Annotated in this window: 43 protein-coding genes and 2 pseudogenes (1 of these 45 only partly in view); 22 read left to right on the top strand and 23 right to left on the bottom strand. The window is 70.6% G+C overall.

Annotated elements, in window-relative coordinates:
• Positions 1 to 291 carry the 5' portion of a DUF6233 domain-containing protein gene (locus ACZ6C1_RS03855; protein ID WP_469237356.1) on the bottom strand. The gene continues 57 nt to the left of window position 1, outside the view, so 291 of the gene's 348 nt are visible here — the first part of the coding sequence; it begins with the start codon at positions 289 to 291; the stop codon falls past the left edge of the window.
• Positions 292 to 331: 40 nt separating this feature from the next.
• Positions 332 to 700 carry a hypothetical protein gene (locus ACZ6C1_RS03850; protein WP_469237354.1) on the bottom strand — a complete coding sequence of 123 codons (369 nt, stop codon included), beginning with the start codon at positions 698 to 700 and terminating at the stop codon, positions 332 to 334.
• Positions 701 to 979: 279 nt separating this feature from the next.
• Here ACZ6C1_RS03850 and ACZ6C1_RS03845 point away from each other — a divergent pair, with 279 nt between their 5' ends.
• From ACZ6C1_RS03845 to ACZ6C1_RS03835, 3 genes are all read left to right on the top strand, one after another.
• Positions 980 to 3700 (top strand): xanthine dehydrogenase family protein molybdopterin-binding subunit, encoded by a 2721-nt coding sequence (locus ACZ6C1_RS03845; RefSeq protein WP_469237352.1) that lies wholly within the window; start codon positions 980 to 982, stop codon positions 3698 to 3700.
• Positions 3700 to 5562 (top strand): ferritin-like domain-containing protein, encoded by a 1863-nt coding sequence (locus tag ACZ6C1_RS03840; RefSeq protein ID WP_469237351.1) that lies wholly within the window; start codon positions 3700 to 3702, stop codon positions 5560 to 5562. Before ACZ6C1_RS03845 ends, ACZ6C1_RS03840 begins: the two co-directional genes overlap by 1 nt.
• 518 nt (positions 5563 to 6080) lie before the next feature.
• Positions 6081 to 6590, top strand: a complete 510-nt coding sequence (locus ACZ6C1_RS03835) for a hypothetical protein (RefSeq protein WP_469237349.1) — start codon at positions 6081 to 6083, stop codon at positions 6588 to 6590.
• A gap of 297 nt (positions 6591 to 6887) precedes the next feature.
• Here the strand turns inward: ACZ6C1_RS03835 and tpg are convergent, their stop codons facing one another.
• Positions 6888 to 7445, bottom strand: coding sequence for a telomere-protecting terminal protein Tpg (gene tpg / locus ACZ6C1_RS03830; RefSeq protein WP_469237347.1), 558 nt, complete (start codon positions 7443 to 7445; stop codon positions 6888 to 6890).
• A gap of 15 nt (positions 7446 to 7460) precedes the next feature.
• On the bottom strand, positions 7461 to 9686 hold the full coding sequence (tap, locus tag ACZ6C1_RS03825; protein ID WP_469237345.1) for a telomere-associated protein Tap: 2226 nt from the start codon (positions 9684 to 9686) through the stop codon (positions 7461 to 7463).
• A gap of 377 nt (positions 9687 to 10063) precedes the next feature.
• Here tap and ACZ6C1_RS03820 point away from each other — a divergent pair, with 377 nt between their 5' ends.
• The 5 genes from ACZ6C1_RS03820 to ACZ6C1_RS03800 all read left to right on the top strand — a co-directional run bounded on the left by ACZ6C1_RS03820 (position 10064) and on the right by ACZ6C1_RS03800 (position 19598).
• On the top strand, positions 10064 to 10594 hold the full coding sequence (locus ACZ6C1_RS03820; protein WP_469237343.1) for a DUF6584 family protein: 531 nt from the start codon (positions 10064 to 10066) through the stop codon (positions 10592 to 10594).
• A 624-nt stretch (positions 10595 to 11218) separates the two neighbouring features.
• Complete coding sequence (locus ACZ6C1_RS03815; protein ID WP_469238155.1) at positions 11219 to 16084, top strand: ricin-type beta-trefoil lectin domain protein; 4866 nt, start codon at positions 11219 to 11221, stop codon at positions 16082 to 16084.
• Positions 16085 to 16149: 65 nt separating this feature from the next.
• The gene (locus ACZ6C1_RS03810) at positions 16150 to 17439 is read left to right on the top strand and encodes a hypothetical protein (protein ID WP_469237341.1); all 1290 of its coding nucleotides are present in this window, start codon (positions 16150 to 16152) and stop codon (positions 17437 to 17439) included.
• Between the two features lie 644 nt (positions 17440 to 18083).
• Positions 18084 to 18257 (top strand): hypothetical protein, encoded by a 174-nt coding sequence (locus ACZ6C1_RS03805; protein WP_469237339.1) that lies wholly within the window; start codon positions 18084 to 18086, stop codon positions 18255 to 18257.
• A gap of 264 nt (positions 18258 to 18521) precedes the next feature.
• On the top strand, positions 18522 to 19598 hold the full coding sequence (locus ACZ6C1_RS03800) for a hypothetical protein (RefSeq protein WP_469238153.1): 1077 nt from the start codon (positions 18522 to 18524) through the stop codon (positions 19596 to 19598).
• 342 nt (positions 19599 to 19940) lie between these two features.
• Here ACZ6C1_RS03800 and ACZ6C1_RS03795 read toward each other — a convergent pair whose 3' ends face one another.
• Positions 19941 to 20708: a GNAT family N-acetyltransferase gene (locus ACZ6C1_RS03795; RefSeq protein ID WP_469237337.1), complete on the bottom strand. Its 768-nt coding sequence runs from the start codon at positions 20706 to 20708 to the stop codon at positions 19941 to 19943.
• 659 nt (positions 20709 to 21367) lie between these two features.
• Here ACZ6C1_RS03795 and ACZ6C1_RS03790 point away from each other — a divergent pair.
• The 6 genes from ACZ6C1_RS03790 to metC all read left to right on the top strand — a co-directional run bounded on the left by ACZ6C1_RS03790 (position 21368) and on the right by metC (position 28688).
• Entirely contained in the window at positions 21368 to 22534 is a 1167-nt protein-coding gene (locus ACZ6C1_RS03790; protein WP_469237336.1) for an ATP-grasp domain-containing protein, read from the top strand.
• 226 nt (positions 22535 to 22760) lie between these two features.
• A complete protein-coding gene (locus ACZ6C1_RS03785; RefSeq protein WP_469237334.1) occupies positions 22761 to 24029 on the top strand; it encodes a radical SAM protein in 1269 nt (422 codons plus the stop codon).
• Positions 24030 to 24041: 12 nt separating this feature from the next.
• A complete protein-coding gene (locus ACZ6C1_RS03780; protein WP_469237332.1) occupies positions 24042 to 25256 on the top strand; it encodes an ATP-grasp domain-containing protein in 1215 nt (404 codons plus the stop codon).
• The gene (locus ACZ6C1_RS03775; protein ID WP_469237331.1) at positions 25253 to 26170 is read left to right on the top strand and encodes a sulfurtransferase; all 918 of its coding nucleotides are present in this window, start codon (positions 25253 to 25255) and stop codon (positions 26168 to 26170) included. The genes ACZ6C1_RS03780 and ACZ6C1_RS03775 overlap by 4 nt, the downstream gene beginning before the upstream one ends.
• The gene (locus ACZ6C1_RS03770; RefSeq protein WP_469237329.1) at positions 26167 to 27501 is read left to right on the top strand and encodes an MFS transporter; all 1335 of its coding nucleotides are present in this window, start codon (positions 26167 to 26169) and stop codon (positions 27499 to 27501) included. Before ACZ6C1_RS03775 ends, ACZ6C1_RS03770 begins: the two co-directional genes overlap by 4 nt.
• Positions 27498 to 28688 (top strand): cystathionine beta-lyase, encoded by a 1191-nt coding sequence (gene metC / locus ACZ6C1_RS03765; RefSeq protein WP_469237327.1) that lies wholly within the window; start codon positions 27498 to 27500, stop codon positions 28686 to 28688. The genes ACZ6C1_RS03770 and metC overlap by 4 nt, the downstream gene beginning before the upstream one ends.
• A 336-nt stretch (positions 28689 to 29024) precedes the next feature.
• On the opposite strand, the gene ACZ6C1_RS03760 is transcribed toward metC, so the two are convergent.
• Entirely contained in the window at positions 29025 to 29300 is a 276-nt protein-coding gene (locus tag ACZ6C1_RS03760; protein ID WP_469237325.1) for a hypothetical protein, read from the bottom strand.
• A gap of 357 nt (positions 29301 to 29657) precedes the next feature.
• On the opposite strand from ACZ6C1_RS03760, the gene ACZ6C1_RS03755 reads away from it, so the two are divergent.
• Positions 29658 to 30203 carry a hypothetical protein gene (locus tag ACZ6C1_RS03755; RefSeq protein WP_469237323.1) on the top strand — a complete coding sequence of 182 codons (546 nt, stop codon included), beginning with the start codon at positions 29658 to 29660 and terminating at the stop codon, positions 30201 to 30203.
• Between the two features lie 1242 nt (positions 30204 to 31445).
• Here ACZ6C1_RS03755 and ACZ6C1_RS03750 read toward each other — a convergent pair.
• Positions 31446 to 32192, bottom strand: coding sequence for a serine hydrolase domain-containing protein (locus ACZ6C1_RS03750; RefSeq protein ID WP_469237321.1), 747 nt, complete (start codon positions 32190 to 32192; stop codon positions 31446 to 31448).
• Between the two features lie 700 nt (positions 32193 to 32892).
• On the opposite strand from ACZ6C1_RS03750, the gene ACZ6C1_RS03745 reads away from it, so the two are divergent.
• Positions 32893 to 33843: an alpha/beta hydrolase gene (locus ACZ6C1_RS03745; RefSeq protein ID WP_469237319.1), complete on the top strand. Its 951-nt coding sequence runs from the start codon at positions 32893 to 32895 to the stop codon at positions 33841 to 33843.
• A 194-nt stretch (positions 33844 to 34037) separates the two neighbouring features.
• Here the strand turns inward: ACZ6C1_RS03745 and ACZ6C1_RS03740 are convergent, their stop codons facing one another.
• Genes ACZ6C1_RS03740 through ACZ6C1_RS03730 form a run of 3 tightly spaced genes read right to left on the bottom strand, consistent with a single transcriptional unit; the run spans position 34038 to position 35430 of the window.
• The gene (locus tag ACZ6C1_RS03740) at positions 34038 to 34199 is read right to left on the bottom strand and encodes an HAD hydrolase-like protein (protein WP_469238152.1); all 162 of its coding nucleotides are present in this window, start codon (positions 34197 to 34199) and stop codon (positions 34038 to 34040) included.
• Between the two features lie 3 nt (positions 34200 to 34202).
• On the bottom strand, positions 34203 to 34664 hold the full coding sequence (locus ACZ6C1_RS03735; RefSeq protein ID WP_469237317.1) for an HAD family hydrolase: 462 nt from the start codon (positions 34662 to 34664) through the stop codon (positions 34203 to 34205).
• A 7-nt stretch (positions 34665 to 34671) separates the two neighbouring features.
• Positions 34672 to 35430, bottom strand: a complete 759-nt coding sequence (locus ACZ6C1_RS03730; RefSeq protein WP_469237315.1) for a DeoR/GlpR family DNA-binding transcription regulator — start codon at positions 35428 to 35430, stop codon at positions 34672 to 34674.
• Positions 35431 to 35503: 73 nt separating this feature from the next.
• Here ACZ6C1_RS03730 and ACZ6C1_RS03725 point away from each other — a divergent pair, with 73 nt between their 5' ends.
• Positions 35504 to 36781, top strand: a complete 1278-nt coding sequence (locus tag ACZ6C1_RS03725; RefSeq protein ID WP_469237313.1) for an MFS transporter — start codon at positions 35504 to 35506, stop codon at positions 36779 to 36781.
• A 334-nt stretch (positions 36782 to 37115) separates the two neighbouring features.
• Positions 37116 to 37583 carry a tectonin domain-containing protein gene (locus tag ACZ6C1_RS03720; RefSeq protein WP_469237311.1) on the top strand — a complete coding sequence of 156 codons (468 nt, stop codon included), beginning with the start codon at positions 37116 to 37118 and terminating at the stop codon, positions 37581 to 37583.
• A 210-nt stretch (positions 37584 to 37793) separates the two neighbouring features.
• Here the strand turns inward: ACZ6C1_RS03720 and ACZ6C1_RS03715 are convergent, their stop codons facing one another.
• On the bottom strand, positions 37794 to 37967 hold the full coding sequence (locus tag ACZ6C1_RS03715) for a hypothetical protein (RefSeq protein WP_469237309.1): 174 nt from the start codon (positions 37965 to 37967) through the stop codon (positions 37794 to 37796).
• A 432-nt stretch (positions 37968 to 38399) separates the two neighbouring features.
• Between ACZ6C1_RS03715 and ACZ6C1_RS03710 the strand changes: the two genes are divergently transcribed.
• A complete protein-coding gene (locus ACZ6C1_RS03710) occupies positions 38400 to 38876 on the top strand; it encodes an alpha/beta fold hydrolase (protein ID WP_469237308.1) in 477 nt (158 codons plus the stop codon).
• Positions 38877 to 39398: 522 nt separating this feature from the next.
• On the opposite strand, the pseudogene ACZ6C1_RS03705 reads toward ACZ6C1_RS03710, so the two are convergent.
• From ACZ6C1_RS03705 to ACZ6C1_RS03670, 8 genes and pseudogenes are all read right to left on the bottom strand, one after another.
• Positions 39399 to 39592: pseudogene (locus ACZ6C1_RS03705) on the bottom strand (IS5/IS1182 family transposase); the annotation flags it as partial.
• Positions 39593 to 39684: 92 nt separating this feature from the next.
• Positions 39685 to 40956 (bottom strand): DUF4241 domain-containing protein, encoded by a 1272-nt coding sequence (locus ACZ6C1_RS03700; protein ID WP_469237306.1) that lies wholly within the window; start codon positions 40954 to 40956, stop codon positions 39685 to 39687.
• A 738-nt stretch (positions 40957 to 41694) separates the two neighbouring features.
• Entirely contained in the window at positions 41695 to 42804 is a 1110-nt protein-coding gene (locus ACZ6C1_RS03695; protein ID WP_469237304.1) for a tryptophan 7-halogenase, read from the bottom strand.
• The gene (locus tag ACZ6C1_RS03690; RefSeq protein WP_469237302.1) at positions 42801 to 43757 is read right to left on the bottom strand and encodes a LodA/GoxA family CTQ-dependent oxidase; all 957 of its coding nucleotides are present in this window, start codon (positions 43755 to 43757) and stop codon (positions 42801 to 42803) included. Before ACZ6C1_RS03690 ends, ACZ6C1_RS03695 begins: the two co-directional genes overlap by 4 nt.
• 439 nt (positions 43758 to 44196) lie before the next feature.
• Positions 44197 to 44805 (bottom strand): annotated as a pseudogene (locus ACZ6C1_RS03685) (LodA/GoxA family CTQ-dependent oxidase); the annotation flags it as partial.
• Between the two features lie 1544 nt (positions 44806 to 46349).
• Positions 46350 to 46727 (bottom strand): nuclear transport factor 2 family protein, encoded by a 378-nt coding sequence (locus ACZ6C1_RS03680; protein WP_469238150.1) that lies wholly within the window; start codon positions 46725 to 46727, stop codon positions 46350 to 46352.
• Between the two features lie 1422 nt (positions 46728 to 48149).
• The gene (locus ACZ6C1_RS03675) at positions 48150 to 48779 is read right to left on the bottom strand and encodes a DJ-1/PfpI family protein (RefSeq protein ID WP_469237301.1); all 630 of its coding nucleotides are present in this window, start codon (positions 48777 to 48779) and stop codon (positions 48150 to 48152) included.
• A 99-nt stretch (positions 48780 to 48878) separates the two neighbouring features.
• Positions 48879 to 49118, bottom strand: a complete 240-nt coding sequence (locus ACZ6C1_RS03670) for a hypothetical protein (RefSeq protein ID WP_469237299.1) — start codon at positions 49116 to 49118, stop codon at positions 48879 to 48881.
• A 651-nt stretch (positions 49119 to 49769) separates the two neighbouring features.
• Between ACZ6C1_RS03670 and ACZ6C1_RS03665 the strand changes: the two genes are divergently transcribed.
• Positions 49770 to 50882 carry a catalase family protein gene (locus tag ACZ6C1_RS03665; protein WP_469237297.1) on the top strand — a complete coding sequence of 371 codons (1113 nt, stop codon included), beginning with the start codon at positions 49770 to 49772 and terminating at the stop codon, positions 50880 to 50882.
• A 471-nt stretch (positions 50883 to 51353) separates the two neighbouring features.
• Here ACZ6C1_RS03665 and ACZ6C1_RS03660 read toward each other — a convergent pair whose 3' ends face one another.
• On the bottom strand, positions 51354 to 52406 hold the full coding sequence (locus tag ACZ6C1_RS03660; RefSeq protein WP_469237295.1) for an alcohol dehydrogenase catalytic domain-containing protein: 1053 nt from the start codon (positions 52404 to 52406) through the stop codon (positions 51354 to 51356).
• A 25-nt stretch (positions 52407 to 52431) separates the two neighbouring features.
• On the bottom strand, positions 52432 to 53439 hold the full coding sequence (locus tag ACZ6C1_RS03655; RefSeq protein WP_469237293.1) for an NADP-dependent oxidoreductase: 1008 nt from the start codon (positions 53437 to 53439) through the stop codon (positions 52432 to 52434).
• Positions 53440 to 53934: 495 nt separating this feature from the next.
• Here ACZ6C1_RS03655 and ACZ6C1_RS03650 point away from each other — a divergent pair, with 495 nt between their 5' ends.
• Complete coding sequence (locus ACZ6C1_RS03650) at positions 53935 to 54234, top strand: DUF6207 family protein (protein WP_469237291.1); 300 nt, start codon at positions 53935 to 53937, stop codon at positions 54232 to 54234.
• 61 nt (positions 54235 to 54295) lie between these two features.
• Here the strand turns inward: ACZ6C1_RS03650 and ACZ6C1_RS03645 are convergent, their stop codons facing one another.
• Positions 54296 to 54715: a hypothetical protein gene (locus tag ACZ6C1_RS03645; protein WP_469237288.1), complete on the bottom strand. Its 420-nt coding sequence runs from the start codon at positions 54713 to 54715 to the stop codon at positions 54296 to 54298.
• A gap of 171 nt (positions 54716 to 54886) precedes the next feature.
• Complete coding sequence (locus ACZ6C1_RS03640) at positions 54887 to 55384, bottom strand: peptidylprolyl isomerase (protein ID WP_469237286.1); 498 nt, start codon at positions 55382 to 55384, stop codon at positions 54887 to 54889.
• 1155 nt (positions 55385 to 56539) lie between these two features.
• On the opposite strand from ACZ6C1_RS03640, the gene ACZ6C1_RS03635 reads away from it, so the two are divergent.
• On the top strand, positions 56540 to 57298 hold the full coding sequence (locus ACZ6C1_RS03635) for a restriction endonuclease (RefSeq protein ID WP_469237284.1): 759 nt from the start codon (positions 56540 to 56542) through the stop codon (positions 57296 to 57298).
• Positions 57299 to 57671 lie beyond the last annotated feature (373 nt).

Here is a 57671-nt window from a genome sequence, read left to right as displayed (position 1 = left end):
CGAGTCGGCCAGCGCCTGGCGAGCAACCTGCTCGGACACGCCTGCCGCTCCCTTGCCGGCGAGCGCGCAGGTGCCCACATGGACCTTCACGGGTGTTCGGGTGGCATCCAGACCGCGCTGGATCCGGTAGGGCGGGGGAGGGGGCGGGGCGGTCCGCCGCTGGATCTCCCGGCGCCGGGCTTCGGCTGCGCGCGCCTGGCGGACGTATCTGAGCTGCACGGTCAGATACGTCTCGATGTCGGCCAGCCGCTCGTCGTCGGACGGGTACGGGGGCGGCAGAGGTTCGGACACGGCGTCGGTCCTGTCGGGGTCGTCGGACGGAGGCGGGCTGTCAGGCGGCTTCAGCGATGTCGAGCACCGCTGCGGCTGCCCGCGTGACGTGCTTCAGCTCCGAGCGGGCCCCGGCACGCCTCTCCGCCTCGACCTGCTGCCAGAAGGGGTGACCGCTGACGGTCATGGACAGCTCCACGCACTGCTTACGGAGTCTGGCGACGGCTTCCTTCTCTTCCTCGGTCCAGCCGGGACTGGCCTCGCGACCGCCGGTGATCTCGTCCGTGTGCGGATGCTTCGTGCCGGCCCATCCCGGCAGCGGCTCCACACTCCACGGCAGCCTGCCGCACAGGGCGGCCAGCTCGGCGGTCGCCTGGTGCAGGCGGGTCTGCGCAGCACGCAGATCGTCGGGGAACGCAGTCTCAGCCATGGCTAGAATAGTACGCCCGTTCGATTAGTGGTGGGGGTGGGCGCCGTGCCCTCGGCGAGGTGCCCTGGGGTGGCCGAGACGCCACGTTCCGGACCCGCCCCAGACCCCGAGCACGCTCCCCTCACCTGGTGACCCTCGGCGTCGCCCGGCAGGCGGCCGGTGTTCCCGGTGGCACTCGTTCGGATTCGCCCGCGTTGCCGGGGCCGTACGCCGGTGCTGGAGTGGGCCCCACGGCCGCGGACGCAGGAGCGCTGCCAGGACATGGGACGAGGACGGGTCATGGGTGGTGATACCGCCGGCGTCCGGAGGGCGGACGCCGAGGACGGTGCCGACGCGGTACGGCGGCTGAAGGTGACCGGCGGCAAGGTCTACGCCAGCGACTTCAGACCACGGGACCTCGCCGCCGAGGGCTGGCCCGCCGAATGCGCCCACGCCCTGCTGCTCCGCAGCCGGTACGTGGACCGCCCCTTCACCGGCCTGGACCTCGCGCTGCTGCCCGCCGGCCTCCGGCCCGACACGGTCGTGACCGCGAGCGACCTGCCCGAGCCGCCCTACCGCAACAGGGTCTCCACCGACCAGGTCCAGGCCCTCCTCCCGGCGGGCGAGAGGGCCGACTACCTCGGCCAGCCCGTCGCCATCGCGCTCTACGACGACTTCGTCCGGTTCCGGCGCGCGGCCCAGGAACTGCGCGAGGACCCCGGTCCTGTGGTGTACGGGCCGCCGTCGGCCGGCCAGGACGAGCACCGGAGCATCGAGGCCGAGCTTCACGAGTGGACCAGGCGCCGGTTCACCGGTGCCCACCGCCAGAGCCACTACCTGCTGGACCACACCACACCCACCGGATACTCCTACTGGAACCGCGGACGCATCCAGACGTTCGACGGGACGTCGTTCATCCGTGACGGCAGGCCCGACACCGAAGCCGAGGACCTGTACCGGGCCCTCGAAACCCACCTGGCGGACGAGGCCGAACACCTCGTCGAGACCACGACCTTCACCCAGCAGACCGACCCGGCCTTCCTCGAACCCGAGGCGGGGCTGGCCTGGCTCGACCGCAGTACCGGCGTGCTGCACATGCTGCTCGGCACCCAGTCGCCGCACAGCGACGTACCCGACATCCTCGACCTGCTCGGAGGCCGCGCCCACCCCACCGTCCGGAGCGTGCGGCTGACGGCGGCCGAATGCGGCGGCGGATTCGGCGGCCGGGACAAGTCACCCTTCCCCTTCTACCTCGCGCTCGCGGCGGTCTTCTCCCCCGTACCGGTCCGTCTCGCCTACGACCGGCGGGAGCAGTTCCAGGGCGGGCTCAAGCGCCACGAGTCCGCCGTGCGGAGCTGGATCCGCGCCACTCCCGACGGGCGCATCGACGCCATGCGTTCCTTCATCGTGCTGCGCGGCGGAGTCGAGGCCAACCTCAACGGAGCCGTCCTCGGACTCGCCGCCCTCCACGCCACCGGCCCCTACCGGGTCCCCCGCGCCTCCGTGCACGCGATCGTCCTGGAGCGGGCCATCCCCCCGGTGGGGTCGATGCGCGGCTTCGGCATCCCCCAGGTCGCGTTCAACGTGGAGACGGCACTCGACCGGCTCGCCGTACGCCGGCTGCGCACCGACCCGATCCGCTTCCGCCTCACCAACGCGCTGCGCCCACGCGGCGACGACGGCCCGGACGACGTCGACCTCGCCGGGACCCCCTTGGGCTTCCACGTCGGCAACGCCGAGGTCTGCGCCGCCGCGCTGGAGCACCCCCTGTGGCGGGAGCGCGACGAGCTACGCGCCCGCGCCGTCCGCCGCGGTGACGGCACCCTCCGCGGTGTCGGCTTCGCCTGCTGCATGGAGGCGTACGGAACGAGTCAGGACAGCGTGTACAGCGCCGTCCACCTCACCGACGACGGCCGCGTCGAGGTGTGGGGGCAGACCATCGACATGGGGCAGTCCGCACGGCTCGCCCTGGAGCACGCCGCACACGGCCTGCTGGGGGCACCGGCCGTAGCCCGGCTCGGCGTCGTGGGGCCGTTCGAACGGTTCGCCAAACGTCTTCGGGACCGAGGACTGCACAACCAGATGAAGATCTCCCTGTCGCACGGGGCCAGCAGCGCCTCCAAGACGGCGTTCTTCCACGTCCACGTCCTGCGCGAAGCCTGTCTCGCCCTGCTGCGCCTGCGGCTGCTTCCCGCCGCGCGGACCCTGCTCGGTGAACCCCGCCTGAGCGACGAGCAGCTGATGGCCGCCTGGCGCGACGGTGCTGTACGGCTGGAGGGCCGCGACCCCGTCCCGTTGTCCGCGCTCGTCCGTGAACTGCGCCGCACCGGACGCGAAACCTATGTCCTGGCCCACGGCTACTTCTGCAACGGCTGGTCGCAGGCGACCTTCCGGGTCGACGGGGTCGAGCACACGGCGTCCGTCGACGCGCTGGCCCTGGGACAGGGGCCCTTGGACGACCCCCCGGCGCTGGAGCCCCACGGCCCGCTGCGGCCACCACCCGCTCGGGGCCCCGGCGGCGCGATCGTACCCCGCTCCCTGTACGCCGCCGCCGGACACCTGATCGGCGTGGAACTGGCCCCGCGCCGGGGCACCCTCCGCGTGACGGACGCGGTCACCTTCCTGGACGCCGGCGACGCCCTCCTGCCGTCGGCACTCGAAGGACAGATCGAAGGCGGCCTGGCGATGGGCATCTCGCACGCGCTGCACGAGGAACTGCCCGAGGAGACCGGCGCCGGGCCGTACGTGAACCTGGACCGCTACCGGCTGCCCCGCTACGCCGACATCGCCGGCATCCACCGCGAGACGGTGCTCGTTCCCCTCCCTGACAGCGGCGCCCTCGGGCCTGGACAACCGGCCATGCGGCACAAGGGGATCGGCGAGGCCACCATGACCAGCGTCGGTCCCGCGATCGCCAACGCCGTCGCCCACGCCCTGGGCCACACCGACGACCGCTGCTGGCCCACCCGTACCCCGATCCGCCTCGCGGATCTGCCCCTCCCCACCGATGGACGGCCGTGATGCAGGAACCGCAGACCGAGCTGGACGTCGTCGTCAACGGTGTACGGCACCACGGACGGCGGGTAGCGGGCGACATGTCGCTCGTGCACTTCCTCCAGGAGGACCTGGGGCTCACCGGCACGAGGATCGGCTGCTCGATCGGCGAGTGCCGTGCCTGCACCGTCGCCGTCCGGACAGAGCCGGGACTCCCGGCCGTGACGCGCCAGGCCTGCATGACGAGCATGCGGCACGTGCGCGGCTGGGAGGTGACGACCGTCGAGGGGCTCGCGAAGGACGGTGCGCTCCACCCCGTCCAGCAGGCCTTCCTGGACCGCGACGCCTTCCAGTGCGGCTACTGCGCGGCCGGCTTCGCCGTCGCCGGCAGCGTGGTCACCGAGCACGCGCGGACGTCCCGCGAGGAAGGAAACGCCCTGGACGCGGACGACCTGGACGATCTGGTCGCCACGGTCCTCGGCCCGCACGTGTGCCGCTGCACCGGTTACGACCGGTACGGGGAGGCGGTGCGGGCCGCCGCGGACGGACACCGTACGGGTACGCTCCCCGCCACCCCGGAAGCCGACGCCGTCACCCCACCGGAGGCCGCGCCCAGCACCGCGCCCGAGGCCCGTCCCGGGCCCTCGCCCTCATCTGAAGTCGCGCCCCGACCGGCCGCCGTCCGCACCAGCACCGGTGCTGCCACCGGCACCGGCACCGGCACCGGCTCCCGCTCCTCGGCCGCCGCGCGCCCGCTCACACCGGGCGAGGCCGAACACCTCGGCTACACCCCCCTGTTCGACGATCCCTCGCTCGAACTGATTCGGTTGCTGCGCGACGGCGCCGAGATCGAGCACTCGCTCCTCGTCCAGTACCTGTACGCGGCGTTCTCGGTGAAGGTACCCCGCTTCCTGTCGCTCGCCGGCTGGCCCAGCCACCGCTACGGGGGGCGCCCCCTGCATCTGATGGGGGTGGCCATCGAGGAGATGACTCACCTCGACATCGTCAACTCCCTCCTGGTCGCCCTCGGAGCCGCCCCGCACCTGGGACGTCAGCAGTTCCCGTACGAGCAGGACATCTACCCCTTCGACTTCGCGCTGGAGCCGCTGAGCCAGTACAGCCTGGCGAAGTACGTCTACGTCGAGGCATCGCCCCAAGCGGTCGACCCCGAGCAGCAACAGACCCCGGAGGACCGTGCGTTCGTCGCCCGGCTGTACGAGGTGCTCGGCTCGGGCCCCACCCCCACACCCCGGCCCAACCAGGTCGGCAGCCTCTACCGCAAGGTCACCCGCGTACTGGAGCTGCTCCGTGCCCGGGAACCGGACCGGCTCGACTACCCCACCTGGACCGCCCGTCTCGACCTGCTGCGCGAAGAGGGCGAGAGCGAGCACTTCGTCCTCTTCCGCGCCCTGTTCGAGGGGACACACCCAGCTCTTCTCGGCGGCCAGGACGTATGGAACCCCGCGAGTCCCGACCACCCGGTCGTCCCGCTGCACCTCGCCACCGGTCTTCCGCCGTCCGGTGAGCCAGTGCCGGACGAAACCGTCCCCGTGCTGCGCCATCTGTCGAACCTGCACTACTGGGCGGTCTGCATGCTGCTGGACCAGTCCTACCGGCGCGGGTCCCGATTCCACAGCGCGGCCCGCCGCCATATGACCGGTCCCATGCGCTCCCTCGGCACGGCCCTCGCGCGGAACGGCGAGGGAATGCCCTTCGACGCGTTCGTCGCCGGGTACGCACCCGGGCGCGGTGACGCCGAGAACCTCGAGCTGTGCCGGGGGATGGTCCGGCAGATCGTCCTGGCCCAGGAGCGCTGCGCCCGCCACCTGCCACCCGACTACGCCCACACCTGCGCACGGGAGACGCTGTGGGAGCTGTCGGTCGCGTGAGGCCCCGGCGCCGACGGGGGCTCGCCTCCACGGCGTGATGGGTGGCGGGGCGTACGCCGGTTGTCGACGACCGCGGCGGGGCGACGCGCGGCCACGGGGCCGCGGGCGGATCGTCAAAAGCCGTCTGCGCGTTCGCGAACGTGGCATCCGGCCCGCCGCCCCCCTCCAGGCCCCCGCGGGCGGACCTGACCTACGCCGAACCCGGCAGGGACGGGCAGCGCATCACCTGGGAGTGGACGGCGGGCAACCACGACCAGCCGGGCCGGCAGCCACTGGATCAGTGCTCCGGTGCGGGGACAAGACGCCACCCTGGAACGGCTTCGCGCTGACCGGAAGCTCGAAGAGGCCCCGGCCCGCGGGTCCGACCCACTGCCTCTCGCCGAGGTCTTCGGGCTCGACGAGAAGACCGCGATACGCTACGCGGACTCCGCACGAGCCCTGTTGGAACAGGCCGCTGAACAGCACCTTCGATGAAATCTTGCTCGACCCGGACGCGCCGTGAAGGCAATCATGGACGAGTGACGTCGACCGAAGCAGCAGCAATCGATCTACAGGACCATGCGGCCCTCTGGAGCATGGGGGAAATCCGCGCGAGCGAGGTCGTGAGTGCCGCCTGTGATGCGCTCGTCGCCGGACTCGACACCCCCGGCCTTCGAATCCTCGCCGCCTGCACACACGCCGAGGCGGACTATGACGTCCACGACCTGCTTCCCGCAGCTCTGGACGAACTCGGCCTCACCTTCTATCCGGTCGGCAGCGAGGCCGGCCAGGAAGCCGCCGCCCGAGCCCTCGCACGCCGCTTGCTCGCCGGAGAGCTCACGCCTCGGGAGTTCACCTTCCGGATTCATCAGCGTTATGGACATGAGCTACCCCTGACCGAGCGACTCGCTGAACTCGACGACGAGTACGACATCCTCGAATACGGCGACAGAACCCTGGACCAGATCGATGCCGAGGTCATGGCCGAAGCCCGCCACCTCGCGGCCCACCCCATGGTTCCCGTCCAACGTGCGGATTCGCCCAGCTGATGCCCATGGACCGACACGCGAGTGCCTGCTGAACAGCCTTCGGTTTCCCTGAACCCACGGGCCTCTGGCGGCGGTGGGAACATCCGGCCGACCACTCTCCCGGGCCGCGGGCGGGTACCACTGCGAGGCCGCACGCAGCCACGGAAGACCGCCTCCGTCGTCTCGCGCGTCTTGCTACTTCCGCCAGCCCCACCTCGCCGTGCGTCCCGGTGACCGCACCGACTTCCAAAGCGGCCACCAGGTCGTCGGCTTCGGCCGCGGGAACACCCTGGTGTCCTGTCTGGGCCCCTGACCGGTCTATAGCTCGAATTCCAGGTCGAGGAGGTCGGTGAGTTCGACTTCGAGGCCGTGGGCGCGGTGGCCGTTGTCGCGGAAGTAGACCTCGCCCAAGGCCTCGGCGGCGATCTGGCGGAGCTGGTCCTCGGTGAGACCGGCCTCCTGGGCCGTGAAGAGGCGGGCGGCGTGGCGAGGGGGCAGGGCGAGGGTGAGGTGGCGCACGCGGGCGTCGTCGGTGCTGCCGGGTGCGGCGGTGTAGCCGAACCGGGCCTGAACATCGATCATGATGCCGGCGGTGGTGGCCGCGGCCTGCCTCGCCCTGGCCCGGATCTGCGGCTGCCAGCGCACGCGGACCTCACGCTCCAGCCGGTCAGCGAGGTCCGGCCGGGGCCTTCTGATCTGGTTTCTCACGTAGCGTTCGACGGTGCGCCGGCTGATGCCGAGTAGTTCGGCCACGCGCCGGGTGCTGCCCTGGTGCCGGCGGACCAGGTAACGCATCTGCGCCCCGGCGGACTTGGGGACGGGGCGGGTGAACGCGCCCTGCACCGCCTTGTCGAGTTCTTCCCCGACCATGACCATCGCCTGTGACGCTCCTTATTCTCCGGTGTCCTTGGCGGTGACCTCGCCGGTCTTGATGTAGCGGGCGAGGTTGGCGACATGGCCGTCGGCGCCGAGCTGCTCGAGCACGTCCGCACCCCACAGCACGCTCTGGGTGCCCTCGTGCTTGACCATTCCGGGGGAGACGCCGAGCCGGAAGCTGCCGGGCACGGTCTTGCCGTCGGCGTCGTAGGGCAGGACGTCCAGGGGGCTGGGTCCGTCGGCGGCGTACACGGCGCAGTCCGACAGGACGGCGACCGGGTAGCGGCCGGTAGCCGCGGCCAGGGCGACCATCTTGCGGTGCATGTTGATCCGGGCCCGGGAGATGACGGCTGCCCGGATGTCCGGCCGCCACGTCGGCCGGGCGAGGGCCGGCCAGGCCTGTCCCGGTTTCCAGCCGCCGCCGCGCGCCTTCTCCTGCAGCTTGCCGATCCCGCCCTTGACGGTCATCTTGATCGCGCCCAGGACCAGGGCCAGCTCCGGATCACGGCTGCGGTAGTCGTCCATCGCCGTCAGGAACTCGGCCGGGGACAGCTTCTCCGGCACACCCAAGTCCGCCATGGTGGCGACGTAGGCGTCACGCAGCCGCTTGTACCAGCCGTCCAGGAACCGGCCACTGTCCTGACGTACCCAGGCCTCGAGCGGGGCGACGTCGTAGCCGAGCTCCACGGCATAGGCGACGGTCGGGGTGGCGTACCAGGCCGGACCCGCCGGGCGCTCACCGGTCGGCGTGAAGGGGCTGGGCAGCAGCGCGGCGTCGAGGTCGCGCCACTGCTTGCCGACCTTCACCCGGCCGAGGTCGACGTGGGAGAGGTCGACCAGCCATGAGCCGGGCAGCGCCGCGTCAAAGACCGGGTTGGTGACGTGGACCGGTGGCGTGGCAAGGCCGACGACGGCGCCGTTGGCGGCCGCGCCGAAGGCGAGGTTCACATCGAGGCCGACCAGATAGCGCTGCATGCATTCGGTGTCCGTCATGTCCCGCGCCCAGTCGTAGGCCTCCTCGAACAACCTCTCCTCCGGGCCGCGCAGGTGGAAGCGGGGCAGGTGGGCCAGGACGGGGTGTCCGTCGGTCGCCTCGCACGGCGCCGGGTCCATCGGCTCGGTTCCCAAGGACCCAGGCCGGTGCTCGCGGTGCCGACGGCCGTCGGCGTCCGGCTCGCCGACGCGGGTCGGCGGGTTGAGCGCGGTCATCAGATGCAGCCCCGTCACCGCGGTGGAACCCACCGGCGTCATCACCCGCTGCGCGTACACACCCAGCACCCGGGCCAGCTCCGCCGGCTCCAGGCGGGCTGCATGGCCCCAGGCGCGGTCGTCCAGTGCACGCCAGGAGGGGATGCACAACTGCACGCACTGCCGACGGCCGCCTTGGGCAGGGCGGTAGATCCGCGCCCACGGTCCCAGCCCCCGCTTGGTGAGCTGCCAGTCGGCGCGCTGAAGCTGCTTGATGACCTTGTGCCCTTCCGGGAGCCGCCCGGCGAGCCGTTCGGACTCCGACAACGCGGCGGGCAGGCCGTACCGTTCACACGCGGCCTCGGTGAGCACCAACAGCGGGTCGGCGTCCTTGCCCGACCCGTGCAGCCTCTCCGCCCCGAGCTGCGCCTCGGCCAGCGTCCACTCGACAAGGGCGGGCAGGGACTTGGCAGGCACGTCCAGGATCAGGCCGCCGACGCCGTGACCGGTGACGTTGCGCTCCGCGTCGGCGTCGAGGACGAGCAGCGGACCGTGCGGGTACGCACTCCCCGGCGCGGAGGTGCCCGCCGTGGCGGCCTTCTTCGCGCCCGGGCGACGCGGGGTCTGCGACGGCCGGGCGGCATCTTGCGGTGCGGTGGCCGGTGCGGCAGCGGCGGCGGGGGAATCAGCCTGGGCAGCCTCGGGTGCCTCGTCCATGGGCGGCACGGCGGGTACCGCGTGCGTCTGGTCTGCCGGCTCGCCGGGTGTCTTCGGCGCTGGGGGCTTTCCCTGTGGCGCGCCGGCGCTCTCCGGGGCGGGGTAGAGCTGCGCGAGCTGCTTCAGCAGGCGGGCGTACGCCTCCCGCTCCGGCGGCCGCGGCTCGCTCTTGCCCGACTCCCAGCCGCCGATGGTCGCCCGCCGCACGCCCAGGGCGGCGGCCACCTCGTCCAGGGTGAGCGCGTGCGCCTGGCGCAGCCGTCTGCGTTCCTCGGGCGGCGGCAGCGGGGACCGGGACGCGACCAGAGCGTCCACCGCATCGAACAACTCGGACATGGGGCACCTCCGCCGCCAGCCTACCCCACCAGGTGTACATATCACGCACATATCCCGTACCTTTCGCGTACGGACGGGGTCGGTGGTAGCTCGGGTGGCCCCGGTTTCGGCGGCCTGGGCTGCCTGGCCCCGGCCGTCTGGGGCGGGGCGGCGGTGAGCTGCTGGAGGTTGTCGGCGAGGCGGTTGAGCGTCGCAGCGCGATGATGGTGCGGGCTTGGTCGGTGAGGTTGACCAGATGTGCGGCGGGCGTCGTGCGGCGGGCGTCGGGTCGGCGGGTGGGAGCGCTGAGGCCTCGCGTGATGGATCCCTTGGGAGGGGCAGGTGCTGGGCAGGCAACTAGGTCGACGGGGATCAGTGCGATGGCCGATCATGTGCTCATGCCCCTGACAGAGACCCTTGCCCGAGTCGACGCAGACCTGGCCGCCGGCCGGGTTCCTGTTGCCCGCCAGCGTTTGCGTGGTCTGGTCTCGTCCTTCCCCTGCGACCTGACGCTCCGTCGGCGTCTGGCCGAGGTGTACCGGCTCTATGGCGATGCCGCCGAGGCCGGGCGGTGGATGTACCTGGAAGAGGACCGCAACGCCGACGAGACCGCCGCCTTCGAGGCGCGGTACGGGTCTCCCGCGTGGCGGATGAAGGCACTCGCCTGGCGCGGCCCCGAGGCGATGGCTGCTACCTCCTTCGCGGAGAAGCAGCTGGTCGACGTGCGGACCGCCTGCGCCGAGGAGCTGGGGCACCGTGTCGACTGGGAGGACCCCGCCTCCTACCTGGACGGCCTGGAGGACAAGTACGAGGAGGCGCCCTCCGGGCCGTGGACGTTCGGCGGTGTGCTGGCGGGCGGTGGCTGCCTGATGGGGGCCCTCGCGTTCCTCGCGATCTGGGTGAAGGGAGTCGTTGCCCTCTTCGACTGAACAACGCCTGCCTCAACCACGCCCCATGCGGGCCCGGTGACCGACACCAGGTCGCCCAGGCTCGCAGCCTGATGGAGTGCACCGGCCAGCTTGCCACCTTCACCCGCTCGATGCGCCGCATTCCATGCACGAGCCACGTGGCGCAGAGGTACATCGACGTCGTCAGGGGCTGGAGCAAGAAGCCCCCTGAGGTCGCGGTGGCGGGGCGCGTGAGGGGCGCCGGGGTGGAGGGCGCGCATCGTCCTGTGAGCTGCGTCACTCCGTGTTCCGCCGCTCCGTGCCCTGTGCCTAAGGTGGGCGCCGCGTTCGGCCGATCCTGACCAATCGGTGCTGAGCGCACGTCATTTCGGCGGCCGGGGGAACACCGTCGCCGGTAGGGGGAGGGGTCCGTCCGTCATGCCTTCACATGCGCCGCCCGCGTACGCCGGGCTTGTCCGCGCCGTGCCCGCGCAGGCCTGACGGCCGCCCTGGTCCACACCCGTTCCTCCATCTTTTCCACGGCCCTTCGGCCCGCCTCTTCCCCGAACGGAGAAAGGGACCCCCTTGCGTCCCAGACCAGGGTCGTTCAGACCCGGCATCAGAAGATCCCGCTTCCTCACACCCGCCGTCACCGCCGCCGTCGCCATGGCGGTCGTCGGCGGCCCGGCTGTCGAGCCCGGCCTCCTCGACCGGGCCGAACCGGCCGGCAACTCCTACGACTGGTATGAGGACACCGCGGCCGAGCAACTGCGGCAGGACCAGTGCCTGATGGCCGACGTGCTGCGTCTGGGCGGTCCGGCCATGGCCGCCACCGCCCAGGACGGGCTCAACCAGCCGGCGGACAAGCTCCACGCGCTGGCGGACCGCAAGCACTGGCAAACCACGCCCCTCTCGCAGGCGTACGCGAAGGACCGCGCCGCCGCCGACAAGGAACTGGAGGGCATCTTCGCCCTCCGGGAGAGCTGGAAGAAGCCCCTCGCCGGGTTGTCGACTCCGGCCGGTATCAACGACGCCACCTTCCACTGGCCGCCGGGCACCAGGGAGGGGAAGGACTTCCACACCCAGACCGGTCTGACCCAGTGGATCGCGGACCGGTTCTGGAAGAGCGAGAGCGCCTTTTACGAGGACCCCACCCCCCAGGCCGATGAGAAGACCCGCAAGGCCGTCACCGACCTGGGCAACCCGCTCTACGGCAAGGACCCCGACTCGACGACGAGCACCGACTGGACCCGCGACGTCGCCGAGAACGAGGGCTTCAAGTGGCTGAGGGACAGCACGTTCGAGCCCACCGGCGCGGACAACGCCCGGCTGTTCCTCTCCGCCGGCGGTTTCCCCCGTACCGCCCCCGCGCCCGGCACCGCGGAGTTCCGCATCGCGGTCGAGGAGATGAAGACCCGCTACTCGACCTGTGCCTGGCGTGACGCGCTCGACCCGAACAGTGTCCTCGGGGAGATTTCCGCGACGGCGGCCACCGAGTGGCAGCAGGAGATCGCCTCTCAGGCCACCCAGCGCAACCAAGTCGTGAACGCCGGCAAGGACGCCACCAAGGCACTCGCCGCCGGAGCCGAGTCCCTGGGCCAGATGCTGGGCCAGTCGTGGGTCGCCGACCACCTCACCCGCTGGCAGGACCACTGGTCGGCAGGCGGGGTCGGCTGGATCGGCGACGCCCCGGCCACGATCGGGCTCCAGGCGGCGCCGGGCAAGTGCCTGGACGTCCAGGGCGGCGGAACGGCCGACGGGACCCCGGTCCAGGTCTACACCTGCAACGGCGGAGCCGCGCAGACATGGACGATGGAAGGCGACGACCACGGTCTGCACCTGCGCAACAGCAAGTCCTTCAAATGCCTTGAGGTGGCGGGGAACGGCAAGGCGGACGGCACAAAGATCCAGATCGCGCTGTGCAACAGCTCCCCGGCGCAGACCTGGGCCTACACCCCCCGTGCCACCACGGAGCTGAAGCACGTCGGCTCGGGCAAGTGCCTGAACTTCCCGACGTACGACCCCGGCAAGGACGCGCTGCTCGCCACCTGCAACGCGACCGGCCCGCAGAAGGTCACCATCAAGCCGTCCGGTCACAAGGGCGAGGTCCAGCCCAAGGCCCACTTCGACCAGGCGACGAAGGGCATCGCGGACGCCCAGGCGGGAGCGAAGAAGCAGCTCGCGCTCCTCAAGCAGCAGGCGGCAGCCGCCAAGGCCGCGGCCGCCACCTCCGACGCTGCCGTTCAGGCCGCCTACGCCACCGCCGACAAGAACGGCGCGCCGCGTGGCCGCGGTCTGCTGGTGGGGCTGCAGAAGGCGCAGGTCACCAAGGGTGCCGCCGCCGCGCTCGACGCGATGGTGAAGGCGGGCGAGACCGCCGAGGCCGCCACCCGGGCCGCCGCCGGGAACAGCCAGACCATCACCCAGCGCGCGCTCGCCCAAGCCGCCCAGTCGAAGGCCGAGTTCCGCAAGGAGGCCGCACATACGGCCGAGTTGCAGGCGAAGGCCGCCGCCGACGCGGCCAAGACCCACCGCGACACCGCGAAGAAGGACAAGGAGACCGCCGAGGCGCGGCTCGCCGATGCCCTGAAGGCCGAGAGCAGTGCCAAGGCCGCCGCCGCGGAGGCGCACGCCAAGCGGCTCGCCGCCGAGGCCGAGGAGGCCACGGCGAAGGCGGAGAAGGAGACCGCGGCCGCCAAGCAGGCCGAGGCCGCCCAGCACAAGCGGAACGCCGAGGCGCAGGCCGGCAAGGCCGAAGACGCCAAGAAGGCGGCCCAGTCCTCCGAGGCCACCGCGGTCGAGAAGAAGAACGCCGCCGTCAAAGCCCGTGACCACGCCAAGGCCAAGCGCGACGACGCGTGGGAGGCCGAGCAGAGGTCCGACGCCGCCGCCGCCAAGGCCGCGGCGAAGGAGGCGTACGCCCAGGCCCACGAGTCCGACAGCAACGCCCAGGAGTCCCGGGCGGCGGCCGATGCCGCCGCGGCGCACGCCGACGACGCGGAAGCGGCGGCACGCGCGGCACGCGGGGAGGCCGACCTGGCCACCCAGGCGGCCGCTGACGCGGACGCGGCGGCCACTCGCGCCGAGGCGGCGGCCAAGCGGTCACGTGCGAACGCGGACGACGCCCAGGCGGCGAAGCTGAAGGCCGACGCCGCGGTGCGGACCGCGACCAGCGCCGCGGCGGACGCCATCGCGGCGAGCGACCACGCCGCCGCCGAGGCCAAGGCGGCCGTCGCGCTGGCCGACGAGGCCGAGCGCCTGGCGAAGACCGCCAGGACCCAGGCCGACGCGGCGTTCAAGGAGGCCGCCAACGCCCGGGCCGCGGCGGCGAAGGCCGCCGGCTTCGCCCACGTCACCGCCCAGGCGTCGGTGGACGCCGGCACCGCGGCCGCACAGGTCGCCAAGCCCGCGAACGACGCGATCCAACTCGGCTCGCCCTACGTCACCACCGATGCCACGGCGGGGCTGGTGGTCCTGACGGGTCAGGCGTCGAAGACGATCGCCGAGCAGCAGAAGGCCGTCGCCGCCGCCCACGCCAAGAACGCGAAGGACGAGGCGGCCGCCGCCAAGGCCCTCGCGGACGCGGCCACCGGAGACGCCAAGCAGGCCTACGCGCACGCCGCGAACGCCGCCGCCCACGCGGCCGACGCCCGCGGCTACGCAAAGGAGGCCCTCGGGTACGCGGCCGACGCCGCGACCGCCGCTTCGGCGGCCACCGCATCCCTCGCCCGTACGGTCGAGTACGACAGGAAGGCCGCCGAGGACGCGGCAGCCGCCGACAAGGCTGCCGGGCGCGCCGAGGGGTACGCCAAGGACGCCCGCGCTTCCGCCGACCAGGCCGCCCTCGACGCACAGGGCGCCCGCGAGGCCGCGGCCCGGGCCGAGCAGGCCGCCAAGGACGCACGCGCCGCCGCCAACCGCGCGGACGCCGCCGCAACCGAGGCGGAACAGGCAGCGAAGGACGCGGCCAAGTACGCCAAGGAGGCCCAGGAGGCGGCCGACAGGGCCGAGGCGAAGAGCAAGAACGACCGCATCACCAGCGGCGCCACGACCGGCGAGGGCAACGTCTTCTACGTCGTCGACCGCATGGAGCCGACCGGTGAACCGGAGATCAAGCAGAAGAAGAACTGCGACCCGATCATCCACACCGGCGACTGTGTGATCACGGCCGTCCTGCACTTCACGGCCTACATCGACCTCTACCTCTGTACGGCCGAGGACTTGCCGGCCACGCAGTCCGGCTGCCCCTCGGCGTCCACGGTCTACCTCGGTCCCGCAGTGCTGAAGGACCAGAAGCAGGAGGTCACACGCACCCTCACGATGGCCGAGTTCAACTCGGGCATCGACCCGACGAAGATCATTTTCGGTGACTTCATCGAGTGCGCGAAGAAGATCGCCCCGGGTGGCGAGTCGGGAAGCTGGGCCGGGTGCGCGTGGGCCGCGACCTGGTTCATCCCCGGCAAGGCGTTCAAGGCGATCGGGGACGCGCTCCACGCGGTCAACGCCTCGCTCCACACGGGCGTCGGTGTCCGTGAGGCGTTCAAGACGCTGCGATCCCTTGACGGCCTGGACCCGGCGACGATCGCCCGGATAGAGCACACGGTCGATGTCTACGAGGACGTGTTCACCGCCTGCCAGCGGAACAGCTTCCCTGGCAGCACAGGGGTCCTCATGGCGGACGGCTCGCACCGCCCGATCCGCGACGTCCGCGTCGGCGACCAGGTGCTGGCCACCGACCCGTCGACCGGTGCCCTGCGCGCCCAGGACGTGACGGACACCTTCCGCCACGACACCGAGCGGCTGGTGGACGTCCACATGGCCGGCGGCCGGCTCACGAGCACCGCCGGACACCGCTTCCTCGTCCTCGGCCGCGGCTGGACCACGGTCGCCGAGCTGCGCGTGGGTGACCGGCTGCGCACCCCGGAGGGCACGGAGCAGACCGTGACCGCCCTGCGTGACCGTTCCGGCCTGGCGCCGCGTACGGTCTTCGACCTCACGATCGACGGACTGCACACGTTCTACGTCCGCCCCGAGGGCGAACGGACGCGTGACGTGCTGGTGCACAACTGCACCGACGTCGTCGGGGACGAGGGCATCCTCGAGGCGCACACACTGTCGCAGCACGTCAACAAGACCGCTGCCGAGATGTGGGACAAGGCCCAGACCGCCGGCGTCGCCGGACGCTGGACCAACGAGGCCACGGCCGCCAGCGCCGTCAAGCAGGCGATCGAGGAGTGGGTCAAGCACGGTGACAACGCCCAGAAGCTGGCGGACTGGATGACGAAGGAGGCCCAGCGGATCGGCAAGAAGAAGCCGTACGTCGCGAAGGACCACAACCTGTCGTTCGACTGGGAGCTCAAGGGCAAGGGGTCGCTCGGGCAGGTGTGGTTCAGGAACGGCGACCGCGCCGGCGAGGCCGCGAGCAACGGCGTCAGGGTCGTGCTGAGGTACGCGCCGAAGGTGAAGGGTCAAGGCCAGCACACGGGCAAGTACGTCGTCTACACGTCCTTCCCGCTGCCGAAGAAGCCGTAACACGGCGACCATGGGAACGGGCACCCCTCACGCCAGGGGTGCCCGTTCCGCACAGGAGGTTGATCATGGCGCACCCGCGCGAGGTCCACTACTACGACCATTCGGAGGACTTCGGGTTCAGCGGCCTCGCCGGCACGCTGTGCGCCCGTGCGGGCCTGCGGCTCGACGGGCCGGTGGTACTCGCTCTCGCCGGGGCGCAGGCCGAGGACGAGGACGACCAGCTCGGCCGGGACGTACGGCTGCTGCTGGACTCACCCGTGCCGGACGAGGTGCTCGGCGCGGTGTGGCTCGCGGCCGTACGACGTTGTTTCGACCCGGCCGAGGAGGGCATGGGCCCGCGGGCCTGGCTGCGCCGCCTCGCGGACGTGTGCCCGCCGCGCACACCGGAACGGAGCCCGTACGAGGTGGCGGCCCTGGACAAGGTGCGGCCGTCGGTGCCGGAGGAGGAGCTGCGTGCCACCGTCTCGGTGGAGATCGAGGCGGCCGCGGCCGGGCTCGAACGCTGCGTCGCCGTGCCGGGAATCGTCCCGGCGCTGTCGCGGATGGTGTGCGAGGCGGACGCCGACCTCGGATTCCGGCTGTTCCTGCGGGCGTTGAAGGCGTACTCCGTACCCGTTGCCAAGGACCAGTACGACCGGCTGGTGGCGATCGGCGAGCTGCTGGCCTTCCCCGGGGTCGCCGTCCACGAGGAGCTGCACGTGCGGTGGCCTCCGCTCGATCCGGGCCGGCGCGACGTGGGGACCGGCCGGTTCGGTCTGCCGTTCCTCGCGGCGGTGCTCACCGGGACGGACTGGCAGTACGAGGGCACCGTGCGGGAGAACACGCAGCGCGTCGTCCGCGCCGACGCCGGGGAAACCCCCGGCACCCAGGCGGCGGTCCTGCTCGACGACACGCAGCGACTGCTCGCCTCCCCCCTTTCGGGCGAGGCCGTCACCACCCTGTGGCGAACCGCGGCGGCGCGGTCGTACGTCACCGGCGCGGACGAGTTCGACGCCGACGGCCGGGCCTGGCTGGAGCAGGTTGTCCAGGAGTGCCGGGAGTACCTGGCCAAGGTCGACCCCGTCTACTCGCCCTCCTTGTCACCGGCCCGGACAGATCTGACGGAAACAGTGCTGCGGGTGGTGCACGAGGCCGTGGGCGTCGATGCGGCCGAGGTGCGGGACGTGGCGCCGGTGCTGGAGGAGGTGGTCACCACCGTGGACCCGGACTTGGGCTTCCGCTTCCTGATCCAGATCCTCTCCACGTACGAGGTGCCCGTTCCCGACGCCCGTCGCGACCGCTACCGGGCCCTCGCGCAGCGGCTCGGGTACGGCGCGGACCGCTTCGACGACTGGCTGCCCCGTCCATCGGACTGACGCAGCGCGGCCCTCTCCCCGCCCCGCCGGAGGGCGGACACCGCCGGCCCGGATGGGGCAGCCGTGCGCTGTACACACCCACCAGCCCCGCCGGACAGCCCGGGCCGGCACCCCGCCCCGGGTATGGCGGCCGGGGCTCCCCACCGGGCCCGGCACGGCCGGTGAGACGGCGGCGGTCCTGGGCGGGCGCTCCCACCGGCCGGTACGCAGCGCGCCGTGGGCGGCGCCCACGGCGCGTGAGGCGCTGCCGGGAGCCGTACCGGAGTGACGCCACTGCGTGGGCCCGGGCCCCGGTGGAGGAGCGGAGCGGATCAGTGATCACACAGCGGTGGGCCGGTCGTGGGCTCAGGCGGACGCGTTTCACGCGTTCTGGTCGCATGAGGTGATCGGCCCGGCCGGACCGGTGCCGGAAGCATCCCCGTTCCTGACCGAAAGGTCCTGTCAGCCGCGTTCGCCCTGTCAGCCGCGTTCGCCCTGCCCGTCGCGGCTCACTACCGGACCGGTGGTCGCTGCTCGGCGTCGGCACCTGGCGACGTGGATGTGCGGCATCCGGCGCCGGTGGGGGCGGCGGGCACCGCAGGTCGTCGTCGGCGGCGGCTTGCGCCCACGGCGTACTGGCGCTGCAAGGGCTGCTCCTGGACCTCATGCCACCACGCGCGCTGCCTGTATCGCCGCGCCGGAAGTCGTACGTCACCGCCGTCCTGGCGGGCGAGACGGCTGTGCGGGACCCCGGCGCTCCGCTGTCGGCGGTCGCCTGCGGCCTGTTCGTCCGGGCCGCCCGGGAGATCCTGCCGGCGCTGTCCGCCGTGGAGCAGTGATCGGCTGACGCCCAGCCATATACGGGCAGCGCTGGTTCCACCTGGGCCGCCCTGCCCCCCCCCGTCGCTTCTGGACAGGAGGGGAGAAGCCGCGCACGGGGACCGGGTGAGCTGGGATCAAACGGTGAGCTCAAGCACGGTAGTTGCCACATCGGCGGGCTTGTTGTCGACGTGGCCGGGTGGGCTGGACGTTGCAAGCAGTTGAACGCTGACGCCGGTTGAGGCGGCAGGGGACTGTCGGTGGCCGATGGCAGGATCACCGGCATGGTTTTCGTACGCACTACCCCGCCGCGGCCCGTCGAAGTGACCACGGTCTTTCCGGAGCTGGCTCCGCTGGCGCGTCCTGCGGTCCGGTTGCATCCTCGTCCCGGGTCACCTTCGAGAGGGGACAGCTCGGTCGGGGGGCCGCTGCTGTGGCCGGCTGAGGAACCGTGGCCGCACTGCGAAGACTCGCACGTGCACCGTGACAGTGGGTTCCGCCAGTCGCCGGCAGAAGTGCGGCTGGAGAGACGCAGGCGGGCCCGACTGAACCGTGATCCTCATGGTCCCGCGTTCACGTCCGAGGAGGAGGCGATCAAGGAGCAGAATGCCGCGAGGCTCGCAGAGCGCCTCGCGGTCGGCCCTCCCCGGCCCGCGGAGTGCCCGGTCCCGATGTTGCCCGTGGCTCAGCTGTATCTGCGCGACATACCTCTGATACGGCCGCCTGGTCAGGCCGATCTGCTCCAGGTTCTTTGGTGTCCCTACGACCACGATCCGGATTACAAGCCCGCGACCGCACTGTTCTGGCGGTCCGCCGCCGCAGTCGTCGACGTCCTCGCCACACCACCGGAACCGTACGAGGCGGACTACCCGGGCTACGTGCCGGAGCCGTGTCTGCTGGCACCAGAGGCAATCACCGAGTACCCCAACAGCCTTGACTTGAGCCCGGAGATGCGGTCGGCGGTGGGGGAGTGGAGCAGATGGCAGGAAGTCGGCGTTGGCGTGGACAGCTCGTACGCGGCCTATCCGGAGGAGTTCTATGACAGCCACCTGGCTGACGCTCCCGGCTGGAAGGTCGGTGGCTGGCCCCCGTGGGGCCGCACTGACCCGTACCGCCGGTACTGCACTGTCTGTGACACCCAGATGGTCCCGCTGCTGACCATCGCCTCCTTCGAATGGGACGGCGGTTCGCGACGCTGCTGGGCGCCGTACGAAGATCAAGCAGCCGCCTACGCCGTCAGTCGTCATGCCGGCCAGAACCCGGCTCAGCCCACCGCGGTCGAAGTGGGCAGCACGGACAACATGCAACTCTACGTTTGCCCGACCTCGCCCGAGCATCCACACACCGACCTGATCCAATGAACTGTCCGGACTGTCACACACCCTCCCGTAGTCGATGGCAGACATGCTGCCGAGTCAGGGCGAGTGACAGGCTGCCTGCCTCGTCGGTGCCGATCAGCCTGCTTCGACCAATCCCACTCACCACGTCATCCACCGATCCGGTGGCGGCCAGTGCCGCATCAGGCCACGTTCGCCCGCTGCTCGTCCTCTCATGTAAGGGTGGCAGGGAAGACCCGCACCCGTCCCGACCGCGTGCGGCCGATGAAGCGCACGCTCCGTCACGGGTTCGCCGGGAGCGCGCCAGAGGTACCGGCGGCTTGGGGTGGTGGCACGCGGCCGCCACCCCGAGCCGGGGTTGTGCCGTCAGGGGCGTTGTTCCATGGGCCGCGAGAGGTAGAGACGGGTGCCCCGCGGCTTGTAGCCGATGCTCTCGTAGACGCGGCGCGAGCCCTCGCCGGAGTACTCCAGCCAGACTGATCCCGCCCCTTTCGCGAACATCGCTGCGGTCACCTGGGCGGTTACGGCGGTGGCGATGCCGCGGCCGCGGTGGGCCGGGCGGGTGCCGACGCCGGAGAGTTCCGCGGTGTCCTCGGCGGGCGGTGAGCAGGAGGCTCCGCCGGCGCAGCCGCCCTCCGCAGCGCGGACGAAGCGCACCGCTCCGCCGCCTTGCTGGGGGCGGCGCAGTCGGTCCGCGCCCTGCGCAGACGGGGCGAAGGCGCCGCCGAACGCCTCGGCGAGCGCGGCGTCCAGCGCGGCGTACTCGGCGTCGGTGACCGGGATTTCCACGCGCGGGGTGTTGGTGGACCGAGGGACCGTCACCTTGTCCGGGGTGCAGACGAGGTATTCGTGCACCGCCTCGATGGCGAAGCCGGACGCCCGCAGAGCCGGTGCCACGCTGGGTGCGGCTTCCGGCACGAACTCCAGCCGCGGCAGCAGGCCGCGCTCCTGGAAGACGCCGATCAGCGCGGTGACGTCTCGCTCGGTCGGCTCGGTTCCGGGCAGCGGAGTCGCGTAGTTGAGGTACGGGCTGTCGGTGCCGGGGTGGAAGCCCGCAACGAAACCTCCGGTCTCAACGACGACGGGTCGGCGGCGGAGGTTGGCGACGGCAAAGCTTTGGACCTGGATGTCCATGGTGGTTTCGACCTCACGAAGGCTCGGATCGGCCCCATGACGGAACTCGTTGAGTCCCGGGGGCAGGAAAGAGTGGCGGTGCGTCAGGCACCGCATCGTGGGGCCGCCGTGCGGGGTCGTGCGTGGCAGGGTGAGGCGGTTGACCGCTGCGAAGCGGGCCGCTCAGTGCCGACGGCGGCCGCTCGAGGACGCCGAGATCATTGGCTGTCGTTCCTCACCGTGTTCCGTCTGCAAGTCGCAGAGCGCGAGCCACTCTTCCACTGCTCGCCGGTGGCGCGCAAGGCGTTATCCCCAGGCCTTGGTGGCGGTCACGAATCCGGGCGGCGGTCCAGGCAGCGGCCGGCGGCACTGACAACAAAGGCGCTGACGACAACGACGCTGACAGCAACGATACTTACGGCGGCGTTGGGCCACGTCGGTGGTGGTCGGTGCCGTTGCCACGAGGCTCATGCCGACGCTGAGCCGCCACGTTCGGACCGCTGCGAGAAGAATCGTTGACAGAGGGCGGGTGCCGGTGATCTTCTGTCGCACGTCGCACAAGCGGGGGCAGTTGGGAGGGGTCCGGTCCGTGCGAGGACCGGTGCCTTGTTCCTCGTCTTGGGCATGCGCACCAATCGGCCTAGGGGAGGGCGGAACGGGATGTCTGCGAGGACGCAGTCGTGACTCTTGTGATCATCGGGGCGAACCCGACGGTCGCACGCGCGGCCGAGACACTGCCCGGCGACCTGGTGCACGTACAGCTTCCCGGAGCACCGGCCCTCGACCCGGGCATCGTCGCAGCCCGCCAGGTCTTCACGGCCGACTTCCGGAACCGTGAGACCTTTCCGTCCTTCGTCGACGAGGTGCTCGCCCCTCTGCGGCCCACGGCCGTCGTGTCGCTGACCGAGCCCGGTCTGGAACCGGCGGCCGCGGCGGCGCAGCGCCTCTGTGCCAGGGGCGTCGCCCCGGACGTGGTCAGGGCGACCCGTGACAAGTTGGCCATGCGTCGCGTCCTGGAGCGGAAGGCTCCCCACCTGAACCCCGCCTTCGCGGCGGGGGACGACCGGGAGGCGGTGGCGGCGTTGTTCGCCCGGCACGAGCGGGTGGTGGCCAAGCCCGTCGACGGCTTCGGCAGCACCGCCGTGCGGCTCCTGGAAACCGCCCACGGCCTTCCGGAGGAACTCGCCACCGCCGCCACGCTGGTCGAACAGTACGCCGAAGGGCACGAGTTCAGCGTCGAGACATTGTCGTCGGACGGCCACCACACCTTCGTCGGAATCGCCGAGAAGGGAACGACCGGCGGCTTCGTCGAGGTCAGCCACATGATGCCGCCCCCGTCCCTGGACGACCGCCGGCAGAGGCTGGTGGAACGGGCCGTCGGGGAACTGCTCGACGCGCTCGCCCTCACGGACGGCCCGAGTCACACCGAGGTCAAGGTCGACGGCGACAAGGTCACCGTCATCGAGACACACAACCGCCTCGGCGGCGACGGCATCGCGGACCTGGTACGCCTCACCACCGGGATCGACTGGCGCCGTGCCGCGCTGGGCTGGCCCGTCGGTGCAGGAATGCGCCGGGAGCCGGCGGCGGCGCCGGCAGCAGCGACCGTCTTCTTCACCGCCGCGCCCGGGCGGGTCACGGATGTCGCACCGCGGCCCCGTCTGACGCACGGGGTCATCGCGGAATGGGATGTGTCCGCACGGGTCGGCGACGAGGTGCGGCCATTGCTGTCCTCGCAGGACCGGCTGGGGATGGCGGTCCTCACCGCAGCCGGCCCCGCTGAATGCGTCGCAGCAGTGGCCGAGCTGACCGCCCTGCGGATCGTCACCACCGCGCCGGCCTGCTGAGGGCCGGGCCCCGGCCCCCCTGTGGCTCCGCCCCACACGTACCGCCCCACACGTACCGCCCACACGTAACACACCCACGTAACACACCTACGCAACAGACGACACGTAACAGATCACGCGTACCGACCACAGGTACGACCGCGCCCGCGTGAGCCCGTTCTCGCGCTCACGTCGAGATGCGGATTTCAGCCGACCAGTTCGCTTTGATCAATGATGCGGGGGACACATGTCTGTCAAGAATGCGCCCATTTCGTATGACTTCCACGGCGATGAGCCGTTCAGCACCCCCTTCCGGGACATCAAGCCCGAGGACATCCACATCTACCTCGATCTCGACACCAAGGTCGGGAAGAACACGTGCGGACAGAAATGCACGCACTGTTGGTTCGTCAACTACGAGAAGGTGTACGACAAGTCGTTCGCAATGGAGGAAGGGCCGCTCATCCTTGCGGGCCTTCAGTCGCACGGCTATCACGTCTATCCGCGTTACGTCGACAGCTTCGCCTACGACGGTGCGTTCATGCGCATCTACGGGCCGGCCAACAACCGCGAGTTCCGCCAGGAAATCGATCACAAGCCCACCGAGACCATGGAGAAGGGCGACGCCTGGACCAGCGGTCGCCCCCTGCTCGCCGACAACTACGAGGAACTCCTCGATCTCGCCGTCGAGAACGGCTACGGCACCATCTCCATCACGTACCACGGTGTCATCGGCGAGGACCTCGCCGTCACGGACCACCGCGACTACCCCATCAAGGGGGTGTTCAGCGGTGCGGAGACCGAGGAGGTTGTCCGCCGGATCGCCGCCTACAACGACAAGCAGCACAGCGGGCACGAGGCCGACGACGACGCGCCCGCGTTCCGGGTCAACATCGGCGTCACCATCGGCCGCCACAACAACGGCCGCGAGGCCCTGGAACGCTACGCCCACTACTTCAACAAGCTCGGCGTCGACACCGTACGGTTCAACAACTTCACCGACCACGGCGGCCGCCATCCCGAACTCCGCCTCAGCCGCGAGGAGGTCGAGCAGGCCTACCGCGACTTCAAGTGGCTCCACGAGAACGTCGAGCTTCACTTCCAGCTCGGCGTCAGTGAGGACTTCGGAACCTTCGGCATCAAAGCCATGGGCTTCCCGGGTCACGTCGGCTGGTGCCGGGCCGGCCGCCAGTTGTTCGCCGCCATCCCGGCCCAGGAGACCGTCCTCTCGCAGACCGAGGACGGCCGTCGCGAGAAGATCGGCGACATCGTCGGCTGCGTCAACACCTTCGAGCCCCACCTGGGCATACTCGTCCGCACCGTGACCGACGAGGGCGAGAAGGTCGGCTACGACCTGGAGTTCGACCACGAGGCGATCGAGGCGTTCACCGCCAAGCGGCTTTCGGGCGTCTACAAGGACGGGTGCTTCGCCACCGAACTCTCCGAAGAGATGGGCCTGGTCTCCCGGGTACCCCAGCGTCGCCGGCTGCCCCTCCTCGTCACCTCGCAATCCTGAAAGAACCCCACCATGCGCCACGTCCTCATCTTCGCCAAGACCCCGTACACCAAGACCCCGTACGACCAGTGGCTCGCCGGGTCCGGCATCGAGCCGGTCATCCTGACGACCACGGAATTCGCGCCCGGCTACGCGCATCTGCCGCAGGTGTACGCCTTCGACGACTACGACACCAATCAGCTCGTCGAGAAGACGGCGCTGCGACTGGCCCGCGAGCACGCCGTCGAGGCCGTATTCGCCCGCGCCGAGGCCGACGTGGTGCGGGCAGGCCAGTTGCGTGAGCTCCTGGGCCTGCCCGGGCAGCACACCGCCAGTGCCCTGGCGTTCCGTGACAAGGTGGTCATGAAGGACCACCTCTCCGGCGGTCCCGTCGAGATCCCCGTGTACCGGCTCGTCGACTCGGCCTACACGATGGTGGAGTTCGTCGAGGAACACGGCTACCCGGTCGTCGTCAAGCCGGTCTCCGAGTCCGGCTCCCTCGGCGCGTGCGTCATCCGCGACGAGGCCGCCCTGGACGCGTACCTCGCCCGGCCATGGCGGGGGACCAGCCAGATCGAGACGTTCGTCGAGGGCCAGATGTACCACGTCGACGGCCTGGTCGTCGGCGGGGAGGTGGTGTTCGTCCACCCCTTCCGGTACGTGCACGACTGCCTGTCGTTCCGGGACGACGACTGGGTCGGCTGCCTGCCGTTGTCGCCGCGGGACCCCGCGTACGACCGGTTGGTCAAGGCCACCGGAGCGGTACTGGCCGAGCTGCCCACGCCCGCGCACACCGCCTTCCACGCCGAACTGTGGATCACCCCGGACGATCGGATCGTCTTCTGCGAGATCGCCAGCCGTACCGGCGGAGGCATGATCAGCGCCATGGTCAGGCACGCCTTCGGCACCGACCTGGACAAGGAGTGGCTGTACGCCGAGTGCGGACTGCCCTCGACCCTGGCGAACCCGGTGTACCGTCCCGTCGGATGCCTGAACATCCCACCGTCCAAGGGGGTACTGGAGCACCTGCCCACGGGCGGAGAGCCGGACTGCGTCCGCGAGGTCTCCTTCACCGGGGCGGTCGGACAGGAATACCACGGAGGCGTGAAGTCCGGTCTCTACCTGGCCGGTTACGTCATCGACGGTGACACGGAGGAAGACGTGGCCGCCAACATGCACACGGTTGCCGCCTGGTATGCCGGACAGGTCCGCTGGCGCCCGGCCGACCGCGAGGAGCACACACAGTGAACACACCGAATTCTCCGGCCCGTCCGGAGCAGCCCACCGAACTTGAACTGCCGGGCCCCCTGGTGCGGGCCGACTGGCTCGCCCAGCGGCTCGGCGCCCCCGGACTCGTCGTCCTCGACGCCTCCGTGGGCGCGCACCGTGGCTCCCCGCGGCGCATCCCCGGAGCGCGGCCCTTCGACATCGACGGGGCCCTGTCCGACCATACGGGCCCGCTGCCGCACACCATGCCGGACGCCGATGCGTTCACCGAGGAACTACGAGCCCTCGGCATCGACGACAGCAGCACGGTCGTCGTCTACGACGGCGCGGGCATCTATTCGAGCGCACGCGCCTGGTGGATGCTGCGGGCGATGGGCTTCGACCGCGCCGCTGTGCTCGACGGCGGGCTCCCGGCGTGGAGCGCTGCCGGACTCGGCGTACGGCCGGAGCCCGCCGCGTACACCGGACCCCGCGGCGACTTCACCGCCCGGCCCCGCCCGGGCCTGCTGGTCGACAGCGCCCGGGTGTCGGCGGCCCTGACCGACCCGGAGTGGGCCGTCCTCGACGCCCGCGCCCGGGAACGGTTCACGGGCGACGCCCCCGAGCCCCGTCCCGGTCTGCGCGGCGGCCACATGCCCGGCGCGCTCAACCTGCCCTTCGGCGAGCTCCAGGACCACGGCGTCATGCGCCCGGCCGGCGAACTGCGCGATCTCTTCTCCGGCGTCGCGGGCGACCGGCGCCGACTCGTCTTCAGTTGTGGGTCGGGCGTCACGGCCTGCGTCCTGGCGCTCGGTGCCGAACTGGCCGGGTACGAGGAGACCGCCGTGTACGACGGCTCCTGGAGCGAGTGGGGCCTGCCGTCCCCGCTGCCGGTCGTCACCGGACCGGCCGACGGGGGAGCGGGGAACACCGGCGACGGGGGCCCGCGCCCGTGAAGGCGTCCCTCTCCGCCAAGTGGGGGACCTTCCGCGGGCTTTCGCCGAGCCTCAAGGCCCTGATCGTCCTCTCCTTCGTCGTCGCCCTCGGCAGTTACATGATCACCCCGTTCATGGGTGTGCTCATGGTCGAGGGCGTCGGTATGGACATCCGCCTCGCCGGTGTGCTGGTCGCCGTGGCGACGTTCATCCAGTTCGGCGGCAGCATCCTGGGCGGCGTCGTGGTGGACCGGCTGGGGCTGAAGGAGACGATGGTCGTCTCCCTCGCCCTGCGCACCGCGGGCCTCGTCCTCCTCGGGGTCGCGGTCCGCGTGCCCTGGGTCGCGTACCCGGCGGTGGTCCTCGTCGCCGCCGGGCCCGCGCTGTACCTCCCGGCGAACAAGGCGTACATCGTCACCAGTGTCTCCGACGAGCTGCGGCCCCTGTTCCTGGCGGTGAGCAGCGCCGCCCTCAACGCGGGGATGGGGGTGGGGCCGCTGCTCGCCGCCCTGCTGATGGGGGCGGACCCGGTCGTCCTGCTGCTCAGCGCCGCCGTACTGTTCGCCCTGATCACCGCGGCCCACCAGCTCTGCATGAAGCCCGTGTCCGGCCGGCGGGCGGCTGCCGGTTCCGCCGCGGGTGCGGGCAGTGGCGCCGTCTCCGGTGTCGACGATGCGGGTGGCGCCGTCTCCGGTGTCGCCGACGCCGGTGTCGGCGGGAAGCGGGACGGGCGGGGCGAACGGCGTCAGGCGCTGCGAGGCGCGCTGCGTCCGGTGCTCTTCACGGCCCTGGCCTTCTACCTCTACTTCTTCTTCCAGAGCTTCGTCGGCCTGTACGCGGCCGCCACCTCCGGCATCCACGTGCTGGGCTGGATCATGCTCACCAACTGCGCCTTGGTGGTGCTGCTCCAGCCCCCGCTGGCCGACCGGATAGCGCGGACCGGCTTCCGGCCCCTGCTCGTCGTCTCGTTCACGCTGATGGCGGCGGGCATGGGCATGATGTACCTGCGGGAGACTCCGGTGCTGCTCCTGGGCACGGCCCTGTTCACGCTCGGCGAGGTGTTCCTCTTCCTGCGGTGCGATCTGGAACTCGTCGAGCGGGTGCCGGGCAACCCGGCCTTCGCCTTCGGCGTCCAGCGGCTGACCGCGGGCATCGGCGGGCTTCTCGCCGGCGTCGTCGGCGGCTTCCTGTTCGCCCGCTACGAGGGTGCGGGCAGTCCGGAGACGTTCTGGCTCGTCGTGGCCGGCCAGTGCGTGGTGGCCGCGCTCGCCGCCGCGGCGCTCGGCGGCGGCCGCCGCACCCCGTCCCGCGACGAGCGCGGTGCGGATCCCGAACTGGAGGCAGTCCCATGACCGGGCAGCAGCGCGCGACAGCGACTCGGTACGTCCACGCCGGTGCCGACCCGATGCGTCAGCAGGGATACGTCAACCCGCCCGTCCACCGGGCGTCCACGGTGCTGTACGAGGACGTCGCCGAGATGGACGCCTCACAGGCCGACCCCCTCAAGCGGGCCATGCCCGTGTACGGCCGCTTCGGGACGCCCACCACCCGCGCCTTCGAGGAGGCCCTGGCCGAGCTGGAGGGCGGACACGCCTCCGTCACCACCTGCTCCGGCCTCGCGGCGGTCACCACGGCCGTCCTGGCGTACGTGCGGGCCGGCGACCACATCCTCGTCAGCGACTCCGTCTATCTGCCCACCCGCAAGTTCTGCGACTCGCTGGCCGGACTGGGCGTGGAGACCGAGTACTACGACCCTGGTGTCGGCGCAGCCATCGGTGACCTGATCCGGCCTCGCACCCGGCTGGTGTATCTGGAGTCCCCGGGGTCCACCACCTTCGAGGTGCAGGACGTCCCCGCCATCACCGCGGTGTGCCGGTCCCGCGGAGTGGTCACCCTCATCGACAACACGTGGGCCACGCCCGTCTTCTGCCGCCCGCTCGACCTGGGTGCCGACATCGTCGTGCACTCGGCGACCAAGTACCTGACCGGCCACGCCGACAGCATCCTGGGCGCCGTCGTGTGCACCGAGGAAAGCTTCACCCCCGTGCGGCAGGCCGCGATCCGCCTGGGACAGTGCGCCGGCGCGGACGACGTCTACCTGGGCCTGCGCGGACTGCGCACGCTGGGCGTCCGGATGCGTGAACATCAGTGGCAGGCGATGGAACTCGCCCGCTGGGCCACCAAGCAACCCGGCGTCGCCCGTGTCCTCCACCCGGCCCTCCCCGAGCACCCCGGCCATGACCTCTGGCTCCGCGACTTCTCCGGCGCCGCGGGCCCGTTCGGGCTGGAACTGGAGCCCCACTTCGGCCCGGACGCCGTGAACGCCCTCCTGGATCGTCTCCGACTGTTCGGCCTCGGCCACAGCTACGGCGGTTACGAAAGCCTCATCGTCCCTACCGACCCGGCGGCCCACCGCCTGCCGGGAACCTGGGCGGACCGGGGCCCCTTGCTGCGCGTCCACGCGGGCTTCGAGGACATCGACGACCTCAAGGAGGACCTCGCCGCCGCGCTGGCAGCCCTGCCCCCGCACCCTGGGTGATCGACCGGCTGGGCCCCGACGACACGGACCCCGACCGGAGCCCCGAGGCGTTGGCGTCCGACACGCTCGACGCACTGGCCCTCACACCCCCACAGGCCGCCGCTCTCGGCCGAGGGCTGGCGCGACCTTCCCGCCGAGCAGCTCCGCGAGCTGCGGCGACACAAAAACCTGACGGCCCATCCCGAAACCTGGTCGGCTACCGGGCACCCGGCCCGGTCCGCGATCGACTCGTCACCTGGACCACGGCACCACCGCTCCTGCCTTGACCAGCCCTCCAGCAGTGAGATCGCCTCAACTGAGCTCTTCAAGGCGACGTGCAGCAAAGGCGGTCGAAGATCAGAACGGAACGGGCAGGCCGGAGTCGCGCAGTCGGGCCAGAGCAACGGACATGCACTGCTGAACAGTCCTTCCGTCAGCTCGCATCCCATGGGCCAACGGGCCGCCGCTGGCGGCAAACGTCCACGCCGGCGCGTTGTCAGCCAGTCTCTCGGCGTCCATCCTGATCACGGCGTTCACACCCTGCTCGCCCAGCCACTCCAAGATCAGAAGTGTCACGTCCTCGACGCCGCGTTCCTCACCGATCTTCGGCCCACGGCCTCGGTTCCCAGTCATCACCCCGACTCTATCGAGGCCCCGGAGGTGGTCCAGGGGCCCCAAGCGGCAATTTCAGAGAAGCCTGTGTCAGGTGTCCTAAAGTTCTCGTGGCCCCGGAACAGATGCCACGACTCCAGGAGATCCACGCCAACCTCGTCGATCGCCTCTGCCTGAGGCCAAGGACCAGGGCCGGGCTCGGCGAGGTCGCCGCCATCGAGACCACCATGGCCGCCGCTGACCAGAAGCTGGATGCCATGCGCGAGAGTGCAGATCAGCCGTCCACTGCCCACCTCGGCATGCCCGACATGCGCCGCGACATCGGACGAAGCAGCGCCGAGGCTGAGAGACTTTCCCAACGGGTCCTAAGCTTCGCGGATGACTTACGAAGAGCTGTGCTGGGACCCGATAGCGGCACTTCCAGAAGGCGAGCCCGAGACGTCCTTCGGCGGGCGTTGGGAGGACCGGCTCTGGTTGAACGTTCCCGGCCCCTTCTACACCGGCATCACCGACAACTGTTGGACGGGCCGGCTGCACGCACCGCGGCATGTGCTCTACGGCGGCGAATACTTCAGTGAATATGTGTATCGCCAGCCGGCGACCACCGCCGAGGTCCTGCACCTTGTGACAGCAGCCCAGGAAGATCCGTACCGCGGCTATGCCTGCGACGGCGACAGCCGATGGACACCCGAGGCTGTTCGGGACTGGTGGCGCGACCGTGGCCGGGTCACCGAGTACGTGCAGTCACTTCTGCCCAGATGGTCATCCAGCGACAGGTCTGAGGAGCGGGAAGCCGCGGAGGGGCTGAGGGACTTTGCCGCCTACATCGCTGACGGGCTCGGCGCGGACCTCCGTAAGTACCTCTTCCGACTCGAAGAGGGCTGCTACCCGAGGGACTGCGGACCACTGCCTGAGCTCCGATAAGCAATGACGGCCAAGGGGTGCTCGGTAGCTCGCCGCCATGCGCGACATCGCGGCCCGACACAGCACCGCCACCTCGGCACGCCCGCTTTCCGCAGCGTCGTCGCGCGCATCGACTCCGAGCAGCCAAACAATGGTGCGAGGCAGCAGTCCTGAGGACGACGACGAGGGGATGGCCGTCTTCCTCTGTTCACGTGCGGCACCGCGATCACGCCGGAGCCGGCTGAGCCGGCCGCCGTTCCCGACGTCTCCGACGACGAACACGACCGGGACAAGGAGACACGCTGGGCACCCTCCATTCCGCTGGGCGGCTACGTGATCGAACGCGAGCCTGGGAATCTCCCTATGTCGGCACGGAGGTCCACCACTTCCCCGGCGGGCACATCGGACTGACCACGCACCCCGCAGAGTTCGGCGAGCTCCTGCGGAAGGCCCTCCGAGCCTCGGTCTGAGTCGCGCATGACCTGGTCAACTCCGCCGGGGCGGTCGAAGGACGTTGACATCGACCTCGGGGACCAGCGGTACAGCCATTGAGGCCAAGCAGCTGATCTCGGCCCGGACGGTGATCTACGAGGGCGGCGTCGTGTCGTTGACGAGCCGCAGAGTGGGCGTGATAGAGCGAATTCGCCGAGTTTCAGTGGTGTCTCACGCCAGTTGGCGGCCAGTTGAAGCAGGCGCTCGCTGCCGTGGCGGAAGCCGGGCGGCGGTGTGTTCGGGACCGTCGGCCACAAGGTGGTGGTGGCGAACCGGACCGCGTGCATGGCCACGGTGGCGTGCGGGTCGACGCCCCCGCCCTCCAGGGCGGCGCAGTACGTCGAGCCGGTTGACGGCGCCGAGGCGTTCATTGACGACCTTCTCGTACTCCTGTGCGCGCACGGTCGCGAGGTCATCCACGGCGGCCTGCGGCGTTCGGGTGCGGCTGGGCCTGGAGTCGCTCCCGAAGCTCGATCTCCCGTGGGGTGAGTAGGTCCTCCGGTCGGCGGATGCGTACGGGCTTGTCCCTGATCGGCAGGTTGCCGTCCGTAGCGGCGTGCTCGGCTCCGGCGAAGGCCCGGTAGAGCGAGGCGACCGACGGGGATCATCACCGCGGCGAACGCCGCCCTGATCGCCTCTCAGGCACAGGTGCCGATGGCCGCTGATCCCGACGACGGACGGCCGTCGGGACGCGGTCTCGATCGTGGTCGCCGTGACCGGCCGCGGTCGCGTGGACGGTGGTGGGCCCAGGGGGCCACCAGGGACGGCTCGTCACCCGCGCGGGGAGATGGCCTTGCTGTCGTAGACGTTGCCCGGGGTGACGACCTGGGTGATCGCGCGGGCGAGGAGGGTGGACGGCTCCTGACCCTGCCGGCGGACGTCGGTGTTGAGCATGAGGACCAGGGTGGCCTTGCGCGAGGGCAGGTACACGGTCACGGTCTCGTACCCGGGGATGGATCCGTTGTGCCCGATCCACCCGTTGGCGGGGTCGCTCTCCAGGTCCCGGACGAAGTCGGGGTCGGCGGTGTACGGGAACAGGCCGCTGCGCATGCCGGCGAGGTGCCGCAGGGTGATCCGGTGTCCGTTCGGGACGCCGGCGACGTACCGGGAGATGGGGTCGTCCAGCCGGACCCGTCCGTCGTCGACGAGTTCGAGGAGCGCGGTGACGGTGAAGGTCTTGGTCTCGCTGCCGATCCGGACGTAGGAGTCGACGGCCATCGGTTCACGGGTGCGGGTGTCGGCGACGCCCGTCGCCCGGACGTACTGCCCCTTGCCCGGCATCCACAGCCCTACGACGACCCCCGGGATGCGGGCCTGTCTGCGGACGTTCTCGATCGTCCTGTCCAGGCGGGCGGTCAGCTCGGGCCCGAGGCCGCAGTGGTGCCGGCACTCGTCGTCGCCGTGGCGGTCGGTGGCGGCGGCGTGCACCGCGGTGGGAGGTGTCGCCGCCAGGGGGACGAGGACGGACGCCGCGAGCAGGGCTGCGGCGAGCGGCCGGCGGTTGAGGATGCGTCGCATGTGGGGGCGCCTTTTCCGGTACGGGGAAGCGGACGGCCACATCAACATCCCGGCTCCGCGACGCGGGGTCCCGGTTGCGCGGCGTTCCGGCAAGTCCACTCGTTCGGCGCCATGGGTGCGGCCGCTCGCCCGTCGTTCGTGCGGCCGGTCTGCCCCGGGCGGCCGGCTCCAGCGTCAGGCCGTGGATGGGGGGCCGGGCGGCAGGTGGACGGTCATGACCAGGTGGCAGGTTCGGTGCCGTCGCCGCGGTAGGCGCGATCCCGCACACCGCCATCCGACCAGCTGGAGCTTTGCGCAGGGAGCTGGCGAGGGAGACATGGCAGAGCCATGTCGACGACGACAACGCCGCGAGCACGCATGCAGGGCGACGCGGGCCAGGCGAGATGGTGCGGACACGACCTGGGTCCTGTCGGCATGTGTTCGTCGCGAAGAGGTCCGGGACACTCCCTAGCGCCTCGTACGGCCCCTGCCCCGCGCTCCGACCCGACGGCCGGTGCCTCTCAGCGGACCTTCTCCCCTCCGCGCGGCCACCGCCTCGGGGGTGTCGTCGCGTAGGCTCGGGCCAGGGACCACGCAGGGCAGCCGGTGGACGTCGCCGGGCCTCAACGCGCCTGCGGCTGAACGGTGTAGGCGCGCAATACCGCTGACTGCCACGCCTCGCCGGGGTCTCCCACTGTGAGCCGACCGGACGGGAGAGACCGTGGTTTTCGATCCGCAGCTGCAAGCCCTGTACGACCGGCGTGCCGCCGAAGGGGCCAGGCCGCTGTACGAGATGACACTCGCCGAGGCGAGGGCGGCCGACCTGGCCGCCGTCCGGGCGGGCGCGGGCACCCCCGAGCCCGTGCGGGAGGTGTTCGACGAGCTGATACCGGGTCCCGCCGGCACCCTGCCGGTCCGCGTCTACCGGCCCGGGGTGGACCGCGGGCCCCTCCCGGTGCTGGTCTATTTCTTCGGTGGCGGCTGGACCCTGGGCAGCATCGAGACGAGTGACGCCATCTGCCGCAGCCTGGCCAACGCCGCCGGCTGCCTCACCGTCGCGGTGGGGTACCGCCTGGCGCCGGAGAACAAGTTCCCCGCCGCGGTCCAGGACTGCTTCGCGGGCCTGCGCTGGGCCGCGGAGAACGCCGTACGCCTCGGTGGCGACCCCACGCGCATCGCCGTCGGCGGTGACAGCGCAGGTGGCAACCTCACCGCCGCGACGACCCTCATGGCGCGGGACGCGGGCGGCCCCGCCATCCGGGCCCAACTGCTCGTCTACCCCAACACGGACTACTTCGCGGACACGCCGTCACGCCGCGAGAACACCGATCCGCTGCTGTTCAACGACAAGTCCGTGCAGTGGTACTGGGACAACTACCTGACCTCGCCGGAGGAGGGCCACGACCCCCTCGTGTCACCGCTCCGCGCGCCCAGCCACGCGGGCCTGCCCCGGGCGCTCGTCATCACCGCCGAGTACGACCCGCTGCGCGACGAGGGCGAGCAGTACGCCCGACGCCTGCGCGACAGCGGCGTCGAGGCCGAGTACACGCGCTACCCGGGCGTGACGCACGGCTTCTTCGCCATGGCGGGCACCCTCGACGCGGGGAGCCGCGCGGTGGAACAGGCAGCGGCGTTCCTGCGCGCCGCGTTCGAGGGCGCCGCCACGACGTGACGACCTCGCGCGCCCGGGAGCCGAGCACCCGGGCGCGCGGGCTGGTCGGCGGGCAGCGCCGACGGGCAGCACCGGCGGAAAAAGCGGAGGCCTGCGTGCCGGTGATCCGTCGCCGGTCACGTCGATCCGTCACCGGTCACGTCGGCCGCCGGCGGCCGACGGATGTTCGTCGGCGTTTCGCCGCGCGTGCCGGGCTATGCGGCCGCGTCGTCCTCGTGCTCCCGTAGCGCCGCGCGCAGGTCGGCCGCGCCGGTGAACAGCACGCCGCGCAGCCCTGCGGTGCGTGCCGCGGCCACGTTCTCCTCCCTGTCGTCCACGAAGAGGACGTCCCGCGGTGGTGCGGCGAGTGCCCGCAGGCATCACGTGTACGCGGCGGGATCCGGTTTGGCGTGACCGGTCCGGCAGGAGAACGCGCGTACGTCGAAGTGCCGCAGCCAGGCGGCGTGATGTTCTTCGTAGTGGTCGGCCAGTTCGGGCGGGATGTTGGAGAGCAGGGCGAGGCGCCGCCCGGTTGCGGCGAGTTCGCCGACGAGCGCCACCATTTCCTCGTCGACCGCGCTCCAGCTCGCCAGGTCGGCGTCGATGAGCGCCCCGACGCGTGCGGCGTCGAAACGTGTGCCCAGCGCGGTGCCCACCTCTCGCCAGTAGGCCGGACCGGTCAGGTCGCCCCGGTCGTACGGTGGGCGCAGCCGCCAGTACGCGTCCCAGAACGGCGGCGCGGGCGTGTCCGCCGTGGTGACGAGCGCCGCTCGCGCCTCCGGCGACTGGGGCAGCGCAATGACGCCGAACAGGTCGAACAGGACGGTTCCAGGGGACGTCATGGCGGGGTCACACCTTCCGTACGGTGACGCCGGCCGCGGCCAGCGCGTCGGTCGCCGCGGCTGGTGCCGTCATGTCGGTGACAACGGCGTGGAGCGCGGTGGGCGGCGCGACGAACGCCAGCGCCGTGCGGGAGAACTTGGCCGCCTCGGCGACCGCGACGGTGCGCCGTGCCGACGCCATCGCCGCCCGTTTCACGGCCGCGTCGGCGAGGTCGTAGGCGGTCAGACCGTCGTCGGCGGTGAGGCCGCAGCAGCCGATGACGGCCGTGTCGAAGCGGACCGCCGCGAGGGACGCCTCCGTGAGGGGCCCGGTCAGCGCCAGTTCGCCGGGCCTCGGCTCACCGCCGGGCAGGAGCAGTCGCACGGACGGGGCGCCGGTCAGCGCGTTGGCGGCGTGCAGCGACAGCGGCATCACGGTGACACGACGGCCGCGCAGCGCCTTCGCGACCTCCAGGCACGTCGTCCCGCTGTCGAGGACGACGGACTCGCCGTCGGCGATGAGGTCGACGACGTCCGCGGCGATCCGGCGCTTGACCTCTTCGCCCTCCTGCGCCCGCAGCCCGAACGGCGGCTCCTCGCCGCGCAGCAGCAGACTGCGCGCACCGCCGCGGAACCGTTCGAGCACCCCTTGGTCGGCCAGGATCTCCAGATCGCGCCGCACCGTCATCTCGGAGCACCCGGTGAGCCCGGCCAGCTCCGCCACGCTCAGCTCGCGCGCCTCCCGCAGGGCATCGGCGATCCGGCGGTGTCGTTCAGTGGTTCCCATGCGCGCATTGCACACGAGGTGTGTGCGAAAGTCAACGTACCGAACACTGGTCTTGTTCATTAGGCTCGCTCTCATGAACAGCACCCTGCGGGCCGCCCGCCTCGCCACGTTCGCCTTCTTCGCCCTGAACGGCTTCGTGATGGGCATGTGGATCGTGCACATCCCCGCGGTCGAGTCCCGCACCGGGATCAGCCACGCCGTCCTGGGATGGCTGCTGTTGCTGCTGGGCGGCGGCGCGTTCGCCGGGATGCAGATGTGCGGCCGTCTCACCGACCGCCTCGGCGCCCGCCGGGTGGTGCCCGCGGGCGCCGTGCTGTGCAGCGCGGCGGTGGTGGCGCCCGCCCTGGCGACCGACGCGCCGGGGCTCGGGGTCGCGCTGTTCCTGCTGGGCCTCGGCAACGGCTGCCTCGACGTCAGCATGAACACCCACGCCGTCCAGGTGGAGCGCGCCTACGGTCGGCCGGTCATGTCCGCGTTCCACGCGGTGTTCTCGCTGGGCGGCGTGCTCGCCGCACTCGTCGGCGCGCGGCTGATCACCTGGGGCTGGGACCTCGGTGTGACCCTGGCCGCCATTGCCGCGACCGGCCTCCTGGTGACCGTCGTCGCCACACCCGCGCTGCTCGGCCCGCCCAGTGGCGCCGGGAAGGACACCGGCACCACGGGTGAGGACACCGCCACCGAGGGGGCAGCGGCCGGCAGCGGGACGGGTGAGGGCGCACGCCCGGCCGGCCGGCGGCGGACGCCCCGGCGGGTGTGGGTCCTGGCCGTCCTGGCCCTGCTGCTGATGCTCTGCGAGGGCGTCGCCAACGACTGGAGCGTGCTGCACCTGGAGGACGTGCTGGGCGCGCCCGCCGCCACCGCCGCCTTCGCCTACGGCGCCTTCGCCACCGCCATGACGGTGGGCCGCCTGCTCACCGACCGGGTCGCCGCCCGTACCGGCCCGGTGTTCGTCGTCCGCTACGGCGCCGCCGCTGCGGGCGCCGGGCTGACCGTCGCCGCGCTGTCCCCGTGGGTGGTGCCCGCGCTCGTGGGCTGGGCCGTGTTCGGCCTCGGACTGTCCGGCTGCGTACCGCAGTTCTTCAGCGCCGCAGGCCACACCGACGAGGACGCGGCCGGCGCCCACGTCTCCCGGGTCGCCGGGCTGGGCTACCTCGGCATGCTGGCCGGGCCCGCCGTCATCGGCCCGCTGACCCACCTCGTACCGCTGAACCTCGCTCTGCTGCTTCCGGTGGCGCTCTGCGCGGTGGCAGCCGCAGCGGCGGGCGTGCTCCGCACCGACCCGCGACCCGGGGTCGGGGCGGCCACCCGGCCGGCGTCCGACGGGCCGACGGTCGGCACGAGTACGGCCTGAGGCCGGCGCCGCGGGCCTCCTTCGCCGGCGAGCCGTCCCGCGTCGCCCGTCCCGCGTCGCCCGGCGTCGGTTTGCCGGCACTGTCCCGTCGTCGCTCGTTCATGCGCGCAGCGATGGCGAAAGGGTGCCACGCGGGTCACTCGTGCGAGGTACACGGATTCCGGACATCGGTTGACCGGGACGGGAGACCAGGCACTCCGAGGCATACGGCGGCCTCCCCGCCAAACATCGATTTTCCGTAGTTTCCGATGATCGGTGGGCGTCGTCACCCGTTTGCCCGACCCTCCCGTCGTCCATCACCTGGTTACGCAACCCGACGACAGGGGCTCAGATCATGGCTGAATGGACTCAGATCACCGGTGCTCTCACGGCGATCTCCGCGGGATCGAGGACCAACGTGTGGGGGGTCAACTCCGCGGGCAACATCTACCGCTACAGCGGGGACGACGCGGACCCCTGGATCAACATCCCCGGCGCCCTCAAGGACATCGGGGCCGCGGCGGACGGCACGGTGTGGGGAGTCAACGCGGCAGGGAACATCTACCGCTACACCGGTGACGAGAGCTCCACGACCTGGAAGCAGATCTCCGGTGGTCTGGCGCGTATCTCGGCCGGGTCGAGGACCAATGTATGGGGGGTGAACTCGGGCGGCGGCATCTACCGGTACACCGGTAACGACTCCAACCCGTGGATCAACATCCCCGGCGCGCTGACCGACATCGGAGCGGCGCCCGACGGCACGGTGTGGGGCGTCAACTCGGCCGGCAACATCTACCGCTACAGCGGCGACCAGCCCGGCTAGGCCGCCACCGGCGTCGCCGCGCCCCCGGCGCAGGTCGCCTCCGCGGGAGCGGAACCCCCCATGGGCCCGGGCGCACCCGGCGCCCGGGCCCACCGCTCCCGCCGCGTCCACCGGTGCGCCCACCGTGCCTGCACGGTGGCCGCACCGGTCCGTCCGGCCTGCGGTACGGGTACGCGGGACGAGCCCAGCAGCCGGGCCGCCCAGGGAGGTTCAGCGGCGACGGCGGGAGTGCCAGGAGGTGCCGATACCTGCGACGTGCAGCGCGAGCAGTGTCAGGCCCAGCAGCATGACGTTGCCCGAGGAGAACGTGTCGTTGGTGCCGATGTCGGCGGCGTTGATGAGGAAGGCGACGAAGAACAGAACGGCGGCGACGATGCCCAGCATGGGACGGCTCCCTTGTCGGATGTTCGATGTTCGGATGCGCGGATGCGCGGATGCGCGCGGATGCGTGAAGCGGTGAAAGCGGCGAACGGTGCGGTGCAACGGTCCATGTGCCCCCGGAATCCGGTCGCAGACATGTTCGGGCCATCGCCGTCCCGCGCGGAGGGCGGACGGTTCCGCACCAATTCCGCCGCCGACCGACGAGTTCGCGGCGCAGGGCCGGTCAACAGGGGCAGTGGTACACCCCCTCAAGAGACGGCATGACCGAGACCGACACCCGGCTCCCGGACACGCCGGGCGCGACGCTCACTTACGACGTGCGGCCCCGGACGGTGACGGCACCGGTGGCCGGCCGCTGCTGTTGATCGGCTCGCCGATGGGCGCGGCCGGCTTCGCCTCGCAAGCCGCCCGTTTTACCGACCGCACCGTCGCACCGTGGTGACGTACGACCCGCGGGGAACCGACCGGAGCCCGCGCACCGACGGCGCCGCCCGGACGGCTCCCGAGGAGCACGCGGACGACGTGCGGCGGGTGATCGAGGCGCTCGGCCGCGGCCCGGTCGACCTGTTCGCGGGCACCGGCGGCGCAGTGAACGCGCTCGCCCTGGTGGCCCGCCACGGAGAACCGGTCGCGACGCTCGTCGCCCACGAGCCGCCTGCCGCGCGCGTGCTGACAGACAGCGCGGCAGTACTGGACGTGTGCGAGGACATCCACACCACCTACCTGCGGCAGGGCATGGGGCCGACGATGGTCAAGTTCCTCAGCACTGTCGCCGGAAGGACCTCTTGTGTAGGCCCGTGGGGTTCAATGCGGGTACGGGAAACGCTCTGTGGGACCGACTCTCAGTTGAGGTGCAGTCGGAGGTGGACAGCCTCGTTTCGGCCGGGCGAAACGTGCAGGCAATTGCTGTGATGCGCGAGCGTGTCGGTCTTCCGACGCCGAGTCTGCACGAGTGTGTTGATCTGGTGGATCAGCGCTTCAGCGTGCTGCGGCCGACTACGTGAAGTTGTGCGCGTGGTCATGCGGCGCGCCAGTTCGGGGTCGATTGCTGGTGAGCCGTCGCTTATGAGGTCATTCGGTGATGGCCGCGGCGGCTGTGGCTTGGTGTGGTCTCCGCCATAGGGACCAGCTCAGGGCACGGACGGCTGTTTCGAGGTGGGGTGCGGGGCGAGACGGGCGCACATGCCTGCTTCCCCCTCCTCCAGTGCATAAGCCGCCCGCGAAGCCCTCGCCCGGCGCCTGAAGCACCTGGTCAAGGATGCCGGGATCAACGGGCGCGTGCTGTCCGCCCGGTGCGGCTGGGACCCGGCCAAGGCCTCCCACATCCTCAACGGCAAGGCCGCCCTCCGACACCGACCTGCGCGCCTGGTGCGACGTCTGCCACGCCCAGGACCAGGCCCCCGACCTCATCGCCGCCCGTACGGAAGACGATGTACGAGGGAGGACGCGGATCTTCGTGAACGAACAGCCCTTGTCTGCGGCGATCCGCGGGGGCCGGGTCCTGGGCCGCCCGGGCCCGCACCGCGCGATGCCGATGCGAGCCACGACGGCTCTAACTGGGTGCAGTCGTTGACGTTGCCGGTGGTGACGGTGAAGGCGAGAGGCCGGCCCTGCCCGTCGCAGGCGAGGAGGCAGTGGCGAGGGGCCGTCCGTTCGCGGATCGGACGGGACCGCCTGCTGCCCAAAGATGCATCCCGGGTTACCGCGGGGACCAGGGGGCTCAGGACGCCACGAGGTCGGGCATTCCTTCGACCAGCACCATCACGCCGACCACGCCCCCGTCTGCCGACCGCCCGACCCAGACGGGGTGCACCCCGTCCGAGCCCACCGCGAACGCCACCAGCTCGGCGCCGGAGCCGGGCTCGCAGGTGCGGAGGAAGTAGGCGGACCCCGTGCTGTACTTCCTCGCCTCCGGATCGTCGCCCTCCATCACCTGCCGGAAGAGCCCCTGGAGCGGGCCCCACGCCCCGGCGTCGGCGAAGGCGCCCATCGCGCCGTCCGTACCGAATCCGTACGCTTCGCCCTCCCCGAGCAGCCTGGTGTCGTCGCACGGCCTGAGGGCCATCTCCCAGGACACGGCCGGGGCTTCCCCGAGGCTCAGCAGGACCGCCGTGGACGACTCGCAGCCGTCGAGGAAGGCGGCCTGCGCCTCTTCGAGCACGTGCTGCCCCGGCGGGACGGCGATGCTGAAGTGCGGCCCGTCATGGTCCAGGGGGCAGCCGACGGCCAGCAGGCCGCTCGGCACGCGCAGGGTGCCCGTCCGCCTCGGCTCCACGGCGGTCATCTCGTCGCCGTAGGGACCGGTCATGCGCGTACCGGGACGGAAGAGCACATCGAAGTCGACGGACGAGAACATGCGAGATGGTTCCCGACGCCATGGCAGGGAAGCCTCGGGCGTCCCGGCGGTGTTCACGTGCTCCCGTACCCAGTCCGGCAGGTGCTCGCCGCCCGGCAGCGGCCACCACTCCCCGAACCCTGGCCGGGCCGACCACAGTCGCTCGTCGGGCACCGTGAGCACGGCCTCCAGCGAGGAGCCTCGCATTCCCTCGGGCTGGTGCGAGATCCGTCCCGTTCCGTCGGGGAAGAGTTCCACCACGGTGCGAGGGCAGTCCCGGGCGAATTCCGGCGTCACCAGATCCGGGTAGTGCCAGCTGATCGCGCGCCGGTTCAGCAGCCGCTCCTCGTCGACCAGCAGCCTTAGTTCCGCTTCGAGCGTCCGGCGGCCCTGTTCGTCATACGCCCACACCCCGACCAAACCCGCGGCCCACGAGACCAGCCGCACATCGGCCGGCACCTCGCTCCCCGGCACCCGGTGTATCACCGCGTACGGCAGCCCCTCGGCGTCCCGCGCCCGAGCCTCCCGGGCGGACAGCGCCCGCCCGCGGTCCCGGGACGTCGGGTCCCAGCCCTCCGCGTACTCCACCTCGATGACCGTCCCCGATCCCCGCTCCATCTGCCACCGCCCGCTCGCGCCCGCTCCTGCCGAGCGCACGATAACGGCTGCCTCCGACAGGGGTGTCGGCGCCTACGTCCGCGTACGCATCCGATGGGCCGGCTCGGCACCGACCGTCTTGCCGATCAGCCCGGTCATGACCCTTCAGTCAGCGCCGACGGGTGCTACGCGGCGCCGCCCGGGCCGATCCGGACAGCAGGGGCCTTCCATGACCTGTCGAGGATGCCCAGATCGCGGAGGCCGAGAGACAACTGACCCATCTGCGAGTCAAGCAGGGCTCCGCCTCCATCCGCGCCCCGCTGAAGTGGCCCTCGGAGGGAGCCCCAGCGTCACCCGGCCCACGGCGAGCCGATCGCCGAGCAAGCTCCCGTCACCTACGGCACGGTCCGCGCCCACATCGCGCTTGCAGCGCGCTGAGAGGCGGCCATCGGTGGAACTCGATGGCCGCCACGTGTCGTACCACCTGCGATCAACTTGCCACCGGGCCCGATGGTCGACGAGTGCGCGCGAGACCGTTCGTGTAGGCGAACGCGAGGGTGCGGTCACCATCTGGGGAGCGAGCACCGGCACTTTGAACAGCGCCAGACAGTGAAGCGTGGCCGACTCTGCCTTGGCGCCGCAGAGGATGAACGCGTGCTCCGCGTACAGATGGCCGGGGTGGTCGGCGGCATCGGGGCTGTCGGCGGTTCCGGCGCCGAGTCCGGAGAGGGTAGGAAAGGTTCCTCGATCAGTGGCTCGGTGGTGTGCTGGGTGGGCTCGGTCGTGGCTTCCCTCCGGTCAGCCAGGTGGGGTTTCGGTGTGACGGCGGTGCCAGAACGGGTGGTCGGGCCACCGCTGTTCGTGGCGGTAGAAGGTGTGGCGGTTGCGAAGGTAGGCGGTGAGCACGTCGTGGACGGCGGTGGTGTAGCGGGCCAGGGCCGTCCGGTCACCGGCGAGGTGGGCGTGGACGGCCTGCCCCGCACGCATGCCGGTGTACAGGGCGGTGAGGATGCCCTGCGACGACAGCGGGTCGAAGGCGACCACGGCGTCGCCCGCCGCCGTCCAGCCGTCGCCGTGCGCCCTGTCGAGGTGGGTGGTGTGCGCGGGTGCCCGCCGGGGTGTCGTATCGGCGGGAAACGGGTGTGCTGCCGCGCGCGGGGCGGTGTGCCGCGTGCCGTCCAGCAGGGCGCGGAACCTCCCCGGTGCGGCGGCCTGTGTGGCGCCGGGCAGGTCGGCGTCGGTGTACTGGACGAGGAGCCGGCGGCCGCCGGGCAGCAGGGCGGTGTACCACCAGCCGTCGGGTACGGCTTCCACAAGCGTGGAACCGTTCGTACCGGGCGGTTCCCCGGGGCCCAGGGTGAGGTGGAGTGCGATCAGGCGGTCCAGGGTGCTGCGCCGTGCGCCGTGGGCGGTGGCGATCGCGGCCCGCCGTCCGGTGGCGTCCACCAGCCACCGGCAGCGGACGGTCCGCCGCTGCCCGGGCCCGCGCAGTACGACGGTCCAGGTGCCGTCCGGGTGCCGGTGCAGGGGGCGAACGGTGTGCCGGAGGGCCGTCTCGGCACCGTGGTCCCCGGCGCACTCGCGCAGTCGCCGGTCGAACAGCGCCCGGTCCAGGTGCCAGCCGTGGCCGTGCGGGTCGTTGATGCCGTGTACGTCTGTCAGCCGTGCGGACCCCCAGGAGGACTGGTTGGCGTGGCAGGGCTGGTGACCGGGGCCCGGGACCGTGTGCCCGGCGCCCAGGTCGCGCAGGACGGTACGGGCGACGGCCGGGAGCGCCTCGCCCACGGGCGGTGGTCCGCTCTCCTGGGCGGCGAGCAGCACCGAGCGGCCCGCGTGTACGAGGGCGAGCGCGGCGGCGGAACCGGCCGGGCCTCCGCCGGCCACGATCACGTCATACATGGTCGTCATGTGTCGGTGTCGGGCGTGCCGTTGGCCGCGTCCTCACCGAAGGGGTCGAGCTTGTCGACGTAGCCGATGGTGATCTCGTCGGTGTCGAGACCGGCGTCGTCGGCAACGGAGAGGAGCGCGTCGCGGGAGGCGGTGAGGTCGCGGGCGACGGCCTCCGGCACGTGGAGGGTGACCAGGTTCCGGTTGGGGGAGACACCCGTGAGGTCGAAGCCGGGCTTGGATTCCACCTGGATGCGGTCGGGGAACCGGCCGTCCCCGACGGTGTAGTGGCGGGCTTCGACGATGCCGAAGTGGTGCCACTGTGCCGCCGCCTGGAGCAGCTGCTCGGGATAGGCGCCCTTCAATCCACGCAGCCATGACGCGCGCCGGGCGAAGGCTGCCTCGCGGGAGTCTTCCACGCCTTCGGTGTCGGTGGGGGCCTCGGTACTGGTGGTGCCCGGTTCCTTGTTGACGATGCGGAAGTCGTCCTCGGTGAGGACGTGATTGGGGACGCGCGCGGGCCAGAAGGTGGGCAGGTGCGGATCGTACTTGGGGCCGAGCCCGGCTCCGGACTCGTAGCCGGAGCGGCAGCTCGCGGTGTCGGTCTGCCAGGGGACGGCCATCCAGCGGGTGAGGCCGCCCGGGCCCTGCGCTCCCAGGGGGCCGCCCGGCCCCATGACCTTCTCCTGGGTGAGTTCCTCTCCGTAGTCCGGCTCCCGCTGGCCGGGCGGGCGGTGCAGGATGCGGAAGGGCTCGGAGAACATGGAGGCGTACCGGATCGGCCAGGTCACTTCGCAGCCGGGGTGGAAGGCGTCGGCGAGGCAGAAGTCGAGCGCGGCGCGGTCCAGGAGCGCGGGCTGCTCTTCGACCGGGGCCTCGTCGAGGGAGCGGGGGAAGCCGGGCCAGGGAGCGGTGTCGAAGTCTCCGTCGGCCCACGCCTGGAGCATGAGCAGCTGGGTGCGAGAGAGCGTCATGTACTGCAAGGGAGAGCCGGGCCTGCGGGACATGCCGTCGCCGTAGAACCACGGCCAGGTTGGTCTTGCCGTCACGCTCGCAGTCGCGCATGGCGGTGAACACCTGACGGCGCAGTTCCCGGTGGGTCTCGGAGCGGCTGGCCAGCCGGGACAGCAGGGATGGCGCCATGAAGTCCTCGGGGCCGCCGAAGCCGAAGTGGGTGGCGAAGCCCTTGTTGACCCATTGGAGTTCGCAGAACCGGCGGAGAATGGGCTTGATGTGCTCGTCGAATGAGACCCGTGCGGGGTTGGGCAGCGACCCTTCCTGCACGAAGACGTCGTACAGCAGGTCGTAGAGGGTGCGCGGAGTCTTCACGTCGGGCGCGTAATTGGGCGGGGCGACCACGATCCAGGCCGGGCGGACGGGGATCGTGCGGCCGGCGAGCTTGAGGGTGGCCGTGACCGGACCGTCGGAGGTGTCGTCGCACCAGCCGTCGTTGTTGCCGAACGACACCAGCGGGTCGCCGTGCGGCGAGGCGGAGTGCCCCGCACCGCCGAGTACGACCAGGCGGCCCTCGTCGTCGGTGTGCATCGAGCCGAGGGGCACGTCGAGGGAGCCGAGGAAGGAGCCGCCCGTGAACTCGACGGTACGGCTGCTCGTGGCGTCCAGCACCTTGCGGCCCGGGTCGATGACCAGCTTGGCACGGTCGATGCCCTTGTTGCGGCGCGGGACCTTCTTGCCGGCCATGTCGGGGATGTCCAGGGCGAGCCGGAACTCGTACCAGGCGGCCTTCTGGTTGGCAACGTGCACGGCCCATTCGAGGCTCACCTGCGGATCGGCCACGGTCAGCTCCCGTACGACCTCACCGTTGGCGGTGTAGCCGTAGATCCGGAACCGGGCCGCCTGCCGCTTGATGGCGCCGGTGCCGTCCTTGTAGGAGCCGGGGGGTGCCGGATCCGGATCGGGGGTTTCAGGGCCGTAGTACCAGCCGTTCTCTTCGGTGCTGTTGCCCACGCGGGCGATACCGATAGCCGGGTGGATCTTGGCGTAGGCGATGTCGTCGGCCATGGGGACATACCTCTTTCGAGGGCAGCCGGATAAAGGGGTCGGGTACAGCGCAGAGGCATGCCTGCGGAATATGCCTTCGCAGTGACACTGACGTGCCTGTCTTCGATCCGCACCTCGGCTGGTCCGTGCGGGGCGGTGATCACGCCGCTCAGTGGGCCGTGCGGTGCCTGTCATCTCGCGGCCATGGAGCCTTCCCCTCCCGCGAAGAGGTGCGGTCGACCGCGCGCCATCCTGCCGTCCGTCCGGGCTGGAAGACCTGCTACAGGAACGTCCGGCGTCGGCACGGAGGATCGCTTTGAGCAGCACGGTTGCGGATACGGAGCGGACAGCGGCGTCGACTTCCGGCCCGCTTCAGCTCACTCGCGGCGCATCGGGCCGTGACCCTGATTGCAGGTCGGGACGGTGACGGGCGTTGTGTGGATCCCAAAAAGGATCTCCATTCTGCGACGCGGAGAATCCACACGGCTCAGGGACGGAAAGGATCGCCCCGGATCGGGCGGAATGCTTCCGGCTCATGGATCAAGCGGTGAGCAGTCGGGAGGCGTGCCGGATCGGCATCAACCGGCATGCCGGCAAGCTGTGGCACAACGGCACCAACGCTACGCGGACGGGGCCTCTCAGCCTGCGCACAGAGTGCGGGCGCGGGCTGAGCGGGTCTCACCGCGTCCCGGCACCTGCCGCTGGACGAGCGCCTTTTCATCGCCGACCAGGTGTGACCATGCGCGCACATGCCGAACTCGTCGGCGAATCAAGGCTATTGATCTGCCTGCCGGTCACCGGCACCCTGCTCTACGTACACATCCGGCTCGGCAGAAACGACACAGGCCTGCGATCTGGCTGCGCCGCATCGGCCTGCGGTGTGAGCAAACCATCCGCACCACACACGGCGACTACCTCGCGCGCGCGGCCAGCTCCGTGGAGCCCGCATCGCGCTCATCGCACACGCCCATTCCTACCGCTGACCAGGGCGCGCCGCGCGGTCAGGTCGTCCACTCCGAGGCTCGATCTCGACCAGGCGCTGGACGCGCTGCGCCGCCCGGCGGCGGCCGATTCAGGCTGGTCATCCACCCCAGGGGGCAGCCGGGGAGGTGCCCGATGCCACGGCCGGTGTATGGAGCGGCGCGATCAGTTTTGGGTCGGTGACCATCCCGATCAAGGTCCTGTCCGCGACCGAGTCGCACAACATCTCCTTCCACCAGGTCCATGCGAAGGAGGCGGCCGGATTCGCTATCAGAAGGTCGGCACGCTGGATGGCAGGGTGCTCGACCAGGGCGAGATCGGCCGCGGGTACGAGATCAGCAAGGATCAGGTCATCCCGGTCATCGACGCCGAGCTGGACTCAAGGCCCCTGCGCCATCGTCAACGACACCTGGCTCCACACTCGAGCAGCCGTCCTCAACCTCCGCCGACTGATCAACCTCGGACTCACCCGAAGCAACTGCACCTGGCGCCTCACCGGCCACCGGATGACCATAGGGGCCGCCCGGCCTCCGGCCGGACAGCCCCTCAGCAAGATCTAGGCAGGGACGGCGGTGCCGCTGACGTCAGCCCAGGTTGTCGCCCCAGCCGCCCTGGATCATCGTTTGGAACGCCCACTTTCCGTTCCGCCTGATCAGAATGTCGGCGTAGCGCAGCTGTTGGGTCCGGCCGTCGGTCGTCATGGTCGAGTCCGTGAAGACCACGGCGAGGGCGGGGGACAGGAAGACGGGTGTCCGTGTGGACTCGAATGCGATGTCCTCGCTCCCGTCACCCATGACATGGGTCATCGTCGCGACGAGCTGCTCGCGGTCCCACTGTGCCGAACGGCCGTTGCCGGCGTCGTCGTCACTCACGAGGTTGAGCGGAAAGACTGCCATGTCGGCCATCCGCTCGACGTTGCGCTGCGTGCTCTGGGCGTCGTAGTCCGCGAACCAGGCGTCCAGGCTCGCGCGGTCCTCGGCGGTCGGGACGTATCCGGTCTAGGGCAGAACGGTCACGCTGGCTCCTCTGCAAGGCCTTGGGGCACTCGTCGTATCGGATGGAGAGCTCATCAGCTCCTAGTCAAGTTTGACTGTCGCCTGCTTCTGGTCAAGTTTGATTACTGGGTTCGATGAGTGTCCCGCCCAGTGGATGCCCAGCTTCTACAGCACGGCTGTCCAGGGGCGGTTTTTCTGATCAGTGGGTGGTGGGCTGCTGGGCTGATCAGTTTGGTGTTCGGGGGCGATAGGGCTCCGGGGCTGATGCCCACTTTGACCGCCGGCTTCTGCTTGCACCAGCACGTAGACCTCGGTCCGCTCCAGGGACATGGTCAGCCGTCGCCCACAGTGGGCACATCCATGGCCTCCCTTGGTCCACACGTTCCAGATCCGCGTCGAGTATCCGCGGCCACAGAGCATGCAGCGGCACGGGTGCACATCGTTGGTGGAGTACAGGAAGTAGATGGGCTCCAGCTGCGCGTCGCGCAGGGCCTTGAACGCGGCGGTTGAACGCGGCGGCCCTCTTCGTCTCCCACACGACCTGCGAGACCCCGAGGCGAGCTCGACAGGGGCCGCACCGTGCCCGCCTTGACCGTTTCCATTGGCCGGGATCGCGATGGCGGCAGTCGCCGAACCAGTGCGGGAAGTCGATCAGATCAGCAGCTCGGCATTGTCCGGGCCGATCGCATCGCAGACGGCGGAACCGCTACGAGTGTGTTGTACCGAGCTCGGGCCGTAACGCCAGGGATCAACGGCCTCGAGTCGCCGGAGCTCAAGCGCCACGCGAACGGCGGCAGCCCATTGTGAGCGGGTACGGGGCACTGTCACGCCTCGCCTCTACCTACTTCAGAACTGCTGCAGGGCGCCCTTATCATCGGCGTACACGGCTGTCGGCTTGAGCACACAGAACCAGGCAGGGCCCGCGCCCCCCTCACGGGACCTCCACGAACGCCTGGAACGTCTCACCGTCCCTCCCGGCCGTGGACGCCGGTGTTGTCATGGATGAACAGCGCCCTGGTGTCAGAGGCTGGGCTGACCATCACGAAATTTCCGCAACAGCCGTTCTTGCGCATCGCCATCAGCGTTGCGGACACCCACTTCGACACCGCTGTAGTGCGGGATCCGGTTGGCCGTGGCGATCCGCTCCAGAGGAAGCGCGGGCCAGGTTGCGGTTGCCGACCGAGTAGCCAAGTGTGATCCGGACAGTGAACTGGCCGGTACGCGGGTCGACTCCGCCTGCACCGCGCTGGCGCAGTTCCCGGCATGGGTGAAGAAACTCTCCCAACTCGTGATGCGGACTCCCTGTGGAGGGGACAGCACGCGGGGTCCTACGAGGTAGGAGCTGATGGCCCAAACTGGGCTGCCGCGCGCAAGCTGGGGCTGAGCGGCTCAGCCGCCGCTGGTGAGCTCCCGGGCCCGGGCCACGACCTCGGGCGTCGCCGTGGCCAGGGAGCCGCTGTCGTACGGCGGCTGGGGGTCGTACTCGGTGAAAAGCTGAATGGCCCGGGCGGTGAGTTCGTCACTCAACAACGCGCACAGCCCCAGGGCCAGGTCGATACCGGCGGAGATCCCGGCCGAGGTGATGATCTTGTCGTGCCGGACGACGCGTTCCGCGGTGTAGGTGGCGCCGAACCTCTCCAGGTCGTCCATCGCCATCCAGTGGGTGGTCGCTGTATGCCCCTCGAGCAGCCCCGCTGCCCCGAGGATGAGGGCGCCGGTACAGACCGAGGTGGTGAAGCGGGTCGTCTCGTGAATCCGGCGCACCCAGTCGATGAACTCCGTGTTGTTCACCATCAGTCGCGCCCCCGCACCGCCCGGGACGAGCAACACGTCGCAGGACTCGACCTCCGTGTACCGGGTGGGCACGTCCACCCGCATCGCGCCCAGCACGTCGGCGATCCGCCCCGGTTCGGGCGCGACGAAGCGCACCCGGGCGTCGGGTACGTTCGCCAGGAGCTCGTACGGGCCGACGGCGTCGAGCGGCTCGAAGAGCCTGAAGAGCGGGATCACGATGTCCATGCCGGGGAGCCTATGCAGGCATCTGCGTTGCCTGAAAACGCATCTGCGGACACGCCCAGGCATGCGCGGCAAGTTCACGAGAACGGGTGCCGGGCCGCCTCAGCCCGGCTCGACCAGCCGGCCGGTGACTTCCCCTGCTCGGGGCTGCGGGAGTCGGGCCTGGTGGCCTGACGCGTTCTTGACCGACTGGGCGTAGGCCTCGCCGGTCCGCTGGCAGACCAGCGCGACGGCGTAGGCCATGCAGACCACTTGCGGGAAGGTACGGGCACTGACCGGCACCTCTCCGGTCTCCTCACCCATCTGGAAGGAGGCGCTGAGGAAGGGATTCTCAGGGTCCATGATCCGCTTGTATGCATGTCCCCCGACGAAGATCTCCAGCGTCCGTCCAGGCGGCGTCTGTCCCACGGAGTCGGCGTCAACCCCTGCGAGGTGGCCGACCGGAAAGGGACGAGTCCGGTTGTCTGCGTGGGGAACAGGTCGAAGTCGGCATTCGGGAATAAGGCGGACGGCATTCCCGAAACGGCCGTGGAGAAGACCATGAGCGGCAGGCCGCCGGCCGCGCCGCAGTAGAGGGAAGCGAGCGGGCCGGTGCGCGTGAACCCATGCGGGAACAGGGATTGCGTGAGCGCGGAGCCACCGCCGGCGCCTCCGCGCTCACGCCTCTGTGCCGACGGCCAGCAGTCCGCAGCCCCGGCCGCCGCACTGGCGACGCGGTTGTTGCGGCGTCGGAGTCCGGGGGTCGTGCTGCTGAAGGACGGCCACGACGACCCTTCGCCACAACGGGTGCCAGGTCCTGGCCTCCACCTGCTGCAGGTGCCATGAGACGCGGTGCCCTGAACGGTGCGCCTCGCGTGCATCGCCCGGCGAGTGCGGTGCCTCGGACGTAAGGGCCTTCGTCGGCGTGTGCTTCCTCACAGCCAGTTATGTTGTGCACAATTTAATTGCTGGCTAACGTCTAAGATCAACGGCACCATCACAGGAGGCAGCACCATGGATCCCGTCCGTTACGAGGATTACCGTCCCCTCGAACGTCCTACCTATCAGCAAGAGTTGGACGCCGTCGTCGCCCAGGTGACACAGCGCACCGGCGCCTCGGTCGAGCGAGAGGCCGTCGGCCGCGCCGTCCGCACCGCCCACGGAAAGACCTATGGCCTCCTCAAGGCCTCGATCACGATCGGTGACAATCCCGGCTTTCACGGGCAGGGCATCTTCGCCCGGCCCGCCGAGTACGACGCCGTCGTCCGCTACTCCAACGGTCTGGGCCACCAGCGTCCCGACCACCAGCTGGGCGCGGCATGCGGGATGGGCATCAAGATGTTCGGGGTTCCCGGCCCCACGCTGCTGGCCGACGAACCGGACACGGGTACGTTCGACCTCAACTTGATCAACAACGAGGTCTTCTTCGCGAACACCGCCTACGACTACATGGTCATCGAGGAGTTGTTCGCGGAACTGCCCGAGGGCCTGGCAAACCCCGCCCGCCGCAAGACCTGGATGGCGGAGTTCCTGACCCGCCGGGGTGCGCTCACCGACCCCGACGGCTGGCTGTGGGACGAGCTGTTCGCCATGCTCTCGTTCACCACCGTGCCGCGCAGGAACCTGCTGTCGTACACCTACAACAGCATGGGTGCCTTCCGGTACGGCGATCACATCGCCAAGATCCGCACCGTGCCGACGGCCGAATCCCTGGCCGCCCTCACGCACCAGATCGTGGACGTGCACGCGGACAACGAGGCGTTCCGCCGCACCCTGGTGGCCGAGGCCGCGGAGCGCGACCACTCCTTCGAGCTCCAGGTGCAGCTCAACACCGATCTGGTGCGCATGCCGGTGGACAACACCTCCGTGAAGTGGCCCGAAGAACTGTCCCCTTGGGTGACCGTCGCCCGTGTGGACCTCCCGCGTCAGGACATCGGCGGGGACGACAACGTGGCGGCTGCCGACGCCACGTCGATCACACCGTGGCGCTCACGTGAGGAGCACCGGCCCATCGGCGAGATCCAGCGGGTGCGGCAGGAGGTGTACCGGCGCTCGTCCATCGAGCGGCACCGCATCAATGGACAGCAGCGGAGCGAACCGGCCGGCAGCGCGCAACTGCTCGGCTGAGCCGCCAAGCCGTGTCCCCTGGCTGCGGAATCCTCGACGCCGGTGCGGGCGGCGCTGGGCAGTGGTTGCTCGGCCCGGAAAAGGCTGCCTCCGCCCTCCCGTTGCGGGCACCGGCACGAGCGGGGGAGGCGCTGTCGGGGACCTCGCAGGTGAGGTCCCCGACAGCGTGGGTCGGCCAGAAGGAGAGAGGAAGCAGACCTGAGCCCGTCCTACTCCTGCTCGGGACCGGCCATCTCACCCAAGACCCCCAAGAGCCCCAAGAGCGACCAGTCGTCCCGCGGAACGTTGACGTTCACGTTGTAGCGTTTCTCGATCAGACAACTGGCGGAGGCCGGCACGTCCGACCCCGCGCCGTAGCCCGGCGCTGCGGTTCGGGACGGCCGACGGGATCGTACGGTCGCAGCCGCCCATGGGCCGCACCACCCAAAAGTGTCCTGTATGAGACGGATCCTTGCCTTCGTGTGAGCAGGGTCAGCGGGCGGGGTCGAGAAGGATCTTGCGGACGCCGTCGGAGCGGCCTGCGAACAATTCGTACGCCGCCGGGCCTTCGGAGAGGGCGAAGTGGTGGGAGACGACCACCTCCGGCTTGATCCGTCCGGCACGGGTGAGGGCGATCAGGGGTGGGAGCTCGTAGTGCACCGAGCACAGCCCGATGGCGAACTCCAGCTCCTTGATCTGCGCCAGTCCCATGTGGAAGGGGAATGCCTTGCTCTGGCTGACCCCGATGACACTGACCCGGCCGGCCTGTCGGACGGCCTTCAGGGCGAGTTCGATGGTGGCGTCCGAGCCCACGGCCTCCACCACGGCGTCCGGCCCGCGTCCGCCGGTCATCTCCCGTACGGCGGCCTTCGTGTCCTCGCCCTCGACCGGCTCGACACCCAGGGTGGCGGCGAAGGCACGTCGCTCGGCTACCAGATCCGCGCCCAGCACCCGTGCGGCGCCCATTGCGAAGGCGGACTGGGCGGCCATGAGACCGACCGGGCCGAGGCCGATGACGAGGACGGTCTCGCCAGGCTGGATGCGGGCGCGGCGGCAGCCGTACCAGGCCGTGGGCGCGTTGTCCGTCAGGACGACAGCCGCCTCGTCGGAGATGCCCTCGGGCACGTGCACCAGATTGACGTCGGCATAGGGCACCGCCAGGGCCTGAGCCTGACTGCCCGGCAATTGCGGGCTCACTCCGTAGCAGAGCTCCATGCTGGACTTCGCGCGCTCGCAGCGGGCGGTGAACCCGGCCGCGCACGACCGGCACAGGCCGCAGCCGACCGAGGCCGGCACGAGAACCCGGTCGCCGGGCTTGAAGCCGGTGACCCGGTCGCCGGTGTCGACCACCACGCCGACGCACTCGTGTCCCGGTGTGTAGCCCAGTTCCGGGCTGAACGGGTTGCCGCGGTAGATGTGCAGGTCGCTGCCGCAGATGCCGGCCGTGGTCACCTGCACCACCGCGTCAGTGGCACTGGTGACGGCCGGGTCGGGGACATCGCCGTAGCGGATGTCGTGACGGCCGTGGTAGGTCAGTGCTTTCACCGGTCTCTCCCTCCCCTCCGCCCGGTCAGTCCGCGATCTTCAGCACGAGCTTGCCGTGGTTCTCACCACGGAAGAGCCGCATCAGGGTTTCGGGGAACGCCGCCACTCCGCCCTGCACCACGTCTTCCAAGGATTTCAGCCGGCCCTGCGCCCGCCACGTGGCCAGTTGCGCGACGCCCTCGGCGTACCGGTCGGCGTAGTCGAACACCACCATTCCTGTCATGGAGGCGCGGTTCACCAGCAGTGACAGGTAGTTTCCGGGGCCTTGCGGTTTGGTGCTGTTGTACTGGGAGATCGCGCCGCAGACGACGATGCGGGCACCGCGTGCGAGCCGCAGCAGCACGGCGTCCAGAACATCCCCGCCGACGTTGTCGAAGTACACGTCCACGCCGTCGGGGGCATGCTCGCCCAGCGCCGCGCGGACGTCCTCCTTCTGGTAGTCGATCGCGGCGTCGAACCCGAACTGGTCGACCACCAGCCGGCACTTGGACTCGCCGCCGGCGATGCCGATGACTCGGCAGCCCAGGATCTTGGCGATCTGACCGACGACGCTGCCGACCGCCCCCGCCGCTCCGGAGACGACGACCGTCTGACCGGGCTCGGGACGCCCGATGTCGATCAGGCCGAAGTAGGCCGTCAGCCCCGACATGCCGAGAGCGCCGAGGTACGTCGGCAAAGGAGCGGCCGCCGGATCGACCTTGGTCACGTCGCGGCCGTCCGACACGCAGTACTCCTGCACGCCGAACGATCCCGACACATGGTCGCCGACCGCGAACCCGGGGTGCCGCGAGGCGATCACCCGTCCCACCGCGCCGGCGCGCATGACCTCACCGATCTCCACGGGGCGGATGTAGGACCTGCCCGCATTCATCCAGCCGCGCATCGCCGGGTCCATCGAGAGGAAGAGCACCTGGACCAGGAACTCGCCGTCACCCGGCTCGCCGGCCGGCTCCTCGACGTGCTCCCAGTCGGTGGGGCGTGGTTCTCCCACGGGACGTGCGGCCAGGCGTACCTGGTGGTTGGTGCTGCTCATCCTCGGCGGCTCCTTCGACGGTCGCGTGGGATCGGCGGCAGGCGCAGCCACGCAGGCCGCAGTAGCCGCGTATCGACGTTCCTGCACGACATACCATCTGGTCGGTATGTGGGGTGAGCGTACGACGCCGTCCCTTCGGAGGCAAGGGCTGCCTGGTGATCTCCCGGCCGCCGGTTACGGCGCCCTCGGTGCCCGATTCGGGACGTGGCCGCCCGAGGCCCCAGGAGCGACGCGCTTCCAGTGACCACTGCACTCCGGCGTCCGGCTCACCAGGAACGGAGTGCGTGGCGAGGTAGAGGGCGCTGGGTTGCCGGGCTTCGCCGGCGTTGCGGGTTGAGCTGCTCAACCCCGGCTGCGTGGACAGCGGGCATGGTGACCGGTGGGTGTGTACGTGGTCGGTGCGGCAGGTCGGTCCGGCATCGGCGTCGGGGCGCTCGTCCGGGGCGCGGGAGGCCGACGCCGAACCGCCTGCCCGGTCCGGCCGCCGGTTGGGGCATGGACATTGACGAGCAGCACATCGGCGAGCCGGGGCTGGTGGTCCTGGACGTCACGGCGGCCGACGAGGAGACAGTCGCGGCGGCGATGGAGGGCCTTCAGCGGCTGTGGGCGACGTCCGGCGTCACCCCGGTGTGGCGGGTGCCGGGCGAGGCGGGGGTCAGGGCCCGGATGTACGCCGACATCCGCCGCCCCCGGCGCTTGACCGGCCGTACGTGCCGGGGCGCCGGGCGGCGAGGTGGCACTGCGGCGGCAGCGGTGACGGCGGGGAGCCGGAACAAAGCCTCTGGCACCGCGTGATCCCCTTCGCCACCGCCGCATCGAAGGGAGCAGCGTCGCTCCGTGGCGGAGAGACGATCCGCTACACCGGCGTGGCCTCCTTCCAGGTGGCCCTTCCCTGGATCTGAGCGTCCTCGGTCTGGCCGGCGGGCAGCTCGGCCACGATCGTGCCCTCGAACGTCTCGCTCGGGGACATCTCGCCAACGGCGCAGGTGATGTGCTCGGCTGTGCCCTCGCAGGGCGCGGTGAGCATGACGGGTACGGCGGGCGTGACTCGGTGGGTGATGACGACTTCGCTGGCCGGGGTGTCGCCGTGGTTCTTGGCTGTCCAGTGCCAGGTGATGCGCTGCCCCTCCCTGACGGGTTCGGTGTAGGTCAGTTCCACGGCGGCCTGAAGAGCGGCGGGCGAGTGGGTCATCTCGGCGTTGGCAGGCCCGGGCGTCGCCAGGGCGATGGCGGGCATCACCAGGGCCAGGACTGTGGTCAGCATCGTTTTCCGCATGGTGTGCACCTCTCCGGCGGCGGCCCGGCCTGTCAGCCGGATGGCACGCGGCTCAACGACGTGGATCGGCTGGGGAAACGATCTGTGCTCCTGCAATCGATCGTCCCTCCGGAGGACCTGGTGGTGGTCGAGTTCTTGTGGTCCAGCGCCCAGGTAGAGGCCAGCCGTACCTCAGAGCGCCCCACACTTGTCGATGACGACCTTCTCAGTGGTCTTCCCGGACGCGCTGCCGCAGCGCTCGATCTCCTTCACCACGTCCATGCTGTTCTGGTCGGCGACCTCGCCGAATACGACGTGCCTCCCGTCCAGCCAGGAGGTTACCGCGGTGGTGATGAAGAACTGCGAGCCGTTGGTGTTCGGCCCCGAGTTGGCCATGCTGAGCAGGCCGGGCTTGGTGTGGTTGCGCTTGAAGATTTCGTCCGCGAATGTGTCGCCGTAGATGCTCTTGCCGCCGGTCCCGTCGCCCTTGGTGAAATCGCCGCCCTGGAGCATGAACTCGGGGATGATGCGGTGGAAGGTCGAGCCCGTGTAGCCGAAGCCCTTCTCGCCTGTGCACAGCGTGCGGAAATTCGCAGCCGTCTTGGGCACGACGTCGTCGTACAGAGCGAAGTTGATCCGCCCCGCAGTCTGACCGTCGATCGAGATGTCGAAGTACAACTTTGAGCTCATGCCGCTCATCACCGCCGACCGCAGGCTCACACCTGGTGACGTCCGCACCACCACTACCCCAATTGGGCGAGCGGCCCCTGGCCGGCGTCTGTTAGGGCCTGCTGCCGTTGGAGCCAGCAGGCTGGTGACCTCGGTGATCGCCTCAGGCCGAATGCGACCGGCGTGCACGCCCCCGCTCACCGGATCACCATCGCGGGCCCCCGGACCAGGCCGTCTCATGTCATCGGCGACAAGGGCTACAGCTCGAAAGCGATCCGCACCTGGCTCCGCCGACCGGGCATCGCTCACACGATCCCCCGAGGGGGAGTGCAGGGCAGGATTCGGCATGACCTCATCCTGCCAGCACGCAGCCGCGGCGGCCGGCCCTCAGCTTCGACCAGCAGATCTACAAGCGGGTGGTGGAACGGTGCTTCAACCGGCTGAAGCAGTGGCGCAGCATCGCCACACGCTACGACAAGACCGCCGACTTCTATCGGGCCGAGGTCACCCTGGCATCCCTGCTGATGTGGGCATGACATTTGACGACAACTTCTAGCCCCGCTTTGCCCCGGGGAAACATGGCGGGTGAGGTGGGGGCAGGCGAGGGGAACCGCTCGCCTTCACGGAGGGCTCCGTGGCAGTGGCCTCGGTAGCCATATGTCGAACAGGAGCGCTCGATCTCGCCGTTCATCGCAGCCGTAGGCAGCCTGATGTACGCCCTTTCTGGCCATGAGGCAGCACATATCCGCCAACAACGATTGGCCTCCGCTGGCGCAAACCGGGGCTCGGGCCAGGTGAGCGGCGTGCGAAGGCACGGCATCGAACGCCGTATGTGAGGGTGTCCACTTCTCTCCCTGGACAGGGCCCGGGGCTGATCGTTCCGCTGGTTGTGTCAGTGCCCGCTGCTACACCCAAGGACAGGAAGCGAGTCGTACCTGCGGCTCGCGTACTGAAGGGGAGGGCAAACATGGCGGGCAAGGTACCGGAGGGATATGTCCGGGTTCGCAGCTATCTCAGGCGTAAGCCTGCTCCCGGCCGGAAGAAAATGAGCGGCTGGAGCATCGCTGCGATTGTCGCCGGCGTCTGGCTGTGGGGACAGGTCGTCGGGTTCGGTGAGTCCACCGATGCACCGGCGCACTCGCCGGCGCCGTCCCTCTCGCAGCCGGCGTCACGCTGATGGCGAGGCGGCAGCTCAGGCCGCGCATGCCCCGGGATACGGGGGAGTGGGCCGCGGCCGCAGTCGTCGCCTTGGCCGCAGCGGCGCTGCTCGTGAAGACCGCTGCCGCTGCCTGGACGGCCGCCGTCCAGGCATGGCCGGCCCTCGCTCTGTTCGCCGGCGCGGCTTTAGTCCTCGCGGGTGGCCGGGCGGTGCGCTCGGCACGAGCGGCCCGTGCACGTGCTGCGAGTCTGGCGCGTCTACGCCTGACTCTCGCCCAGGTCGACGCGCTGAGCGACGTTCAGTTCGAGTTCGCACTCAGGGACCTGCTGATACGGGACGGCTGGACGGCCCGCCGAGTCGGCCAGCAGGGCGACCAAGCCGCAGACGTCATCGGCCAGCACCCCCAGTACGGTCGGATCGTCATCCAGGCCAAGCACACCAAAGTGGCAGCCAAAGTCGGCTCACACGTCATGTACCAGGTCAAGGGCACCGCCAGCCCCGTCCACGGAGCGGACATCGCCGTCGTGGTCACCAACGGTGGCTTCACACGGGACGCCAAGCGCTGGGGAGACCAGCACCGTGTGCACTGGATCGACCGCGACCGGCTGCGCACCTGGGCACAGTCGGGTACCCCTCTGCGTAACCTGCTGTGCCTTCACCCTCGCAGGAGCCGGTCACCGTATCTGCGAGTCACTCGCGCGTTCGGCCGGAGCACCTTACGAGTCAAGGAGACGGAGGGGACTTCGGATTCCGCCCCTTCGGTGCTCGGGTCGTAGGCGGACCTGCCCAGCCGTAGTCGCCTCGGCCACCTGGACTCTGACTAAGGTCGAGGCCAAGCCGCGGCCCCTGAAGGACCGCGGCAAGGCGACGAAGTCGACCGCTGGCCACAGCGGTCCCTACTGGAGGACAAGCGCCGATGTGTCGGGATCCGGGCCTGGGCCGGCGCCCAGGCAAGGGCCTTTCCCCGAGTGTCAGACACCGCATGACCTCGCCGCCGGTCCAGACAACCGGCGGGTTGGCTTCCGTGTCGTTGCTGTGCGCCTGCTTGTTCCTGTTGCGGGGGGGGGGGGGGGGGGGGGGGGGGGGGGGGGGGAGCGGGGGGGGGGGGGGGGGGGGGGGGGGGGGGGGGGGGGGGGGGGGGGGGGGGGG

This window comes from Streptomyces sp. NPDC041796, from assembly GCF_055590785.1.
The sequence above is the reverse complement of the archived record's forward strand: the minus strand, read 5'-3'. Positions and strand labels throughout refer to the sequence as shown.

Excerpts from the sequence above, each read along its gene's own strand:
- ACZ6C1_RS03850 (WP_469237354.1), bottom strand. The coding sequence starts at position 700 with ATGGCTGAGACTGCGTTCCCCGACGATCTGCGTGCTGCGCAGACCCGC.
- ACZ6C1_RS03845 (WP_469237352.1), top strand. The coding sequence starts at position 980 with ATGGGTGGTGATACCGCCGGCGTCCGGAGGGCGGACGCCGAGGACGGT.
- ACZ6C1_RS03840 (WP_469237351.1), top strand. The coding sequence starts at position 3,700 with ATGCAGGAACCGCAGACCGAGCTGGACGTCGTCGTCAACGGTGTACGG.
- tpg (WP_469237347.1), bottom strand. The coding sequence starts at position 7,445 with ATGGTCATGGTCGGGGAAGAACTCGACAAGGCGGTGCAGGGCGCGTTC.
- tap (WP_469237345.1), bottom strand. The coding sequence starts at position 9,686 with ATGTCCGAGTTGTTCGATGCGGTGGACGCTCTGGTCGCGTCCCGGTCC.
- ACZ6C1_RS03820 (WP_469237343.1), top strand. The coding sequence starts at position 10,064 with ATGCCCCTGACAGAGACCCTTGCCCGAGTCGACGCAGACCTGGCCGCC.
- ACZ6C1_RS03815 (WP_469238155.1), top strand. The coding sequence starts at position 11,219 with ATGGCGGTCGTCGGCGGCCCGGCTGTCGAGCCCGGCCTCCTCGACCGG.
- ACZ6C1_RS03810 (WP_469237341.1), top strand. The coding sequence starts at position 16,150 with ATGGCGCACCCGCGCGAGGTCCACTACTACGACCATTCGGAGGACTTC.
- ACZ6C1_RS03805 (WP_469237339.1), top strand. The coding sequence starts at position 18,084 with ATGCCACCACGCGCGCTGCCTGTATCGCCGCGCCGGAAGTCGTACGTC.
- ACZ6C1_RS03800 (WP_469238153.1), top strand. The coding sequence starts at position 18,522 with ATGGTTTTCGTACGCACTACCCCGCCGCGGCCCGTCGAAGTGACCACG.
- ACZ6C1_RS03795 (WP_469237337.1), bottom strand. The coding sequence starts at position 20,708 with ATGGACATCCAGGTCCAAAGCTTTGCCGTCGCCAACCTCCGCCGCCGA.
- ACZ6C1_RS03785 (WP_469237334.1), top strand. The coding sequence starts at position 22,761 with ATGTCTGTCAAGAATGCGCCCATTTCGTATGACTTCCACGGCGATGAG.
- ACZ6C1_RS03780 (WP_469237332.1), top strand. The coding sequence starts at position 24,042 with ATGCGCCACGTCCTCATCTTCGCCAAGACCCCGTACACCAAGACCCCG.
- metC (WP_469237327.1), top strand. The coding sequence starts at position 27,498 with ATGACCGGGCAGCAGCGCGCGACAGCGACTCGGTACGTCCACGCCGGT.
- ACZ6C1_RS03760 (WP_469237325.1), bottom strand. The coding sequence starts at position 29,300 with ATGACTGGGAACCGAGGCCGTGGGCCGAAGATCGGTGAGGAACGCGGC.
- ACZ6C1_RS03755 (WP_469237323.1), top strand. The coding sequence starts at position 29,658 with ATGACTTACGAAGAGCTGTGCTGGGACCCGATAGCGGCACTTCCAGAA.
- ACZ6C1_RS03750 (WP_469237321.1), bottom strand. The coding sequence starts at position 32,192 with ATGCGACGCATCCTCAACCGCCGGCCGCTCGCCGCAGCCCTGCTCGCG.
- ACZ6C1_RS03735 (WP_469237317.1), bottom strand. The coding sequence starts at position 34,664 with ATGACGTCCCCTGGAACCGTCCTGTTCGACCTGTTCGGCGTCATTGCG.
- ACZ6C1_RS03730 (WP_469237315.1), bottom strand. The coding sequence starts at position 35,430 with ATGGGAACCACTGAACGACACCGCCGGATCGCCGATGCCCTGCGGGAG.
- ACZ6C1_RS03725 (WP_469237313.1), top strand. The coding sequence starts at position 35,504 with ATGAACAGCACCCTGCGGGCCGCCCGCCTCGCCACGTTCGCCTTCTTC.
- ACZ6C1_RS03720 (WP_469237311.1), top strand. The coding sequence starts at position 37,116 with ATGGCTGAATGGACTCAGATCACCGGTGCTCTCACGGCGATCTCCGCG.
- ACZ6C1_RS03715 (WP_469237309.1), bottom strand. The coding sequence starts at position 37,967 with ATGCTGGGCATCGTCGCCGCCGTTCTGTTCTTCGTCGCCTTCCTCATC.
- ACZ6C1_RS03695 (WP_469237304.1), bottom strand. The coding sequence starts at position 42,804 with ATGACGACCATGTATGACGTGATCGTGGCCGGCGGAGGCCCGGCCGGT.
- ACZ6C1_RS03690 (WP_469237302.1), bottom strand. The coding sequence starts at position 43,757 with ATGACGCTCTCTCGCACCCAGCTGCTCATGCTCCAGGCGTGGGCCGAC.
- ACZ6C1_RS03675 (WP_469237301.1), bottom strand. The coding sequence starts at position 48,779 with ATGGACATCGTGATCCCGCTCTTCAGGCTCTTCGAGCCGCTCGACGCC.
- ACZ6C1_RS03670 (WP_469237299.1), bottom strand. The coding sequence starts at position 49,118 with ATGGACCCTGAGAATCCCTTCCTCAGCGCCTCCTTCCAGATGGGTGAG.
- ACZ6C1_RS03665 (WP_469237297.1), top strand. The coding sequence starts at position 49,770 with ATGGATCCCGTCCGTTACGAGGATTACCGTCCCCTCGAACGTCCTACC.
- ACZ6C1_RS03655 (WP_469237293.1), bottom strand. The coding sequence starts at position 53,439 with ATGAGCAGCACCAACCACCAGGTACGCCTGGCCGCACGTCCCGTGGGA.
- ACZ6C1_RS03650 (WP_469237291.1), top strand. The coding sequence starts at position 53,935 with ATGGACATTGACGAGCAGCACATCGGCGAGCCGGGGCTGGTGGTCCTG.
- ACZ6C1_RS03645 (WP_469237288.1), bottom strand. The coding sequence starts at position 54,715 with ATGCGGAAAACGATGCTGACCACAGTCCTGGCCCTGGTGATGCCCGCC.
- ACZ6C1_RS03640 (WP_469237286.1), bottom strand. The coding sequence starts at position 55,384 with ATGAGCTCAAAGTTGTACTTCGACATCTCGATCGACGGTCAGACTGCG.
- ACZ6C1_RS03635 (WP_469237284.1), top strand. The coding sequence starts at position 56,540 with ATGGCGAGGCGGCAGCTCAGGCCGCGCATGCCCCGGGATACGGGGGAG.